This is a genomic window from Pseudovibrio sp. Ad46 (genome assembly GCF_001623065.1).
In the GTDB taxonomy this organism is placed as follows: Bacteria; Pseudomonadota; Alphaproteobacteria; order Rhizobiales; family Stappiaceae; genus Pseudovibrio.
Window position 1 is genome coordinate 230,685 of record NZ_LMCG01000005.1, and the last position, 55,903, is coordinate 286,587.

At 51.3% G+C, this 55,903-nt stretch carries 58 protein-coding genes, 1 other RNA gene and 1 riboswitch (2 of these 60 only partly in view); of the genes, 32 read left to right on the forward strand and 27 right to left on the reverse strand.

The features are described from left to right. The 7 genes in view from coaA to hisB are tightly spaced (at most 54 nt apart) and all read right to left on the reverse strand, a layout consistent with a single transcriptional unit that may run on beyond the window. Positions 1-103 carry the start of a type I pantothenate kinase gene (gene coaA / locus PsAD46_RS02585; protein WP_057463035.1) on the reverse strand. The gene continues 863 nt to the left of window position 1, outside the view, so 103 of the gene's 966 nt are visible here — the first part of the coding sequence; the start codon lies at positions 101-103; its stop codon lies off the left edge, out of view. 54 nt (positions 104-157) lie between these two features. Further along, positions 158-481: a phosphoribosyl-ATP diphosphatase gene (locus tag PsAD46_RS02590; RefSeq protein ID WP_057463034.1), complete on the reverse strand. Its 324-nt coding sequence runs from the start codon at positions 479-481 to the stop codon at positions 158-160. Between the two features lie 54 nt (positions 482-535). Beyond that, positions 536-1,315: an imidazole glycerol phosphate synthase subunit HisF gene (hisF, locus tag PsAD46_RS02595; protein ID WP_057463033.1), complete on the reverse strand. Its 780-nt coding sequence runs from the start codon at positions 1,313-1,315 to the stop codon at positions 536-538. Then, positions 1,312-2,055, reverse strand: coding sequence for a 1-(5-phosphoribosyl)-5-[(5-phosphoribosylamino)methylideneamino]imidazole-4-carboxamide isomerase (gene hisA, locus PsAD46_RS02600; RefSeq protein WP_063294279.1), 744 nt, complete (start codon positions 2,053-2,055; stop codon positions 1,312-1,314). The genes hisF and hisA overlap by 4 nt, the downstream gene beginning before the upstream one ends. A gap of 45 nt (positions 2,056-2,100) precedes the next feature. After that, complete coding sequence (hisH, locus tag PsAD46_RS02605; RefSeq protein ID WP_063294278.1) at positions 2,101-2,754, reverse strand: imidazole glycerol phosphate synthase subunit HisH; 654 nt, start codon at positions 2,752-2,754, stop codon at positions 2,101-2,103. A 13-nt stretch (positions 2,755-2,767) separates the two neighbouring features. Further along, positions 2,768-3,241 carry a DUF2628 domain-containing protein gene (locus PsAD46_RS02610; RefSeq protein ID WP_063306070.1) on the reverse strand — a complete coding sequence of 158 codons (474 nt, stop codon included), beginning with the start codon at positions 3,239-3,241 and terminating at the stop codon, positions 2,768-2,770. A gap of 35 nt (positions 3,242-3,276) precedes the next feature. Next, complete coding sequence (gene hisB / locus PsAD46_RS02615) at positions 3,277-3,870, reverse strand: imidazoleglycerol-phosphate dehydratase HisB (protein ID WP_063286376.1); 594 nt, start codon at positions 3,868-3,870, stop codon at positions 3,277-3,279. Between the two features lie 204 nt (positions 3,871-4,074). Here hisB and pyrF point away from each other — a divergent pair, with 204 nt between their 5' ends. The 3 genes from pyrF (at position 4,075) to PsAD46_RS02630 (ending at position 6,429) form a co-directional block, all read left to right on the forward strand. Further along, complete coding sequence (pyrF, locus tag PsAD46_RS02620) at positions 4,075-4,791, forward strand: orotidine-5'-phosphate decarboxylase (protein WP_063294276.1); 717 nt, start codon at positions 4,075-4,077, stop codon at positions 4,789-4,791. 135 nt (positions 4,792-4,926) lie between these two features. Continuing rightward, positions 4,927-5,595, forward strand: a complete 669-nt coding sequence (gene pcp, locus PsAD46_RS02625) for a pyroglutamyl-peptidase I (protein ID WP_063294275.1) — start codon at positions 4,927-4,929, stop codon at positions 5,593-5,595. A 396-nt stretch (positions 5,596-5,991) separates the two neighbouring features. Next, entirely contained in the window at positions 5,992-6,429 is a 438-nt protein-coding gene (locus tag PsAD46_RS02630; RefSeq protein WP_153040667.1) for a type III secretion system chaperone, read from the forward strand. Positions 6,430-6,497: 68 nt separating this feature from the next. On the opposite strand, the gene PsAD46_RS02635 is transcribed toward PsAD46_RS02630, so the two are convergent. Beyond that, the gene (locus tag PsAD46_RS02635; protein WP_063306071.1) at positions 6,498-7,427 is read right to left on the reverse strand and encodes a prolyl oligopeptidase family serine peptidase; all 930 of its coding nucleotides are present in this window, start codon (positions 7,425-7,427) and stop codon (positions 6,498-6,500) included. A gap of 289 nt (positions 7,428-7,716) precedes the next feature. Here PsAD46_RS02635 and PsAD46_RS02640 point away from each other — a divergent pair, with 289 nt between their 5' ends. From PsAD46_RS02640 to PsAD46_RS02660, 5 genes are all read left to right on the forward strand, one after another. Next, the gene (locus PsAD46_RS02640) at positions 7,717-8,226 is read left to right on the forward strand and encodes a DUF2867 domain-containing protein (protein WP_063306072.1); all 510 of its coding nucleotides are present in this window, start codon (positions 7,717-7,719) and stop codon (positions 8,224-8,226) included. 344 nt (positions 8,227-8,570) lie between these two features. After that, positions 8,571-10,553: a methyl-accepting chemotaxis protein gene (locus PsAD46_RS02645; protein ID WP_063306073.1), complete on the forward strand. Its 1,983-nt coding sequence runs from the start codon at positions 8,571-8,573 to the stop codon at positions 10,551-10,553. A 201-nt stretch (positions 10,554-10,754) separates the two neighbouring features. Next, on the forward strand, positions 10,755-12,353 hold the full coding sequence (locus tag PsAD46_RS02650) for a DUF4173 domain-containing protein (RefSeq protein ID WP_208981633.1): 1,599 nt from the start codon (positions 10,755-10,757) through the stop codon (positions 12,351-12,353). Between the two features lie 2 nt (positions 12,354-12,355). Continuing rightward, positions 12,356-13,057: a response regulator transcription factor gene (locus PsAD46_RS02655; protein ID WP_063306074.1), complete on the forward strand. Its 702-nt coding sequence runs from the start codon at positions 12,356-12,358 to the stop codon at positions 13,055-13,057. Continuing rightward, complete coding sequence (locus PsAD46_RS02660) at positions 13,054-14,646, forward strand: HAMP domain-containing sensor histidine kinase (protein WP_063306075.1); 1,593 nt, start codon at positions 13,054-13,056, stop codon at positions 14,644-14,646. The genes PsAD46_RS02655 and PsAD46_RS02660 overlap by 4 nt, the downstream gene beginning before the upstream one ends. A gap of 408 nt (positions 14,647-15,054) precedes the next feature. On the opposite strand, the gene rsgA is transcribed toward PsAD46_RS02660, so the two are convergent. The 5 genes from rsgA to secB form a co-directional block, all read right to left on the reverse strand. Further along, positions 15,055-16,095: a ribosome small subunit-dependent GTPase A gene (rsgA, locus tag PsAD46_RS02665; RefSeq protein ID WP_063306076.1), complete on the reverse strand. Its 1,041-nt coding sequence runs from the start codon at positions 16,093-16,095 to the stop codon at positions 15,055-15,057. A gap of 318 nt (positions 16,096-16,413) precedes the next feature. Beyond that, complete coding sequence (locus tag PsAD46_RS02670; protein ID WP_063306077.1) at positions 16,414-17,214, reverse strand: protein-L-isoaspartate O-methyltransferase; 801 nt, start codon at positions 17,212-17,214, stop codon at positions 16,414-16,416. Between the two features lie 921 nt (positions 17,215-18,135). Next, the gene (locus PsAD46_RS02680; RefSeq protein ID WP_063302659.1) at positions 18,136-18,561 is read right to left on the reverse strand and encodes a hypothetical protein; all 426 of its coding nucleotides are present in this window, start codon (positions 18,559-18,561) and stop codon (positions 18,136-18,138) included. A gap of 41 nt (positions 18,562-18,602) precedes the next feature. Beyond that, a complete protein-coding gene (locus PsAD46_RS02685) occupies positions 18,603-19,052 on the reverse strand; it encodes a hypothetical protein (RefSeq protein WP_063306079.1) in 450 nt (149 codons plus the stop codon). A gap of 164 nt (positions 19,053-19,216) precedes the next feature. After that, on the reverse strand, positions 19,217-19,726 hold the full coding sequence (gene secB / locus PsAD46_RS02690) for a protein-export chaperone SecB (RefSeq protein ID WP_063294263.1): 510 nt from the start codon (positions 19,724-19,726) through the stop codon (positions 19,217-19,219). 231 nt (positions 19,727-19,957) lie between these two features. Between secB and PsAD46_RS02695 the strand changes: the two genes are divergently transcribed. Both PsAD46_RS02695 and PsAD46_RS02700 read left to right on the forward strand, forming a co-directional pair. Next, positions 19,958-21,313: an ActS/PrrB/RegB family redox-sensitive histidine kinase gene (locus PsAD46_RS02695; RefSeq protein ID WP_057463015.1), complete on the forward strand. Its 1,356-nt coding sequence runs from the start codon at positions 19,958-19,960 to the stop codon at positions 21,311-21,313. A 131-nt stretch (positions 21,314-21,444) separates the two neighbouring features. After that, positions 21,445-21,990: an ActR/PrrA/RegA family redox response regulator transcription factor gene (locus tag PsAD46_RS02700; protein ID WP_057463014.1), complete on the forward strand. Its 546-nt coding sequence runs from the start codon at positions 21,445-21,447 to the stop codon at positions 21,988-21,990. 87 nt (positions 21,991-22,077) lie between these two features. On the opposite strand, the gene PsAD46_RS02705 is transcribed toward PsAD46_RS02700, so the two are convergent. Beyond that, positions 22,078-22,716: a septation protein A gene (locus tag PsAD46_RS02705; RefSeq protein ID WP_063306080.1), complete on the reverse strand. Its 639-nt coding sequence runs from the start codon at positions 22,714-22,716 to the stop codon at positions 22,078-22,080. A gap of 370 nt (positions 22,717-23,086) precedes the next feature. On the opposite strand from PsAD46_RS02705, the gene PsAD46_RS02710 reads away from it, so the two are divergent. Beyond that, complete coding sequence (locus PsAD46_RS02710) at positions 23,087-23,554, forward strand: DUF1499 domain-containing protein (protein ID WP_063306190.1); 468 nt, start codon at positions 23,087-23,089, stop codon at positions 23,552-23,554. A 177-nt stretch (positions 23,555-23,731) separates the two neighbouring features. Here PsAD46_RS02710 and PsAD46_RS02715 read toward each other — a convergent pair whose 3' ends face one another. The 5 genes from PsAD46_RS02715 to PsAD46_RS02735 all read right to left on the reverse strand — a co-directional run bounded on the left by PsAD46_RS02715 (position 23,732) and on the right by PsAD46_RS02735 (position 28,793). Continuing rightward, on the reverse strand, positions 23,732-24,439 hold the full coding sequence (locus tag PsAD46_RS02715) for a class I SAM-dependent methyltransferase (protein ID WP_057463012.1): 708 nt from the start codon (positions 24,437-24,439) through the stop codon (positions 23,732-23,734). 257 nt (positions 24,440-24,696) lie between these two features. Continuing rightward, positions 24,697-25,752, reverse strand: a complete 1,056-nt coding sequence (locus PsAD46_RS02720; protein ID WP_063294260.1) for an iron ABC transporter permease — start codon at positions 25,750-25,752, stop codon at positions 24,697-24,699. A gap of 2 nt (positions 25,753-25,754) precedes the next feature. Next, on the reverse strand, positions 25,755-26,693 hold the full coding sequence (locus tag PsAD46_RS02725; protein ID WP_063294259.1) for an ABC transporter substrate-binding protein: 939 nt from the start codon (positions 26,691-26,693) through the stop codon (positions 25,755-25,757). 12 nt (positions 26,694-26,705) lie between these two features. Beyond that, positions 26,706-27,488: an ABC transporter ATP-binding protein gene (locus tag PsAD46_RS02730; RefSeq protein ID WP_063294258.1), complete on the reverse strand. Its 783-nt coding sequence runs from the start codon at positions 27,486-27,488 to the stop codon at positions 26,706-26,708. Between the two features lie 343 nt (positions 27,489-27,831). After that, a riboswitch (cobalamin riboswitch) is annotated at positions 27,832-28,042 on the reverse strand. A 124-nt stretch (positions 28,043-28,166) separates the two neighbouring features. Next, positions 28,167-28,793: an RNA ligase family protein gene (locus PsAD46_RS02735; RefSeq protein ID WP_063306081.1), complete on the reverse strand. Its 627-nt coding sequence runs from the start codon at positions 28,791-28,793 to the stop codon at positions 28,167-28,169. A gap of 818 nt (positions 28,794-29,611) precedes the next feature. Here PsAD46_RS02735 and PsAD46_RS02740 point away from each other — a divergent pair. The 3 genes from PsAD46_RS02740 (at position 29,612) to PsAD46_RS27830 (ending at position 31,425) form a co-directional block, all read left to right on the forward strand. Continuing rightward, on the forward strand, positions 29,612-29,884 hold the full coding sequence (locus PsAD46_RS02740) for a hypothetical protein (RefSeq protein WP_063306082.1): 273 nt from the start codon (positions 29,612-29,614) through the stop codon (positions 29,882-29,884). A gap of 654 nt (positions 29,885-30,538) precedes the next feature. Next, on the forward strand, positions 30,539-30,928 hold the full coding sequence (locus tag PsAD46_RS02750; RefSeq protein ID WP_057463005.1) for a hypothetical protein: 390 nt from the start codon (positions 30,539-30,541) through the stop codon (positions 30,926-30,928). Next, positions 30,922-31,425, forward strand: a complete 504-nt coding sequence (locus tag PsAD46_RS27830) for a hypothetical protein (protein ID WP_153040668.1) — start codon at positions 30,922-30,924, stop codon at positions 31,423-31,425. Before PsAD46_RS02750 ends, PsAD46_RS27830 begins: the two co-directional genes overlap by 7 nt. 78 nt (positions 31,426-31,503) lie before the next feature. On the opposite strand, the gene PsAD46_RS02755 is transcribed toward PsAD46_RS27830, so the two are convergent. From PsAD46_RS02755 to ffs, 5 genes are all read right to left on the reverse strand, one after another. Further along, on the reverse strand, positions 31,504-32,022 hold the full coding sequence (locus tag PsAD46_RS02755; protein WP_063306084.1) for a GNAT family N-acetyltransferase: 519 nt from the start codon (positions 32,020-32,022) through the stop codon (positions 31,504-31,506). A 115-nt stretch (positions 32,023-32,137) separates the two neighbouring features. Next, the gene (recR, locus tag PsAD46_RS02760; RefSeq protein WP_057463003.1) at positions 32,138-32,749 is read right to left on the reverse strand and encodes a recombination mediator RecR; all 612 of its coding nucleotides are present in this window, start codon (positions 32,747-32,749) and stop codon (positions 32,138-32,140) included. A gap of 177 nt (positions 32,750-32,926) precedes the next feature. Further along, positions 32,927-33,253 carry a YbaB/EbfC family nucleoid-associated protein gene (locus PsAD46_RS02765; protein ID WP_057463002.1) on the reverse strand — a complete coding sequence of 109 codons (327 nt, stop codon included), beginning with the start codon at positions 33,251-33,253 and terminating at the stop codon, positions 32,927-32,929. Positions 33,254-33,333: 80 nt separating this feature from the next. Beyond that, positions 33,334-35,202: a DNA polymerase III subunit gamma/tau gene (locus tag PsAD46_RS02770; RefSeq protein ID WP_193776901.1), complete on the reverse strand. Its 1,869-nt coding sequence runs from the start codon at positions 35,200-35,202 to the stop codon at positions 33,334-33,336. A gap of 103 nt (positions 35,203-35,305) precedes the next feature. Beyond that, positions 35,306-35,404: signal recognition particle sRNA small type (gene ffs, locus PsAD46_RS02775), an RNA gene on the reverse strand. Positions 35,405-35,596: 192 nt separating this feature from the next. Here ffs and nudC point away from each other — a divergent pair. From nudC to PsAD46_RS02820, 9 genes are all read left to right on the forward strand, one after another. Continuing rightward, positions 35,597-36,562, forward strand: coding sequence for an NAD(+) diphosphatase (gene nudC / locus PsAD46_RS02780; RefSeq protein ID WP_063306086.1), 966 nt, complete (start codon positions 35,597-35,599; stop codon positions 36,560-36,562). Between the two features lie 61 nt (positions 36,563-36,623). Then, entirely contained in the window at positions 36,624-37,238 is a 615-nt protein-coding gene (locus PsAD46_RS02785) for a histidine phosphatase family protein (RefSeq protein WP_063306087.1), read from the forward strand. Positions 37,239-37,382: 144 nt separating this feature from the next. Beyond that, complete coding sequence (locus tag PsAD46_RS02790) at positions 37,383-38,057, forward strand: sulfate transporter family protein (RefSeq protein WP_057462997.1); 675 nt, start codon at positions 37,383-37,385, stop codon at positions 38,055-38,057. A 46-nt stretch (positions 38,058-38,103) separates the two neighbouring features. Beyond that, positions 38,104-38,580, forward strand: a complete 477-nt coding sequence (locus PsAD46_RS02795) for a GNAT family N-acetyltransferase (RefSeq protein ID WP_063306088.1) — start codon at positions 38,104-38,106, stop codon at positions 38,578-38,580. Between the two features lie 260 nt (positions 38,581-38,840). Then, complete coding sequence (locus tag PsAD46_RS02800; RefSeq protein ID WP_063306089.1) at positions 38,841-39,371, forward strand: dihydrofolate reductase family protein; 531 nt, start codon at positions 38,841-38,843, stop codon at positions 39,369-39,371. A 465-nt stretch (positions 39,372-39,836) separates the two neighbouring features. Next, complete coding sequence (gene sdhC / locus PsAD46_RS02805; protein WP_057462994.1) at positions 39,837-40,235, forward strand: succinate dehydrogenase, cytochrome b556 subunit; 399 nt, start codon at positions 39,837-39,839, stop codon at positions 40,233-40,235. A 10-nt stretch (positions 40,236-40,245) separates the two neighbouring features. Further along, entirely contained in the window at positions 40,246-40,629 is a 384-nt protein-coding gene (gene sdhD, locus PsAD46_RS02810) for a succinate dehydrogenase, hydrophobic membrane anchor protein (protein ID WP_063286405.1), read from the forward strand. A 5-nt stretch (positions 40,630-40,634) separates the two neighbouring features. Then, positions 40,635-42,500, forward strand: a complete 1,866-nt coding sequence (gene sdhA, locus PsAD46_RS02815) for a succinate dehydrogenase flavoprotein subunit (RefSeq protein WP_063306090.1) — start codon at positions 40,635-40,637, stop codon at positions 42,498-42,500. Between the two features lie 25 nt (positions 42,501-42,525). Beyond that, on the forward strand, positions 42,526-43,308 hold the full coding sequence (locus tag PsAD46_RS02820) for a succinate dehydrogenase iron-sulfur subunit (RefSeq protein WP_063294251.1): 783 nt from the start codon (positions 42,526-42,528) through the stop codon (positions 43,306-43,308). An 80-nt stretch (positions 43,309-43,388) separates the two neighbouring features. Here PsAD46_RS02820 and PsAD46_RS02825 read toward each other — a convergent pair whose 3' ends face one another. Then, a complete protein-coding gene (locus PsAD46_RS02825) occupies positions 43,389-44,075 on the reverse strand; it encodes an outer membrane beta-barrel protein (RefSeq protein ID WP_063286407.1) in 687 nt (228 codons plus the stop codon). 250 nt (positions 44,076-44,325) lie between these two features. Next, positions 44,326-44,925, reverse strand: coding sequence for a TetR/AcrR family transcriptional regulator (locus PsAD46_RS02830; RefSeq protein ID WP_063294250.1), 600 nt, complete (start codon positions 44,923-44,925; stop codon positions 44,326-44,328). Positions 44,926-45,134: 209 nt separating this feature from the next. Here PsAD46_RS02830 and PsAD46_RS02835 point away from each other — a divergent pair, with 209 nt between their 5' ends. Together PsAD46_RS02835 and PsAD46_RS02840 are read left to right on the forward strand one after the other, a co-directional pair. Continuing rightward, complete coding sequence (locus PsAD46_RS02835; RefSeq protein ID WP_063294249.1) at positions 45,135-45,488, forward strand: carboxymuconolactone decarboxylase family protein; 354 nt, start codon at positions 45,135-45,137, stop codon at positions 45,486-45,488. A 138-nt stretch (positions 45,489-45,626) separates the two neighbouring features. After that, a complete protein-coding gene (locus PsAD46_RS02840) occupies positions 45,627-46,451 on the forward strand; it encodes a nucleotidyltransferase domain-containing protein (protein WP_208981634.1) in 825 nt (274 codons plus the stop codon). A gap of 142 nt (positions 46,452-46,593) precedes the next feature. Here the strand turns inward: PsAD46_RS02840 and PsAD46_RS02845 are convergent, their stop codons facing one another. Then, entirely contained in the window at positions 46,594-46,971 is a 378-nt protein-coding gene (locus tag PsAD46_RS02845) for an MAPEG family protein (protein ID WP_063286410.1), read from the reverse strand. Positions 46,972-47,233: 262 nt separating this feature from the next. Here PsAD46_RS02845 and PsAD46_RS02850 point away from each other — a divergent pair, with 262 nt between their 5' ends. From PsAD46_RS02850 to PsAD46_RS02885, 7 genes are all read left to right on the forward strand, one after another. Next, complete coding sequence (locus PsAD46_RS02850; protein ID WP_063294247.1) at positions 47,234-47,692, forward strand: hypothetical protein; 459 nt, start codon at positions 47,234-47,236, stop codon at positions 47,690-47,692. Positions 47,693-47,880: 188 nt separating this feature from the next. Beyond that, complete coding sequence (locus PsAD46_RS02855; RefSeq protein WP_057462985.1) at positions 47,881-48,420, forward strand: AprI/Inh family metalloprotease inhibitor; 540 nt, start codon at positions 47,881-47,883, stop codon at positions 48,418-48,420. Positions 48,421-48,654: 234 nt separating this feature from the next. Continuing rightward, positions 48,655-49,812 (forward strand): cell division protein ZapE, encoded by a 1,158-nt coding sequence (gene zapE, locus PsAD46_RS02865; RefSeq protein ID WP_063306191.1) that lies wholly within the window; start codon positions 48,655-48,657, stop codon positions 49,810-49,812. 188 nt (positions 49,813-50,000) lie between these two features. Next, the gene (mdh, locus tag PsAD46_RS02870) at positions 50,001-50,963 is read left to right on the forward strand and encodes a malate dehydrogenase (protein ID WP_057462983.1); all 963 of its coding nucleotides are present in this window, start codon (positions 50,001-50,003) and stop codon (positions 50,961-50,963) included. Between the two features lie 93 nt (positions 50,964-51,056). Then, positions 51,057-52,256 carry an ADP-forming succinate--CoA ligase subunit beta gene (gene sucC / locus PsAD46_RS02875; protein WP_063294851.1) on the forward strand — a complete coding sequence of 400 codons (1,200 nt, stop codon included), beginning with the start codon at positions 51,057-51,059 and terminating at the stop codon, positions 52,254-52,256. After that, positions 52,256-53,179 carry a succinate--CoA ligase subunit alpha gene (gene sucD / locus PsAD46_RS02880; protein WP_063294852.1) on the forward strand — a complete coding sequence of 308 codons (924 nt, stop codon included), beginning with the start codon at positions 52,256-52,258 and terminating at the stop codon, positions 53,177-53,179. Before sucC ends, sucD begins: the two co-directional genes overlap by 1 nt. 183 nt (positions 53,180-53,362) lie before the next feature. Then, positions 53,363-55,903, forward strand: the 5' portion of a protein-coding gene (locus PsAD46_RS02885; RefSeq protein WP_057462980.1) for a 2-oxoglutarate dehydrogenase E1 component. Its footprint extends 429 nt past the window's final position; the window shows 2,541 of its 2,970 coding nt (coding positions 1-2,541); the start codon lies at positions 53,363-53,365; the stop codon falls past the right edge of the window.

Sequence of the window (55,903 nt, forward strand, 5' to 3'; positions counted from 1 at the left end):
ACGTCATTGGTGTGCCTGCGCGTAAAGACGCCCATTCAGTCTCTGTAAAGACAGAGTAGGGGGACAGGTCCAGCTCTTGCACTGGAGCGATTTCTTTATGCATAGCGTTAGCGCTCAAGGCCCCTCGTGCCTCCCACTTCGCGTGACAGGAAGAAAACTAGTCGTCCGTACGAGACGCTTTTTCTTCCAGTCCGGTTTGGCCGGTGCGTGCTGCAAGCTTAGCTAGAACTTCATCCAGCGACACATCGGAAACCTTCATAACAACAAGTAGATGATACAGCAGGTCAGCTGCTTCAGAAGCAACACCGTCTCTATCACCTTCTACGGCTGCAATCGCAGTTTCAACGGCTTCCTCTCCAAGCTTCTGTGCACACTTGGAAACGCCCTTTGAAATGAGTTTGCGGGTATATGACATTTCATCGTCACTGTTCGCACGTGCAGCAACAATAGCCTCTAGGTCCGAAAGGGTAAAATTGGTCATTTGGCTAGCCTTGTTGAGGCCGCTTCAGGATTACTCTGAATACCTGAGCGAAATTTACTTATCCAGACGCATAGGAATTCCAGCATCTGCCATGTGTTGCTTGGCTTCTTCAATGCTGTAAGTCCCAAAATGGAAGATTGAAGCAGCAAGCACAGCAGTCGCGTGTCCATCACGAACACCCTCAACCAGATGATCCAGAGTTCCAACCCCACCGGAAGCGATCACAGGTACATGTACAGCATCCGCAATTGCACGGGTAAGCGGCAAATTGTAGCCCTCTTGCGTGCCGTCACGGTCCATAGATGTAACAAGCAACTCTCCAGCGCCAAGGTCCACTGCCTTACGCGCAAATTCAACAGCATCAATGCCAGTTGGCGTACGGCCACCATGGGTAAAAATCTCAAAGCGCTCTTCTTCGCCTTCAGCAGAAACACGCTTGGCATCAATGCTGACAACAATGCACTGACTACCGAATTTCTGAGCTGCTTCCCGAATAAATTCAGGATTTTTCACCGCTGCGGTGTTGATTGAAACTTTGTCAGCCCCGGCGATCAGCAGCTTGCGGATGTCTTCAACAGTGCGCACACCGCCACCAACAGTCACTGGCATAAAGCAAGCTTCAGCAGTGCGTTGCACAACATCATAGATCGTGTCGCGATTGTCGCTGGAGGCTGTGATGTCAAGGAACGTCAGCTCATCTGCACCAGCTGCGTCATAAGCTTTGGCTGCCTCAACGGGGTCACCAGCATCGATCAGGTCAACAAAGTTGACGCCTTTCACGACACGGCCATCCTTCACATCAAGGCATGGAATAATGCGAGCCTTCAGGGTCATGCGAGGCCCTCACGGCTTTTCTTGATCAGGTCAAGCGCTTCAGCAGGGTCAAGACGACCATCATACAACGCACGACCAGAGATCGCGCCCTCAAGAATATCGCAATCTGTTTGCACCAGACGCTCAATGTCTTTGATATCTGCCAAGCCACCGGAAGCAATAATCGGAATGCTCACTGCATTCGCCAGCTCCAGTGTGCTCTCAATGTTCAGGCCCTTAAGAACGCCATCACGGTCAATGTCGGTGTAGATGATCGCTGCAACGCCAGCATCTTCGAACTGCTTCGCCAGCTCAATCACAGTCAACTCAGAGGTCTCTGCCCAACCTTCAACTGCAACCTTGCCACCTTTTGCGTCGATACCAACGGCAATGCGGTCAGGGTACTTCTTGCAAGCTTCCTTCACCAGCTCAGGGTCACGGAGAGCCACGGTACCAAGAATGACGCGTGCAACGCCTTTCGCCAGCCAGTTGTCGATGTGTTCCATGGTGCGGATACCGCCGCCCAGTTGAACCGGGTTAGTGGTGTTGGCAAGGATCGCATCAACAGCTTCGCCGTTTTTGGTCTCACCGGCAAACGCACCATCAAGGTCAACAACGTGCAGCCATTCAAAGCCCTGGTCCTGAAACGCCTTCGCCTGCGCACCTGGGTCATCGTTAAACACGGTTGCCTGATCCATGTCGCCCAGTTTCAAACGAACGCACTGGCCGCCTTTAAGGTCAATCGCTGGAAAAATAATCATAATTCTGTCCTTGGACTTGTCTGTGTCACTGAAAGCGGGCAGCCGTTACGGCGCCCAGCTCAGGAAATTGGAAATCAAAGAGAGACCGAGCTTCTGGCTCTTTTCCGGGTGAAACTGCGTGCCAACCATGTTGTCTCGTCCCACCATCGCAGTGAACTCACCCGCATAGTCAAAGCTCGCCAAACGGTGTTCAGGGTTCTCGGTCGCAAAGTGATAGGAGTGCACGAAGTAAGCGTGCAGGCCATTACCGCCGGTTTTGATGCCTTCAAGCACCGGATGTTCATCACCAGTGACGTTGATGGTGTTCCAACCCATGTGAGGAATTTTCAGCTCAGGATTAGCTGGTTTCATCGCGGTGACATCACCGCTGATCCAGTCCAGCCCTTCCGCCTTCTCAAATTCAAGCCCACGAGTCGCCAACAACTGCATGCCCACGCAAATCCCCATGAAGGGTTTACCGTTGATGAGCACAGCTTCCGCCAATGCCTCTTCCATGCCATCCAGCGCCAACAGGCCACGGCGACAATCCGCAAATGCGCCAACACCGGGCAGAACGATACGGTCAGCCTTGGCAACAACTGAAGGATCAGAAGTCACCGTAACCTCATGAGTATGATGATGGTTATGGGCTGCATGCTCAAACGCTTTTGCCGCGGAGCGCAAGTTGCCAGAACCATAATCAATAATTGCCACACTCATGAAGAAACTCCTGTTATCGCTTGAGTGTCATTCCAACGACGTCAGTGTCGCTGGTGTGTGGGGCCACTGGCCCCTGTGGAAGCCGCACTTTACTTTTGGTTTTGGAAACGCGGTCGAAGAAACGAATTTCTGCCTCATCCAGATTGGCAGCAGAGATAAACCCGACAGTCTGCCAGTTTTTGCGGCGCAGGCTCCAGCTTTTCAGAAACCCGGCTTCCATCGCAAAAAACAAAGTGGCGAGCACGGTGATAAAGCCGCCAGTGGTAGACCCAAAGGCTTCAGCAACAAACACCAGTGCAATGATAGCTGCCAGATACCCGAGGAAGACCAGCCACATCCGGTTGTACAAAGACCAGAGCAGCGGGAAGAGCATCGCCCACCACGAGAAACCGTCTTTCACGAACTTGATGTTTCGTGCGTCCTCGTCCTTCAGGTGGTCAAGTGAAACCCCTGGTTCGGTCATGACATAATAGACAGCCAATTGCATTCTCCCTGAACAAGCAGAGCTGCGGGCCGAAAAGGTTAGCCGCCAAGCTGACCTTTTGTAGTTGGCACGCGTCCACTCTGACGTGGATCTGGTTCGATAGCTGTGCGTACAGTACGCGCAACTGCTTTAAAGCATGTTTCCGCAATATGATGGCAATTGGTGCCATAAAGGTTTGCAATGTGCAGAGTAAAACCTGCATTCATGGCAAACGCACGGAAGAACTCCTCAAAAAGCTCAGTATCAAACGTGCCAACCTTGTCCCGTGGGAAATCTACCTGCCAGACAAGGAAAGGACGACCGGAGACATCCAGAGCCACACGAGTCAGAGCTTCATCCATCGCAAGGTGCGTGTCTGCATAGCGGGTGATGCCACTCATGTCGCCAAGCGCTTCTTTAAACGCTTGGCCCAGAGCAATGCCCACATCCTCGGTGGTGTGGTGGTCGTCAATATGGGTGTCACCATCTGCGCGGATCGTCATGTCCACGAGCGAATGTCGGGAAAGCTGTTCCAACATATGATCAAAGAAACCAACACCGGTTTTGATGTCGTACTTGCCTGTGCCATCCAGATTGATGGAAACAGAGATCGTCGTTTCTTTTGTGCCGCGGGCAATAGTGGCCTGACGCATGGGATGTCCCTTGATAAGTTTATAGTCCTTATACTCATGCAAAACCCCTGCACAAGCATTTAAAGACGCGCCGTTTTAACAGGCTAAGGGATCGCTGAAAATACCCAAAGATGAAAAAGCTAGGATCTGCTACTCCCTCTGGTATTTCTCGGCACAAACTGTTAGGAACTGAGCCGTTTATCTAGCAGATATTTGGAGCCTCGCATGTCTTATCGCCCAGCAAGTGCAGTCGATCGCCTGATCCTCCCTCTGGATGTTCCAACAGTTGATGAGGCCCGCCAGCTCGTCAAACAAACACAAGGACTTGTCGGCACTTACAAAATTGGCATGCAACTCCAGTTCGCAGGTGGTCTTCAGTTTGCTGAAGAGATGGCGAAGGAAGGGCATTCCATCTTTCTCGATGTGAAGCTTCTGGATATCGACAACACCATCACCAGCGCAGTGAAAAACGTTGCAAAAATGGGCATGAAGTTCATGACCGTGCACGCTTACCCGAAAAATATGCGCGCAGCCGTAAAGGCACTGGAAGAAGTCGGCAACAAAGACCTCTGCCTGCTGGGTGTCACCGTGCTCACTTCAATGGATGAGCAAGACCTCAAAGATGCGGGCTACGTCGGCCCTACAGCAACCTTGGTGGATCAGCGTGCGCTTGATGCGGTAACTGCTGGCGTCGGTGGCATCGTCTGCTCGCCAATGGAATCCGCCGCCATGCGTGCCAAAGTTGGCGACAAGCTCTGCATCGTGACACCAGGCGTACGCCCTAAAGGCGCAGATGCAGGCGATCAGCGCCGTGTGATGACACCTTACGACGCCATCAAAGCTGGTTCCGACTACCTCGTCATCGGCCGCCCAATCTACCGCGCCGAAGACCCCCGCGCCGCAGCTGAAGCTGTTGTCGCTGAGATCGAGAGCGCTCTGTAAGGCCTAAACTGCACAAACTCGGGAGCCTCTGTCATGCAGAGGCTCTTTTTGCTTCATCTGTCTTTGTCTCTTGAACAAAGGCTTAAGCTGCTCTGGGTACCATTTGCGCGATCTGAACGAGAGGGAGCGCATTTTATGGAAACCATTCTCATCACAGGCTTTGGCGCCTATGCCAATACGCCCACCAATCCGGCAGAAAAGCTTGCGCTGGCACTGGATGGTGAAGAGATCGCTGGTGCTAAAATCGTCTCCCGCATCGTCTCTGGTAGCTATTTTCACTGCATAGAAGAAACCGTGGCCGCCATGGAAGAGCTGAAACCCAGCTCTGTCCTTATGCTGGGCGAATATGGTGGTCGCTCCATGATCACTCTGGAGCGCCTCGCACAAAACCTCAACGACTGCGCCCGCTATGGCGTAACCGATACTGCAGGCGTCACACTTCAGGGTGAGCTGACCGTGCCAGATGGGCCGGTTGGCTACTACGCAACAGTTCCTCTTCGGGCAATGACGCAAGCCATGCGTGATGCCGGGGTGCCAACTGATATCTCGGATTCAGCTGCCACGTTCTGCTGCAATCATCTGATGTACGGCGTCCTGCACCACATCGCGAAACACAATCTCCCGGTTCGGGCCGGTTGGGTGCATCTGCCTCATTTGCCGGAGGTTGCTGCTATGATCCAGAACCTCGGCGCTCCAAGCATGTCTGTCGATACTCTGGTCAAAGGCATGCGTGCCGGCATTGAGGCGTTGCAGGCAAATCATCAGGACCAGAACATCAACATCATCTCCAAGATGTTGATCTGAAAAGGACACACCCGAGCACCAAAAAAACGGCACATCGGGCATAAAAGCGTCTCTCAACACTTATCCATACCCTCTGACGCCGAGTTCAGCAGATGTGATCAGGTTGGGTTGTGTTTTGCGAATTTCACAACTCATATGACTACCTTCGCAGTTTTGCGGGTCAGTCCAGATCACAGCAGCGTTATTTAGGTGGTAAGACTGACGATTTCTGCACGCACATCACGGCTTTGTGTCTCATAGAAGACAGTTTCTGCCCTTATTCCAATCCATAGTGGTCACTGGAACTTCCTGCCTCAAAAACGGGGAGCTCTTAGGAGAATATTCGATATTTTCCGCCACTATAGAAACAAATGGATTGGATGGTCTGTCTTGCAGAATATGACACCGCAAACACTTATGAATAAGGTTGCATCGGATGGCGGCATGGAAGCGCCTGTCTTTAATACAGACGGTGAGTGTACGCTGAATGCTGATGATATTGAGATCCACATGCGGGCCTGCGACAAGCGCTTGAAGATGATGGCCTACCTCTCAGAGGATGCCGACGTACCGCAGCATGTCATGGTTCAGATGCTGCACGAGAACCATACCGCAAAGAACCGCTTTACCTTCATTCGTGTTGCCCTTGGCCAGCCTGCCGTTGTTTCCTGCATCGCTCTTGAAGAGCTTGATGCCGCAGAACTCAAACTGTTCCTTGCAGAATTTAAAGAAGTTGTCCGTGCGTGGAAGCCAAAGTTCACCCCTGCCTCCCAACGTCAGTGCGAGCGCAAGATGAAGCGCGATGGTGTCTGTCACTCGCAGGATAGCGCCAAGGCAAAGTTGGAACTGCATTAATAAGCAGCCAAGCTGACAATCCATCCCCCGCCATAAAAGAAAAGGGCAGAAAACTGCCCTTCGATGGATCAATCCAGCTGCGCCAACCATCCCTTAATGTCGGTGATGACCTGCTCGACCATGCTTTCCCCTCCAGCCCCCTTAAAGGAGTGGGTCATGTCTGGGTAGGATTTGTAAGTAATATTGGTCTTACTCAGCTCCGTGAGTTTCGCAATCTGTTGATCAACAGCTTCAGGTGAAACGCTTTGGTCTTGCCCGCCTTGCACAATCAATAAAGGGTTCTCAACCTGAGCCAGAATCTCTAACTGATCTAGTTTCAGTATAGCGTTCCACCAGCTATAGCCGTGCCCACTCATGTTGACGTCAAACGGTTTGCTTGTGGTGATCTCCTGCGCAAAGCCTTTGAACCCTGCAGAGGCTTCTTTAAACGCCTCATTAGGCATGCCGCTGGACTTCATGTTGTGCAGGATATCATCAATAAAGTGACGCCCTCCACCATTCAGAGCAACACTGGCCGTCACAAAATCAGTTTTTGCAGCAATCATATTGGCAACCACAGCACCTTCACTGCCGCCCAACAGAAACACGCGCTCGTAAATCCCGCCTTCTTTCAGCTGATTGATAGCCTTGATGTAATCTGCTGTTCGGCGTTCCGGTGAGTCATTCTCGATGTAATCCGCTGGGCAATCTGGCCGTTCATCATTACGATCCCAGGAAAGATCCGAAGTGATGCCGTATTTTTCAACGGTCAACACATCCGCTTCCGGCAGCACCTGCGAGAATTCCTCATTGATCAGAGTATTGTGAGCAACGCTGTTGCAGTCAGAGCCTTGAATGAGAACAAGGAGGTCTGTCGCATCCTTCTGACTTTGGGATTTCAGATAGATTGTGATCTCACTGCCGTCTTCACGCACAAGATAAAGGCCTGATGCAATAGCGGCCTGAGCAGTGAAGAGAACAGAACACCCAATAGCAACACGAAGCAAACTAGATTGCATAAATTCCCCCGTGAGCAGACACAGCAAGCGCACAGAGCCATACAGAAAAGCCTGTCTTGCTGTACCTCACACTCAACGTGATCTGCCCGTAATATAAAAATAGAAACACCGAACTGGTGCAAGGAAAAGTGTGCTGCAATCATAAGGCGAGAGTGTGGCGCCTAAGATATATAATTATAGTTTCAGGCAAGCCGCGTAATAGGATCTAATCCGTTGTCTATAAAAGTACTTTAGATTATTCTAAAGAGATGGTCACATTAGTCATGGCTGCATTGAAGGAGCATCAGAAATGCCGGAAATCTCATCCCTCCCGGTCCCTCAATTGGTTGCTCCACGCGAAGAGCTTAACTTCTATCACGTCAATTCTTTGAAGATAAGCGCACAGCCAACCGCATTTGAAGTCTACCGTGCGTTGTTCAGCAAACGCTCCGCTTGGCTCAGTGCTGCGTTTTGGGTGAGAGACCAAATCTCCGCATTAGCGGGCGTCACAAAGATAAAAGGATTTGGAGACAAACGTGCCGCCACACCGCCAGATGTGGGAGATCATCTAGACTTCTTTTTGGTGGAACATATCGAGGATCGCGAGTTAGTGCTCACCTCAAGAGACAAGCACCTCTCAGTCATGACCACCCTTAGTGTCGATGCCGCTAATGAAGGGGCGCTGGTCCGCATCACGTCCTCAGTCATCACCCACAACTGGTTCGGCGACCTCTACATGCTGCCCGTTGGTCCGGCCCACAAGTTCATTTCCTGGCGCATGCTACGTAACGTAAGTCGTGCATTTTCCTCAGCTAAGTAAAACGCTTAATCAGAATGTATTAATCTCTTGAATGAGGCGTTTTATTTCGAATCTCTGCTCTGATTTAAGTTTGTCTGCGAGTAATTGTTGACCTGATTAATCAGTTTACTGATATATCTAATGTTTGTTTTTAAAGAATATATGAAATAACTAATGTTTTTTATCTGATTAACAAAAGGACTTCATTTCCAGAAAAAGAATTTCTGAACAAGGCTCTATCAAAAGTGCAGCTTTCACACGATTCCAAATGCTACTCGCATGCATGAAATCGGCCCTGTATCGTTAACTGGCCGTAAATAAACAAGGGAAAATGCTTAGCTAGATTTCAGCGGACCCATATTATCATGTTTGCATATTTAGCTAAGCTCAGAATTGTTCATACCATTACACTGCTCTCAATTATTCCAAGTATTGCAGCTCTCGTTTTTCTCTATCAGCTCATCAAGGTGGATACCGAGGACGAGCAGAAGCTGGCAGCACTGTCTCAGCTCACGCGCCTGTCGGTCAAAATCGGCAGTTTGGTGCATGAGCAGCAAAAGGAGCGCGGAGCCACTGCCTTGTTCCTCGCTAGTAAAGGCCAGCAGTTTGCGGTTGACCTGAAGGAGCAACGCCGAGCAACCGATACAGCGCGCATCGACTATTTGCAGTTCCTAAAAGCCTTTGACCTGACCATCTATCAGCCGGAATTTGCAGCAGACCTGGAAGGCATCAACGCACAACTGCAAAAGACTCCAGCCCTGCGTTCTGAAGTGGATGACCTTAACGTGCAGATTGGAGAGGCAGTCAGTTTCTACACCCAACTAAACTCCGAGAAGCTGGATATCATCGGCTCCATGAGCGAGCTCAGCCCCAACGCGGAAATTGTAGATCGCATTGTGAGCTATCATGCCTTCCTTCTGGCAAAGGAACGGGCAGGCTTGGAGCGGGCGGTTGGTGCCGCTGGCTTTGCAAGCAATGCGTTCCCACCTGCAGCTATGAAGAAGTTTCAAAAGCTGATCGTGGAACAAGAGGCCTTTACTCATATCTTCCAGACCTATGCCACACGTGAAATTTTTGCAGACTTCACAAAGGTGCAGGAAGGGGCTGCCAACACGAAGCTGAACACCTACCGCAGCATCGCGCTGGATGATGCAAACTCCACAACTGACCTGGAAGCAATAAGCGGTCCGGAGTGGTTTGAAACGGCCTCTCAAAAGATCAATCAGCTCAAGACACTGGAAAACACCATCGCCGCGGTTGCCTTCCTGTTGGTGTTCTTGATGTCCCTCATCCTTATCAAATCCATCCAACGTTCCTTCGCAGGTATCATTGAAGCCATGGAGCAACTGGCAAGCGGTGATCTCAACATCAAACTGTCAAAGCCTGCCAAAAACGAAGTTGGCCAAATGATCAAGGCGGTTTCCGTGTTTCAGGAAAACATGATCTTGGCGCGTGATCTCAAGCAGGAGCAAGACACTCAGCACGCCGTACAGCTTGAGCGTGGTGAGTTTCTGGAAGGGCGTATCGCTGATTTTGAGCAGGCTGTCTCATATGTGCTGGAAACCATGGGCCGTAACTCGCAGACCATGCAGCTCTCCTCTCAGGAAATGTCGAATATCTCCGAGCTCACAAGCTCCCAATCCAAAGCCGTGGCTTCCGCAGCTGAAGAAGCATCCCGCAGCGTCCAGTCCGTCGCCTCAGCAACGGAGGAACTCGACAGTTCTGTCGCTGAAATCGGTAACCAGATGCACCATTGCCGAAAAGCAGCCTCAGAGGCCGTAGAGCAAGTGCACAGCGCCAATTCCGACGCAGCAGAACTGCGCAAGGCTGCGCAAAGTGTGGGGGATGTGGTCAGCATCATCACAGATATTGCCGAACAAACCAATCTGCTTGCGCTCAACGCCACAATAGAGGCCGCGCGGGCAGGGGTGGCAGGCAAAGGCTTTGCTGTGGTGGCAAGCGAGGTGAAGTCGCTGGCAGAGCAGACATCTCAGGCGACCGAGCAGATCCGCAACGAGATTGCAGATATCCAGCGCGCAACAGAGGGCTCTCTCACGGCAATGGAAGACATCGACAAGATCATTCGTGAGATCGACGAACGTGCCAGTGCTGTCTCCAGTGCAATCAGTGAGCAAAAGTTCGCCACGCAGGAAATCGCAACCAACGTCAGCGAAGTTGCAGGTGGAACGGCGGAGGTCACGGAAAACATCTCCAAGGTCAACGAGGCCGCCATCCAAACCGGCGTAACCTCCAAGCAAGTCCTCATCGCTTCCGAAGAACTCCGCACGGAAGCTGATCACCTCCGCACGGAAATTGACCAGTTCCTTGGTGACATAAAAGCGGCTTAGGGAGACTGAAACAACAAACCAAAGGCAGTTTGCACATCAGTGTAGGCTGCCTTTTCCGCTGCCCAACACATCATGAAAACCGCCTGCACAGAAACTGCACAAATCTGCACGCGATCTCATGTGTTTTGCCCAACTCCCTGCAATCGAGGTCTCTAGATCTCCCCCAACTTCATTCTTTCAAGTGATTTTGGGGCAAAATCAATGTTATCGACCTCTCGCAAACAACTGCCATGGATGCCTGTCCTTGGCATTCAGGCGCGTCTTATCCTTGGCCTGGGGCTCTGCCTGCTCGCAGATTTCCTATTCTTTGGCCACCGCGCAGAAATCGGCTTCAGCATCTTCATCGTGGCCGTTGCCTTTGCAATCATGCTGGCAGGTGCGGGCAGGGTAAGTGCTCACCGTGCATGGATCGCAGGATTGACAGTGATGGCTGGCGTTGCTCCAAGCGTGCTCCAGTGGGATTTCCTCAGCGGCCTTATTGCGATCCTATCATTAGCCATAAGCGCACTGATCATGAACTTGCGCATAAACGCCTTCGACCTAAAGTTAATAAGAGTGCTGCTCATTTTCCTGCGCCGCTGGCCGCTGGGCTTTGTGAAGGACATGATCACTCTAAGTCGCGTGAAGCGTCGCAAGCGGCCATTCTCCAACTACGCAAAACTGGCGTTCACCTGGTTCTTGCCGCTAACGCTGTTCCCGGTCTTCCTCTACCTGTTTAGCTCATCAAACCCGGTCATTGAGCAGTGGTTGCTCAACATCAATCCTGGAAAGTTCTTCGAAAAACTGAACATGGCACGCATCGTGTTCTGGTCCATTGCTTTTGCTCTGGTCTGGCCGTTTCTGCGGGTCAAGTTCAGAAAAAAGCTGAAGAAAGAGAAAACTACTGTGCCGAGTGTCAAAACACCGGAGCAGGAAGTCGTTCAGGCCTATCAATCAGTGATGGATGATCTCTTTGGCTACAAGGCAGTGGTTCGCTCACTGGTCCTTTTCAACGGTCTCTTCGCCCTGCAAACGGTGTTGGATGCTGTCTACCTGTGGGGCTCTCAAGAACTTCCTGCTGGAACCACATACGCCAATTACGCACACTCAGGCGTTTATACGCTCATCATCGCCGCTCTGTTTGCTGCAATCTTCGTGCTGTTTGCCAGCCGTTCAGGGGCTGCGACCGCAAAATCCAAGCTCGTGCAGGTGCTGCTGCTCGCATGGACAGCTCAAACCGCTCTGCTTGTGGTTTCCTGTCTTGCTCGTCTCGGCAATTACGTCAGCGAGTATTCAATGACTTACCTGCGCTTTTACGCGTTGATCTGGGTGATGCTGGTGCTTATCGGGGTGCTTAGCATTGTTGTGAAGCTCGCGCTGAAGCGTGACAACAGCTGGCTTGTTCGGGTGAACATGCTTGTGGTCGCGGTGATCCTGTATTCCCTCAGCCTCACAAACACTGCCGCTTTGATTGCAGACTACAACGTGACTTACGCCGAGGGCACCAAGTTTGACCATTGGTATCTGATAAAACTTGGTCCGCAGGCGATCCCTGCAATTGATGCGAAGATCAAAAGCGAGCTGGACCGCGGTGTTGAAGGCAAAAATGGGAGATTGATAGAGTTGCAGTCCTCCCGGCGTTACATGGCTCTCCACGTGCGGCTCGACGCAAGGGACTGGCGCCTTTGGAGCCTTAGAAATCAGTTGCTGCTCGATTATCTGCAAGAGAATGAGGTCCCGGTCGAATTGCAAACCCCGACTGAGTTGCAAACGGCACCAAGCGACAGTAAAACTCGATATCGTGATGATCCGGGCCTCTGAAAATGCAAAATATTCTCGTAGTTGATGATGACGCTCATATTCGCGACGTCATCACCTTCGCAATCGAAAAAGCCAATTACAAAGCAAGCGTTGCTCAAGATGGGTTCGATGCTGTCGCCCGTTTCAGGAACGAGCCGGTAGATCTGATCGTCCTCGATATCGGTATGCCTGAAATGGATGGTTTTGAGGTTTGCCGGGAAATCCGCAAGCACTCAGAAGTGCCAATCCTGTTCCTGTCAGCGCGCGATGAAGAAATTGACCGGATCCTCGGTTTGGAGATGGGCGGTGATGACTACGTCACCAAGCCATTTAGCCCTCGGGAACTGGTCGCGCGTATTGGCGCAATTCTGAAGAGAATGAAAGGCCCTAAGCTCGCAGAACCCGCAAGCTCTGCTCAACGAGAAGCCGGAGGCGTGCAACTGGATGCCGCGTATCGATCTGTGACGTATCGTGAGCAACCTGTGGAGCTGACATCTATCGAGTTTGAGATCCTGAAACTGTTTCTTGACCGTCCAAGAATGACGTTTTCGCGCGACAAAATTATAGATCTTGCATACCCGCCAAATATCCATGTCTCTGACCGCACCATCGACAGCCACATCCGCAATCTGCGCTCGAAGCTGACAAATGCAGGGGCTCCCAATCTCATCGAAACCGTTCATGCTGTCGGGTTTCGGTTAGCAGCCATGTCTGCTACAACATGAAGGCTGCCACAACCCGCAAAAAGTGGCGCCCGACCCTGAGCATGGTTGTCGTTGCCGTGTTGCTAAGTGTGCTTCTGCTGCCATTCGCCTTCATCTTGTTCTTCCGCATCTTCGAGCATCAGATTTTCCAGCAAACAGAAAATGCACTGATTGCCCAAAGCGCCGTCTTGTCTGCTGTCATGTCACGCATGGTGGCCGAGCAAGAGGAGATAGAGCTCGGTGAGTTTGCAGCCATTGAGCAAACCATCTCCATTGAGAATGGCCCCTACAAACCCATCGCCCCCCGCACCTATCTGTTTTCTGCAAAAACATTTCCACGCCGAGCAAAAGCGCGTCCTTCAAACGATCCTTCGAGCGACATTATGCAAGAGATCGGGAGCCGCTTGTCTCCCTTGCTCATAGAAACTCAAAAGGTCACTTTGGCTGGTTTCCGGGTGCTGGACCACAAAGGAAACGTCATCGCTGGGCGCAGCGAACTGGGGCTCTCTCTAAGTCACATTGAAGAGGTTCAGGCCGCGCTTTCGGGTGAATATAAAAGCGTTTTACGAGAACGCATTTCAGATGAACCAGCTCCAGCTTTCTCATCCTTAAGCCGCGGAACGGCAACGCGTATATTCTCCGCAATGCCAGTCATCTTGCACAACAAGGTTGTCGGCGTGATTTATGCGTCCAGAACCCCAAGCAACACCATGCGTCAGCTCTTCAAGCAATGGGAAATTGTTGCAATAGCAAGCGCATTCACATTGCTGGTGACAGCGCTGATTGGTTTTGTCTTTCTGCGGGTAATCACGAAGCCAATCCATGAGCTCATAGAGCGCACGCAGCGGATCAGTACGGGTGATGCAAACGCAATCGCCCCGCTCAAGCACAACGGCACACGTGAGTTCGCATCGCTGGCAGATAGCTTTCTGTCCATGGCGCGCAAGATATCTGAGAGAGCAGATTACATCTCAACATTTGCCTCACATGCAGCGCATGAACTGAAGTCTCCAATCACGGCAACCAAGGGCGCGGTAGAGCTGCTCATGGAGTCAGGTGAGGATATGTCGAAGGAACAGCGAAACCGCTTCCTGAATAACATCCTCAAAGACTCCGACAGGGTGACAGCTCTGCTGGATCGCTTGCGTCATCTGGCGCGTGCAGATAACCCGAAATCAACGGGTCAGCTGGATCTGGAAAGCCTGCTCAACCACCTGCAGAATCAATACGCTAGTCTTGAAGTGAACTGTAAGAGCCAATCTTCGGTCCAAGTGCCGATCACGCTTGAAAATGCAGAAATCATTTTCTTCAACCTAGTGGACAATGCGATCAACCACGCGGCCACAAAAGTTACTATCCAAATCGAAGAAACGCCGACAACACTGCGATTCTACATTTGCGACAATGGAAGCGGTATTTCTGAGGGGAATGCAGGGAAAATTTTTGACCTGTTCTTCACAACCCGCCGCTCAGAAGGTGGGACCGGAATGGGCCTTGGCATCGTGCAGTCCATGGTGAAATCTCACTACGGCTCTCTCACCTTTTTGGCGGATCGTGCAGAAACAACCTTCTGTGTTGAGCTGCCCAAAGTCCTGCCACAGGACGCATAATCCCGAATCTGTGTGTGACTTCCCCCTGCTTCGCGGGGAGCGTCTAGCCTAAAAAAAATTCTTGCGCTGTTCTTTATAGGACAGCTTGTTTCATGGATCCGCGCGACACTCATCTAAAGCAGCTGCAAAAACAAGGCTGCCACACCGAGTACGGTATTGCAGCACTGCATTCGGTTAAAAAATAGGTGAGCGTCACCACTTCGGTCAGACAGCAAATTTACCGAGTGGATAAGCCTCCGGAGGTCTTTGAAGTTGCCTCAACACAACAACACTTCAAAGACATCTGGCCGACCTGCGGAAACTGCCAAATTCGTGGGTCGGCTCCCCCTTGGAGATGCTGAAAACCGCAAGAAACCGCCCTAATGCACTCCCGCAAACTTACATCCACGGAAGTGCATGTCATGAGTGTCAGGCGTCGCCTTTCATATGTCGGTTACCGCTTTGCACGCGTTTGATCATTTTTGAGAAGTTTTTTGAACGGGACCGGGACTGCGCAACAGTCTCACTGTTGTATTGCTCTTCCCGCACCAGCTTCTGCCAGCGTTTCAACCGAGCAGCATCCAGCTCACCCGACTCAATCGCAGCCTGGATGGCACACCCAGGCTCTGCATCATGGCTGCAATCACCAAACCGGCAGTCCTCAGCAAGATCAACCAGATCCTGAAACACCGCCGAAACGCCTTCGGAAACCTCATAGAGCCTCAAGGCACGCATACCCGGCGTGTCCATAAGCCAGCGGCCTTCACCAATCGGGTAAAGGCAGCGTGCCGTCGTTGTATGCCGGCCTTTGGCATCATCTTCACGAATGCCAGAGGTTTTGGCGGAAGACCCGCTCAAGCTGTTGAGAATAGTAGACTTACCAACACCAGATGACCCAACCAAAGCTGCCGTCTGTCCGGCTTTCCACCAGTCAAAGAGCGGCATGATTTGAGAGGCATCGCGGGTATCAAGAGCTATGACCGGCAACAAAGGATCGATCTTTTGCACCTGCACTTCAAAGTCCCGCGTGTCCTCCACCAAATCGGCTTTGGTCAACAGCACAACAGGTTGAATGCCAGCTTGCTGGGCAACAGCCAGATATCGCTCAAGGCGCGCAATGTTGAAGTCTTTGTTGCAGGAGGTGGTAATGAACAGAACATCCAGATTAGCCGCAATCAGCTGCGTGCGTGCATCTTCGCCTGCGGCCCGTCGTTCCACGACAGTAAGGCGGTCAAGAACACGCGTAACCTGAAACTGAGAATCATAGATCACCCAGTCACCAACGGCATAAGAGCCTGTAGAACCATGGCCTGGGACGCTCAAAGAAAACTCTCCCTCACTGCTGATGGCGACCATCTGGTTCCTATGAACCTGAGTAATGCGCGCAACAGAAAGAGTTTGCAGCTCGTCATCGCGAAGCTGCATCATAAAATGAGCCGACCAACCCAGCTCAATCAATTTATGGGACATTTATCTGCCTGAAATAGAACAGCACAATAGGGTCGCCGTAGCTATCGCATACGGACCCCAAAGTGGGTCAGGCAGGTAAGGCGTGTTGCCTATTTAAACGAACCTGCCTGAGGCACCTTTATTACAATCATCAAACACCTCCTTTGGTTACGTTTCGGGCATCACACTCTTGTGCAACATCATTGAGCTTATAGAGCTACCGGGTGTTTGGCAAGCAGGATTCCCATGCGGCATAATGGCCAAAGCGCGTTGTGTCTGATTGGCTTCAATCACACCATAATAATTCGCTGCACTAAAAATTTTGGAGCGCGATGTGCTCTAAGAGTTCGACCTGGCTTCAAGCGCCAGATGGATCATTTTCGCCACATCCAGCACGTCATCATTCAGCGCTTGCTCAACCAAGCTGATGTCCACCGTCATGTCATAAAGCTCGCCAAAATCGTCTGTAAACGGACTGTTCTTGTATGTGTGGCTGACAACAAAAGCACACGGGGAGCTGACCTTCAGCTCGCACGTCTTCTTTTTCTTCTTCAAGCTGATAAAGAAGCCATGCCCCCAGTCATTGGTAAAGGGAAACACGATTTGCCCCCGCAGCTTGGTATTGAGATAAAGCTGGGCCGGGATCGTTGTTGTGCCATAGCAAAGATAGACCCGATCTAACGGTGCGCCTTTGTAATCTGCATGAACGTTCGCAATGGACGCCAGATTCTCACGACACGGATCATGCAGTTTGTCATGCGGCTCATCGAAGTAGACAGAACCTTCAGCGCCAACCACATGAGCAATGATGGCAGTGAAATAACCAAGGCCAGAACCTGACTCAAAAACCGCCATACCCGGCTTGAGGTCTGACCAGTTGAAGATCTGCGCCCATAAAGACGGCTGACCAGTATTGATATTGGCCTCGTGCACAAGCTCTACCAGCATGTCCTGATAAAGGTCCTCTGGATCCTCCAGAACCGCCCTGCGGCCATATCCCTGCGTTGTGATAGCGACACGCCAAGGAGGAGGAAAGAGGAAATCTTCTTTGCGAACAGTGGCAAACGCATCCATCAGCAATGCCCGGTTCCCACCGCGCAAATTGTAACAAACTTCTTGCGCGTATGCGTTTTCAGACATCGCAGAAAAACCGCCGCCTCAAGAGAAGAGAGAAAGTATGACCCATGCGACCGGATTCAATCAAACCGCATCGGTCTACTCAAATCAAATAATAGAGCGCAGCACGTGAGTGCCACAAACTCCAGGACAGACTAACTTTTCTCAAGAGCAATTGAAGACCAGTTGAAATAAGGGTCCAAACTTTAACGGAGCCCTATTGCGCGGAGCTGGTCCCAAGGCTTGCAAGCTTCTTCGCAGAGGGAGCCCGCCAAACTTGGTAAAGGCCATATCCAATCAATGGGATATAAATAAAGTTTGAAATGAAAGATGAATTGATGAGCCAGTTTATCATCTGATCTGGTTCAAGAAGTAAGAATAACGTTATGTGGGAGTAAAATCTAAATACAACGGAATAAAAACTAATGGCGAATGAGATCCCGATGTAAAGCCCAATAAATCTCAGAAGATTAATTTGTTTAGGGGCTACAAAGAAGCCTGCGAGTATAAAGAACAGGACAATTGCGGACCGTAAATAGTAGATTGTGACAAGTCCAGGGATAGGAGGGAGGTTTGAAACAGCGTTAAGAAAGATGCTGCTGAGTAGTCCCAATAATGCCTCTGAGGAAAGGACAATAAAAGCATAGCATAGGTATGTGCGGATCAGTTCAGCACGGCTGACACTGAACATCGCGATGTCAGGACGAGGCTGTCCTGCTGGCTCTTCTGGTGTTTTCATAAATCAATATTTCGGTCTGAAAAATGCAAATTGACCGATGAGACGGTCCGTGAAATTGCGGACCATCATATGTTCTATACACGCATATACAACCTAAAGTGCAAAATCTAAGACTTATGGTAGTAATAGGAAGCGCAGAACCCGGCTCGCCTGATCAGAGGCTCCGTATTTTGCACAGTGCTTACTCAGGTACAATATGGAGTTTCTTATCTAGGCATTTCATAGCTGTAAGAAGCGCAGAAGTTGGATTGGCTTTCCATGCCTTCTACCGTCATAGGCGGCATATCACCGTCAAAAACATCGATTGCCAGCATGTTCTTGCTTGGGTAGCTGAGAACGAGATAGCCATCTGTCGTGTCTGGCAAACAGAGATTATTGTTACGGATCAGCATGAGCATATCAGCGCCCGTAAAGCGGTAGAGATTGGGAACTTCGCTGGTTACAGGCTTAATATGCAACACACTTCCTGTCGCCATCGTGATTGAGGTCATCCCCACGACGATGTCACCGGTAATACTGGTCGCGGTGGTGCTGGAGGCACCCCATTTTTTATCAGGAGCCTCGCCAGCATAAGCAAGCGGAATGGAAGCAAGAGACAAGCCCAGAAAGACAGAAGTAATCTTGATTTTCATTTGGAACTACCTTGATTGAAACAGTCAGGGCGTAGGTTGCCCTACGACTTGTTGTAGGTAAACGAGCCGCAGAACCCGGCTTGCTGATCAACGCTCTTGCCAGCTTCAGGCGGTACATCACCTCCGAAGACATCAATTACGAGAAAATCTGGCTGCGACCGGTCGATGATCATGAAACCTTTCTCGACGTCTTTCTCGCAGAAAACTTTGCCCTCTGGCAGGTCGAGAGAAGTTGCACCAGTGAAGGAGAAGAGGTTGGGGGTATACCCTTCAACGCCCGTGATTGTCAGAATTCCAGATTTGCCCATCTCGATCGTCCCGGGAGCCAGAATAATGTCTCCGGTGATCTGCTCAGCTGAAAAGCTGTAGGCGTGCCAGTCTTCCGGGCCGGCAATTTCCGGCTCGTCCTGAGCAAGGGAACCAACAGGTGTCATCATGAGGGCAACAATGCCCAGAGCACCAGCGATACTTCGTAAGTTTGGATGCCGCATCTTAAGTCTCTTGAGGCCTCTCTCCGTTTATCGCGGAGATCCTAGGCGGCGAACATAAATATCTTCCTAGATCGAAATATCGAATTGCAGGCAAAACAAAAGCCACGCTGGAAACCAACGTGGCTTTGTCAAAGTACCGACGGAATGCCGGAAACTTAAAATTCTTAGTTTGGCTTCGCTTCGCCGTTTTCGCCTGCAGCAGGTGCCTGCTGAGCAGCAGCAGCCTGAGCGAGGTTCTGACGGTACAGAGCTGCAAAGTCGATTGGATCGAGCAGCAGTGGTGGGAAGCCGCCATTGCGTGTGGTGTCTGCAAGGATGTTGCGAGCAAACGGGAACAGCATGCGTGGGCACTCGATCAGGATGAACGGGTGCATATGCTCCTGAGGAACACCGGTGATCTGGAATACGCCACCGTAAACGAGTTCAACAGCAAACAGAACCTGCTCAGGAGTGTTCGCTTTTGCGTTCAGAGTAATAATAACTTCGAACTGGTCTTCGCCAATTGGGTTCGCACCAACGTTTACGTTGATGTCCAGCTTTGGCTGTTCACCTGGCTGAAGAGACTTCGGAGAATTTGGGTTTTCAAAAGAAAGGTCTTTAATGTACTGAGCCAGGATGTTCATGCCTGGTGCAGCTGCTTCACCCTGTTCACCAGCAGTATTAGCTTCACTCATATCGTTTTTCCCGTGTCGCAATAACAATCACTGGTACAACACACTGTCACTCTTAAGTGTTTGTTTGCCGTACCTGCGCAACTAGATGGTGGCTAGCATGCCCCAGAGGCGGATACAAGGCTATGCTAACATTTCAGCGGCAAAACAAGATAGTTCTGCCACATAACCCATTGGCAAGTGGATCACCTGTGATTTATGAAGGGCATCTGTGACATATTGGAGCAAGATTAAATGATGAGCACACCGGAAGGGCAGTCGCGACTGTTAGACCCGCAGATCAAGCTGGATACGCTTGTGCGCCTGCGTTGGTTGGCAGTGGCAGGACAAACTGTCTCTTTGCTTGTGGTGCACTATCTGCTCAACTTCCCGCTGCCCATTGGTTACAGCTACGTTCTGGTGGCCGCATCCGCCTGGCTCAATGTCATTCTCAAAATTCGCTGGCCATCAAGCACGCGCATTTCCAAAAATGCAGCAGCAGCTCAGCTGGCCTACGATATCATTCAGCTCGGTGGCCTGTTCTACCTCACTGGTGGTCTGGGCAACCCGTTCTGTTTCCTCATTCTTGCACCTGTTGTCGTCTCTGCAACCGCGCTCTCTTCCCGCAACACCATCATTCTCGGCGCGCTGGCCGGTGCAGTTGTCACGCTGCTCACCGCGTTCCATATGCCGCTGCCATGGTATGATGGCACGCAGATTGATCTGCCTCCGCTCTACCTTGTCGGCGTCTGGTTCTCGCTCATGTGCTCCATGTTCTTCATGGCAACATACTCTTTGCGGGTTGCTGAAGAAGCTCGCCAGCTCTCCAATGCATTGGCGGCCAGTGACATGGTCCTGGCGCACCAGAAGCACCTGTCCGCGCTGGACGGCCTTGCAACAGCTGCCGCGCACGAACTCGGCACACCGCTGGGCACCATCTATCTGACAGCCAAAGAGCTCTCCACCGAGTTTGAGAAGGGTGACCCACTGCGTGAAGATGCTGAGCTGGTTTATTCTCAGGCCGCGCGTTGTCGTGAGATTCTGAAGAAGCTCACAAGCCTGTCCAGTGATGCCGATCAGGTGTTCCAGCGCATGCCGATTTCGCTGCTGCTGGCAGATGTATCTGAGCCGCACCGAGGTCTCGGCATTGAAATCAATATCAAGGCCGAAGGTGTTGGACCAGAACCCGTCGGCGTCCGTGATGCTGCCATCAGCTATGGCCTCGGCAACCTGCTCGAAAACGCGGTAGACTTCGCAGAAACCACCGTTCTTTTCGAAGCAAAGTGGGATGATAAGCACGTCGAAATCTTCATTCTGGATGACGGGCCAGGCTTTGCGCCGGACGTGCTTGCCAGAATGGGCGAACCCTATGTTTCCAAACGCTCTGCGCCTGCAATTTCAGAGGATGGCGAGGAAGAATTTGACGACGAAGCAGAACGCCAGTCAGGCGGTGGCTTGGGTCTTGGCTTCTTCATTGCCAAAACATTGCTGGAGCGCTCTGGCGGAAGAGTGAATTTTCATAATCGAAAAGATCCTGACCGCGGAGCTTTGGTTCATATACGCTGGCTACGTGAAACTATGGATCAGGGAGCGCAAACTCCAGAATCCTGAGAGTAAATCTCTAGGTATCCTAGTAAAAATACTTTAGCGAAATCTGGCTATAAAAGCCCATGGGAACTTCCCTTAACTGAAAAATATACTAAAGTGTCCTGTGAATACCGTAGATTAATCGGACCTGCAAAATGACAGAACCAGAAGTTGCACCTCTTGGACGCCTTCTAATCGTTGATGACGATCGTGCTTTCCAGCAGCGCTTGGAACGTGCGATGCAGAAACGAGGGTTTCACACGGAAACCGCTGACGGCGTAAGAGAAGCGCTGAGTAAAGTTGCAGCACAGGCACCTGATTATGCTGTCGTAGACATGCGCCTCGAAGATGGCAGCGGTCTGGACGTGGTTGAAGCCATCCGCATGAAAAAGCCGGACGCGCGCGCAATCATCCTGACCGGCTATGGCAACATCGCAACTGCTGTAACAGCAGTAAAGCTTGGTGCCATTGACTATCTCGCAAAGCCAGCTGATGCTGATGATATTCTGGCAGCGCTGACCCGCCGTCCAAACGATAAAGCCCCTCCACCAGACAATCCAATGTCTGCTGACCGGGTTCGTTGGGAGCATATCCAGCGCGTTTATGAGCTGTGTGACCGCAACGTTTCAGAGACAGCCCGTCGCCTGAACATGCACCGCAGAACGCTCCAGCGCATCCTGGCAAAGCGCGCACCGCGCTAATCCAGCGGCATTCATTACTACAAAAACACAAAAGCGCGGCTCAAACCGCGCTTTAATTTTGTCTGTACTCGGGAAAGTGAGAGAGCTTTAGCTCTTCTCTTCGCTCTCTAAGCTGTGCTTCTGGATCAACGGAAGCTGCATCATGGTGAAGACCATGGTGATTGGCATGAAACCAAAGACCTTAAAGTCCACCCAGAAGTCCGTTGAGAAGTTGCGCCAGACAAACTCATTGATCAGCGCCAGCACAAAGAAGAACAGACCCCAGCGCATAGTCAGCTTGCGCCAGCCTTCCGCATCCAGCTTGAAGGCGCTGTCAAACACATAGCCCAGCAGAGACTTACCGAAGAACAGCCCGCCCAGCAAAATCGAACCGAACAGGGTATTCACAATGGTCGGCTTGAGTTTGATGAACAGATCATCCTGCAAATACAGCGTCAGTGCGCCAAACACGAGCACCACAACACCAGACACCACCGGCATCACGGGCAGATGACGGGTGAGGATATAGGACACGGTGAGGGAGATGGTGATTGCCACCATAAAGGCAGCTGTTGCAATAAAGATCGGCTGACTAAGAGCACCCAATGCAGGAAACATCTCGGCAAGCTGTGCGCCTCTGGAGTTGGCGATGAAGAAAACGCCCAATGGACCGAGCTCAAGGGCCAGTTTCAAAAGTGGCGAAATGTCTTGGCGCTCAGTTGTCTGCGTAGAGCGTTCTGAATTCATCTGCAAAGGCTTCCTTTTGTTGCTTTTCTCCCGACCTGAGAGATTTAAGCAGCAATTTTGCTATTAAAAGGGCAATTAAGAGCGAAATTGCAAAATCGTCAAGTTTTATGGCACCAATATAGCCGTTTTGAGGGGCTACAGCCTTAATTATGCGTTCATCTTGCAGTGAAGAAGCGTGAACTACTTGGTTTGGAGTGGAAGTTAAATTTCAGACCTCACTCCTACCCCTCACGCAAACCTGTAAGAGATGCCAACAGATTGTGTCGCACTCTCAAACACTAGAAATTCATTTCGCCCGCAACCTCTGAATGAGTTATGCTTTGTGCAAGTGGGAAATTCGGGAACGATGATATTCAAAGGTCTTTCTAAAATGGCTGTTATTGCAATTCTTCTGGTCGCGCTTGTGGTTGGCGTCACTGCAAAACTTATTTGGCAAAACTCCAGAGTGCCGGATTATGTTGGTGTGCAAGATGGTCAGTTTGCGGCTCTGCCCAACTCCCCCAATGCTGTCTCTTCTCAAACAGAAGACACAGCCCGCCGTGTGGAGCCTTTGCCCATGCTCTCCTCCTTTGAGATCACACAGGCAGCTCTCACCAACACCTTGCAGGAGATGGGCAAGAACAAGATCAGCAAGGTGGAAGGATCATACCTCCACGCCGTCTTCACAAGCTCAAGCATGGGTTACAACGACGATGTGGAACTCTGGATCGATGAAGAAGCAGGCGTCGTGCACTACCGCTCTCAATCCCGCGTTGGCTACAGCGATATGGGCGCCAACAAGGCTCGCTACGAGCGTTTCAGAAGCATTTATTCCACATTCACTGACACTGAGAATTGACTCAGAGGCAACTAACACACCTGTGAGTTTCGCAGAGTCAATATCCCCTTGAAATGACTCATGAATCTACCCGATAGCATACAGTGCAACTGACTCTGCGGGAGATAAGCCGCAGAAACCTTGAGACTCACAAAACTGTAAGTAGCCAGTGAGTCTGAAGCGGGTCAGGAGGGCAGCCTACTTGCTGCAGTGGCTCTGGCATTTGAAGAAGATGAAGCTCGGGTTCTTCTGCAGCTTCTCATAATGGATCGGAGATTTTTCCTTCATCTCGGCAGCTGGCATCCCTTCGCGCAGGTCCACAACACACATTCCGGCAGCTGAGAGCCACCCAAACAGCATGGAGAGTGGGCGGCGATAAAAACTCACCTTCACCGGCATACCAATGGTGTTCCATTCCTCCGTCACATGTTCCTGACGCAGATAACTACCGCTTGGAGAGCACTGTGCATCCACCAGCGGATGATGGGTTGAGAACACGAAGTAACCACCCGGCTTCAACACGTTCCCGATGTCTCTGAAAAGCTTGTTCAGGTCTTCGACGTAATGGATCATCAACGGACAGATCACGATATCAAACGTGCCTTCCAGTTTCTCCGGCAACCCATTAGACAGGTCAGAGGTGTAGCACTTTACGTTGTCGTCCAGCTTCTCTTTCACCAGCTTCAGCATCTGCTCGGATTCATCAATGCAGGTTACATCAGCTCCGTGATCATAGAGAAACTGCGCATACACGCCGGGGCCGCACCCAAGGTCCAGCACCTTCAGCCCTTGCAGCGGCGGCAGCATGCCAAGCAGGGTGGGGCGCTCTAAAAGAGCGTTGTAGATGTTCTCCTGAATGGCCTCATCATACTGCTCGGCAAAATCGCTATACAACCGAGATGTCATTCACGTACTCCGCATCAAACACATGTTCCCGAACAAGACCTCTGATCAACGCCTAGGAATATGCGACAAAACCATAATTAAAAGCAGCCGAAACCAACTGGAATAAAGGTAAATACCTTTCAAAATCCGTGTTTCTGCCATGCTGCCAGATGGGCCTTGTATGAGTCTAACGCGAAAAAACTGTGTCGTGATGACGGCAAGCTCAAGCTCATATCGCAGCGACAACGAGGTGTCAGAACCCCTGAAAAACGGCAGAGCTACCGCTTTTCCCGTAAGAGCCAGATAAAGAAAATCCCGCCAATAAGCCCGGTAATGATGCCAATCGGCATGTCTTCCGGCTTCATCAGCGTCCGTGCAGCAGCATCTGCAAGCAATAGGAAGATCGCCCCAAACAGCGCTGAAACAGGGATCAGGCGTCGATAATCGCCGCCAACAAACAGCCGCACAATATGAGGCACCATAAGCCCCACAAACCCGATCATGCCGGAAAACGCGACCATAACACCCGTAATCAGCGCACCAATCACAAAGGTTTCCAGCCGGAAGGCACCAACGGATATGCCAAGTGTTGTCGCCGTCTCATCGCCAATTGTCATCGCGTTGAAATGCCCTGCGCGAAACCACAGCCAGAGCCCGCACAAAGCAAGCACCACCAACGGGTAGGCGAGATGTGCCCACTGCGCCAGCCCCAATCCGCCCAGCATCCAGTAAACCACAGTATGCGTCGCCCGTGGGTCTGCCAAAAAGATGAGGATATTGGCGCCTGCCATCAGCACAAAGCTCACAGCTACACCCGTCAGCACCAGACGGTCGGCACTGGTAGCGCTTGTAAACTTCGCCACCCCAATCACCAGCAGCGTTGCCCCAAGAGCACCCAGAAACGCCAGCAAAGGTACGGTGAGCATCCCCAAAAACAGCCCCGTATGCAGCAGAGCCAACACCGCCCCAAACGCGCCACCAGCTGAAATGCCGATCAAATGCGGGTCAGCTAGCGGGTTGCGGGTGACGGATTGAAGGCAAGCTCCCACGATGGAAAGCCCGGCCCCCACCATGATCGCCAGCAGCGCACGGGGCAGGCGGATCTCCCAGAGAATGCTCTCCCGCCCCAGCGACCAGCTCGGCTCAACCGTGCCCGGCACCAGTTTGTTGGCAAGAACACCCCATACAGTCTCCATGGAAATGGAAACCGCCCCAACGGAGACCGCAAGGCAGACAGAAAGAACCAGCGCAGCCAATCCCACGCAGCAAATCTGCAGCAAATGATGAGAAGAGCCCTCTTTGGGGGCTACAACAACGCCGGTTCCTTCGCTCATTGTTAGTTACCCCAGAATGCGGTTGCGAGTTTCTTGATCGCCTTGATGTTCCGTGGTCCCGGAGTTGCTTCAGCATATTCCAGCGTCACGAACCGGTCATTCTTCACCGCATCCATATCCGCAAAGGCGGGGTTGTTGAGCATGAACTCACGCTTCTGCGCAGCAGTCACTTCGCCGTAGTTGATAATCACGATCACTTCCGGGTTGGTCTCAACCACAGCCTCCCAGTTCACGCGCACCCAGCTCTTATCCAATGTATCCGTCACGTTGGTGCCGCCAGCAGCCTCAATCAGCGCGGTTGGCATCCCATAACGACCAGCAGTGAACGGAGAATCTTCACCTCCGTCATAAACAAACACACGCAGAGGTGTGTCAGCAGCCTTCAAGCCAGCTTTGAACTGCGCAAGGTCTTCGCGATAAGCCTGCACCAACGCTTCCGCCCGCTCTTCAACATCAAAGATGCGGCCAAGGTTCAAAAGATCATTGTACATGTCATCCATGGAAACCTTTGGCTTCTCGCCAATATGGATGCAGCTCTCGGTCAGCTCGTACACCTTGATACCGAACGGCTCCAGCGTCTCCGGTGTGAGCTCGCCACCAACCCTCATACCATAATTCCAACCTGCAAAAAAGAAATCCGCGTCAGCACCAATTAGGATTTCTTTGTTCGGATACTTTGGGGCAAGCTCCGGCAGCACAGCCACTTGATCCGTGAGCTCTTCATCCAGCGTCTTCCACCCAGAAATACCGGTGTAGCCCACCATGTTGTCCTGCAACTCCAGTGCCAGCATCATTTCTGTGAGGTTGGAGTCATGCGATACCGCCCGCTGCGGCACGCCATCAAATTCGACAGTGCGGTTACAGCTCTTGACGGAAACCTCTGCCAGCGCAGCGGAAGAGGAAAGCAGCGCCGCAGCCAGCGCCAAACCAAGTTTTTTCATGAAAAAGTACCCTTAAGAATGCAGATCAAATGTCAGAAGAGAGTGTTGTCGGTCCACCAGCTGTTCGCGCGTTGTGCGCACCTGAAAAGCCTTGGAAACCAAAGCGGGAGAGAGGATCTGCTCCGGCACCCCAAATCCAAGCATTTGCCCGTGGTCCAGCAACAGGATCTGGTCACACACCTCAGCTGCCATGTTCAGGTCATGCAGGCTGGTGATGATCGTCAGATCCAGCTCTTCAATGAGCTTCAGAATTTCTAGCTGATGGCGAATGTCGAGATGGTTGGTCGGCTCATCCAAAATGAGCAGCTCTGGCTCCTGCGCCAACGCCCGCGCCACCATAACCCGCTGCCGCTCTCCGCCAGAAAGCGTGCCAAACAACCGTCCGGCCAAGGCATCCAGCTGCAAAGCGCGGATCGCACGGTCCACCACCTGCCGGTCTCGTTCTCCGGAAGCTGCTAACCCACTGCGATACGGCGTGCGTCCCAGCTCCACAATCTCACGCACCCTCAGCGCAAAATCCGTCGGCTGCTCTTGCAATACCGCTGCCACCCGCTGTGCCGTGATCTTGGCGGAGAGGGACCAGATGTCATCACCGCCAACGCAAATCTGCCCGCTCATCGGCTTGTTGAACCGATAGAGCAGCCGCAACAACGTAGACTTGCCAGCCCCGTTCGCGCCAACCACGCCAAGCACTTGCCCCGCAGCCAACTCAAAACTCAACGGCTGCAACACCAACGAACTCTTCCGATCAGGCGCCCACGAAACATCGCACACAGAAACAAAAACCGCGCTCATGCCAAAGCACCCGTGCGCAGCTCAGCCTCAATCGGGCAACCAAAGGTGCCTAAATGATGAGAAACAGGATCAAGCATCGTACCAACCCACCTGAGTGAAACACTACACATCATCAATGTAACGTTATAACGTTACATTGATTGTCGAATCCTGAGGCAAAAGTCAAGCGCACACGCGCGTCAACCATCAGCGGTTCGCAAAACGACCCGGAATAAAGTTTAAGTCTTGAGGAAACAGGTAACATAACGCCCTCCGCGCAACGGCAGGGGCAAACAGAAACCGGATATGTGAGAGGCTTGCGCCAATGCAACCATTATGGCCTCCTCCGGGACGCCCCGCCCGGGTTGAAGTGAAACATAATGGCAGGTCTCCTGACTCGCGGGTCTGTGCTCAGCCAGCCTTCCCGGATCTCTCCAGTGGCATGCTTGGCGTCGCTCGCCGCTTACAGTTGCGGGGGCAGTCACGGAATTAGCGCCTGTTGGCTACACTTCACCGTGTTCCCTTTTAATCCCGAGGCCTTTCGCACCTCAGAAACCATAGGCCTGCATACTGAGTATTGAGCCCCCCAATTGCAAGCGCTTTCGAGAATAGACCTGAGGTGCTGTTGATAGCAGCTATCACCACACCAAAGTCACCCCGCACTAGATGCTGGACTTAGAACCACGTGCTCATGTGCTCCTAGCTCTTTCGCAACCCGTTCTTGGTAATCTCACCATGCATCCAGTGGGTGTCACTCTGTACGTGATCTGCGCGCACATACTTGGCCATATGTGTCGCCATGTCAGGCTCTTGGAATGCCTCGGTGGTTCGCACGACAAAGCCCTCCTGTTTGCTCAGGTTGAGCCCGTTCAGCACTCCGTCAACGCTTGCTTGAGTGAAAACGCCCCTGTGCAACACCGGAACAGGAGCGATGCCCAGCTCTGAGAAACGGTCCAGCGTCGCATCCCAACTCTGTGTGATGCCGCCAGCAATCCATGCAAAACCTAGAAAGTAAGTGGGCAACCTGTCATAAGCGACGGAATGACGGGCAAACAGATACTCACCGATGATCCGCTCATCCTCAGCAAGACACGGCGAAACACCTGCCGCAAAAGCTTTCATCCAATCACGGGATGGATGATACCCACTGTCAGGGCTACGCGCATGGCATCCACTCTGCAGGATAGTCGTGTTCTCGCCGTCCATCTTCTCGGTAAAGACGACTTCTGCAGCGCTTTCCAGAACCGCCAAATCCCGCAGGATTTTGTCGTCGCTCATTACACCGGGAGAGCTGGGTAAGTGATAGGTGCGGCCATACTTCTTCATGGATCCCGCAGCTCCTTATCTCCAAAGCGAATAAGGGAACTCCGATTTTAATTCCTATGCTCATTGAGCCAGGACACCGCCCCTTCTTCTTATCGGGTGGTGATTACAAGCTTTAACGAGCAACCACAACCACCCACCGTCTTCCCGGACAAACGCAGTGCAGATCCGGGATCCAGAGCAACACGCTCAGGCATAAGCCACGGCACAAACACCTTGCTCCCCCCCACCATCCACATCCCTGTCAAAACTACCAGTTTGACAGGGTAATAACCTCATCCCATTCTCATGCATGAAGCGCACAAGTCCTTTGTTATGGGCGGGAGGGTGGTGAATAGAATACCCTTTCGAGGGGAATAAACTCGCCTGTCTGTTTGCAGGTTTCTAGCCTCCCGCCCGCCAAAGGGTTCTCACGCCACCCTCCGTCTTCCCGGACAAGCGCAGCGTAGATCCGGGATCCAGAGCGACATGCTCAGGCATAAGCCACGACACAAACGCCTCGCTAACCCCGTCATCCACATCCTTGTAAAAACTGTCAGTTTGACAACCGTCGGTTTTCATTCCACATTCATCTGTGAGGCTTCGAAACCTCCTTTAGACAGCGGTAACCGCTCCCGTTAACTAGCGGATTTTTTGTGCCTTTTTTCTAAGGGCGCAGACCCTTTGCTATGAGCGGGAGGGCGGTGAATACAATACCTCTTTCGGGAGGGAATAAACTCGCCTGTCTGTCTACAGGTTTCGAACCTCCCGCTCGCCAGCGGGCCGTCGAAAGCCTTGTTGTCGCGCGGTTGTTCAACACCCTATAGACAGAGGGATTGAGAATGACCGACTCCGCATGTGCCTGTGGCACCACAAATACTTTCCAAAATGAAATTGACGAAGTCATCGTCGCTGTCTCGGATTTGCAAAACCTCTCGTATATTCAGCACCTCGTGCTGACAGAGAGAATGCAGCACTCCAGTGAGCGCGATGCCCTGTTCACTTTGCATCACGCCTTCCGCGATCGCCTTGAAGCACTGGAAAAAAGCTGCGGAATGTTAGAGCGAGTCGCTCATCCGCAGCCAATAAACGCAAAAAATCCGCTTCCTGATTAAGCCGTGCAGCTCTTTGCTCGCAGGCACCCTCCCAAAAACCCCATCGGTTTTCGATCAGGGAGATGCACAGGAGCAAAGAAAAAAGCCAGCCTCGTAAAAAAGGACTGGCTTAGAAAATGGCTTAATCGTGCAGCGCGCTCTACGTGATCGGTACCCCTGACCACGCAGAGCTCGTTCAACAGCACTGTGATGGGTAAATGGCACAAGTCCGTGCCACTTGCCTCCGGTACCAATGGCGAAACGCAAATCCACCCCGCATCCTCGCCAAACGGTGCCCTGCTGGTCTGCGGCAATACCACCACGCCGCAGGCCAGCGCCTCCTTAAAAATACCAGTGCCACCCACATGACGTCCACCCCCTGAAAAATCAGAGGTAACATTCCTTCTACCGCCCCACCCACTGGATCCCGCATCAAGTGCGGGACGACGGCATTGAAGCAACCGCAACAACCTCACCAATACATTATAGTTACATCAGATAATCAAAACGCAGATCTCAACGTCTCTTTTGCTCGGACTGGGTACGTGGGCTCTATGAGGCATTCACAGAGGTAAGGCGTGATTTCGATAAACTGAGCTAAGTAGTAATGGCCAGTTAATTTACTTCCCCAATAACGTGTGATATTCGCCGGTATATTACCTATGGGGAAGTGTTATGAAAAAGCAATTGTTCGCTTTATGCGCTGCTTCTATGTTGATTGCTGGCTGTTCTAGCAGTGGAAGTAATAGTGTAGAAGTCCGCGCTCGAAAGGCTGCCAACCTTTCTATCTGGAAAACCCGTCAGGAGGTTCGCTTTGCAGGGAAGCCATTTGAGGTGGCCGTTGCAAAAGATAAAGCCTTTTCATTTGTTGCTCCAAAAGGCTCAGGATTTCCTTATTCGCCTGCTGAGGTTGAAGGCGTTGCACGCGCTGTAACTGGATGTAAAGCAGAATTTGGGGCAGGAATACTGGCTTTTGTTGGTGGCTTCTCAAAGAAGTCGGATCTGCGAGAGATTCAATCTAAATACTCAGGCTTTGATTATTGGCGTGTGGATCTCAAATGTTAAAAATATTGAAAGCGGTGAGCCTAACTGTTCCATTTATTATGATTGCAGGACTCGTTGGGTGTTCTAATCAATCTCGACCAGCCTTTGAAGATGTGGTGGACCGCGAGATAGTATTTCCTGAGTACCCGAGTAGTGGTTGGACTTATTTAAGTTTCTCTCAGGCTCATGGATATCAGGTCAACTATCTTGGCAAAAATGGTCGTGCTTGGTTATGGTATCCGGGGAACTCAGTGGTAGTCCCGGAGGAATGGAAGCGTGATACTGTTGCAGGACAACAAGCTGTTTGTTGGCGGCATCCAGCGAAGAGCTATAACCCAGTAACGAAGCGATATGGTGGGTCTTTTGCATGCCAGTCGCTGGCATTGTCGCAACGAAGAATCATCGCAAGACTAAAGGGTGATCCTTTCGCGCTTTCTTCTGACAAAATTCCTTATCGGCTCTCGAAGTGTTCCGCACCTAAAGAGTTTGACTTCAATCGTGACCAGTTTCGATGCTGATTAGCGATTGAGCTCTGTGTTTCTGGCTGCAGGTTGGTTTAGGTAAGCGCAAATAATCCAGCACAACTTGTTGCCAACTCACCCCAAATCAAACCGCTTACAAATCCGGTCTACCGGTGTCCCATCAGCCAGCGGCACGGCTTCCAGCACTTTGTAGTCTTTGAAGCCGCGGGAGGTGTAGTAGGCGAGGCCGCCGGTGTTGTCGGCGCGGATGGTGGCGGTGATGGTGACGAGGCCTTTGCCTTCCAGATTGGCAAGTGTCGCTTTGAACAGCGCACTGCCAATGCCGCTCTTGTGCAAACCCGGTTTCACAAAGGTGCCGATATCAATCCAGTCAGCGGGGATATCTCCGTAATGGCTGGCGATTTGAAAGCCAAGCGGCTCGCCGCTCTCACGATCAATCGCGCAAACAGTGCTCTCCAGAATATCCGCTTCAAGAAACCACTCGATGAACTCACCTTTGTTCAACGGCTTCTCAAGCGCAGTTGTCCCCCCGGCCTCAATAATCCGGTTGAGCAGGGCGAGCAGTTCATCCACATCATTGCGCTGGGTTTTGCGGATGAAAAACTGGGTTGGTTTGGCGGAAGACGTGTTCATTTTCAAAAATCCTGTTCAACGCAATAAATACGCAAATCTTTCAAATCAACGCACATAGCAACGCAAACGACTTATGCGACGGAAATACCCGCACAAGCACAGAGCAAGAAACCTGCTAAAACTTTGTTCTTGCTCGCAAAGCCTGCGCCAGCGTGCCCTCGTCAAGGTAGTCCAATTCCCCACCAACCGGCACGCCATGGGCAAGACGGGTCACTTTCACATTCTCAAATCGCGCAAGCTGGTCCGTAATGAAATGTGCAGTGGTCTGTCCTTCAACGGTCGCGTTCACAGCGAGGATAACTTCGCTCACCACACCGCCTTCAATCCGCTCAACCAGCTTGGAAATGTTGAGGTCATCCGGCCCGATCCCATCCAGCGGAGACAGGGTGCCACCGAGGACATGATAATGCGCGCTGACAGCGGATGCCCGCTCCAGCGCCCAAAGGTCAGAGACGTCCTCAACCACCACAATGGTTGCTCCATCCCGGCGCGGATCAGAGCATATGGTGCAAGGATCACTGGTGTCGACGGTGCCACATTCAGAGCAGATGCCAACCTGATCAACCGCCACGCCCATGGCTTCTGCCAGCGGGATAAGCAGTTGATCTTTCTTCTGAACCAGATGCAAAGCAGCACGTCTGGCCGAGCGCGGGCCGAGGCCGGGCAGCTTGGACAGCAGCTGTATCAGGCGTTCAATTTCGGGACCAGCAACCCTGCGTGTACTCATCTAAAATCTATGCTCTCTGCGAGAAAGAAAAGGCACCCGCAAAGCAGTTTTGCGAGACAATGCCAGATAAACTATGCCCGCCTGAAGAGGCGGGCAAGAGGGAATAAATCCGTTTCAGGTCTACCGCCAAATCTGCGCAGGGCCGCGGTGATTTGGCAACAGATAGCCTTGAAGATATTAAGAGCCGAACGGGAGTTTCATGCCAGCTGGCAGACCCATGCCGGACATCATGTCCTGCGTACGCTCCTGCACCAAAGCCTCGCCTTTTCCCTTAGCATCGTTATGCGCAGCGAGGATAAGATCTTCCAGGATCTCAACTTCATCCGCATTGATGAGAGAAGGATCAATTTTCAAACCAGTCATCTCACCTTTACCATTCAACGTAACGGTGACCATGCCTGCGCCTGAGGTTCCCTCAACGGAAAGGTCGTTTACAGTCTCCTGAAGCTCGCCCATCTTTTCCTGCATCTGCTTGGCTTGCTTCATCATTTTAAGAAAGTCCATCGACTCGCTCCTTAAACGTCTCTTGAGCACACATCAGCGCTCTATCAATTCGGTTCATAAGGTTTCATAGCACAGAAACCTTAGAAATCTTGGGTGAAATCCATAGAGTCCATGTCTTCTATGTCGACAGACTCGGACGCCGCTTCAAGGGGGAGATCTTCCTCCTGCTTCAAAATGCGCACGTCAACAACCTTAGCCCCGGGAAAGGCAGAAATAAGTTTCACCACTTCCGGATCAGAATGTGCATCAGAAACCAACTGTCTTTGGTTAGCTTCTTTTTCTTCATGCAAAGTCGGTCGGCCCTGGTCACGACTTACCGCAACAATCCAGCGACGACCCGTCCATTCTGTCAGTTTTCGGCCCAGTTCTCCAGCTGCATCAGCTGTCGCAATCTCAGTCGGCTGTACTTCAATGCGGCCCGGCTGGAAGTTGACAAGACGCAGCGCGCGCTCAACCGAAACCTTGACTGGAATGTCCTTCATGCGGGCCGCAAGTTGAGCAACCTCAGCCCAGGAGCGGATCGCAATCTTCTCTTTAAGTTCCTCAGCCTGCCGCATCTGAGGGGCTGATTGCGGTGCAGCGCCAATAGCTTGTGTCATCGGCTGGCCGCCAGCTACAGCACGTAACTGAGGAGCTGAGCCGCCACCGGATGGAACGGCGCTGGCGCTAGATCCGCCGCCGCCCTGTGGCGCGTTGCCCGCAGGCGCATTACCACCAGCCGGGGAGAACTTGCCAGACTTCAGCAGCTTCAGCGCCTCTTCCGGGTCAGGAAGATCAGAGGCGTAGCACAAGCGCACCAGAACCATGTCAGCCGCAGCCAATGGTTTAGGGGCGTTCTGCACTTCATTAATTCCCTTCAGCAATATCTGCCATGTCCGGGAAAGAACACGCATGGAAAGCTTGTCAGCAAAGTCCCGCCCACGCTGCCGTTCACTCTCAGTCACAGAGTTCTCTTCACCCGCCTTCGGCACTGCTTTCAGCCGAGTCACCAAATGGGTAAAGTCTGCAAGGTCAGAGAGGACAACTGCCGGATCGGCACCCACATCGTATTGGGCTTTGAGCTCATCAAGAGCGCTGGCAATGTCGCCGCGCATCACGTGCTCAAACAAATCTATCACCCGGCTGCGGTCAGCAAGGCCTAGCATCTGGCGCACTTCATTGGCTTCAATGCGGCCCGCACCATGCGCAATGGCTTGATCCAGAAGGGATAAACTGTCTCGCGCAGAACCTTCGCCAGCGCGAGCAATCAGAGCCAGCGCCTCATCAGAAATTTCTATACCCTCTTTACCGGAGATCTCGCGCAGCAGAGAAACGAGCGTAGAGCTTTCAATCCGGCGCAGGTCAAACCGCTGACAACGAGAGAGGACAGTCACAGGAACCTTGCGGATTTCTGTGGTTGCAAAAATGAATTTCACATGCTCCGGCGGCTCTTCCAGCGTCTTCAACAACCCGTTGAACGCCGACTTGGAGAGCATATGCACCTCATCGATGATGTACACTTTGTACCGCGCACTCGCCGGACGATACCGCGCCGCTTCGGTAATCTCGCGAATGTCGTCAATGCCAGTATGAGACGCAGCATCCATCTCGATTACATCGACATGACGACCTTCCATGATCGCCTGACAGTGAACGCCGGGTTTATCTAAGTGTATGGTAGGTTTATCAATTTCGCCGGGGATCTGGTAGTTCAACCCACGGGCCAGAATACGCGCAGTGGTCGTTTTTCCGACACCGCGAACCCCGGTCAGCATCCAGGCTTGAGCGATACGTCCAGTCTCAAATGCATTCTGCAGAGTCTGAACCATCGGCTCCTGACCATAAAGATCATCGAACGAACTAGGTCGGTATTTACGGGCGAGAACGCGATATGCACCATCGCTGCTGGAAGAATTATCTTCCGCGCCTGTTGTTATCTGGTGCTCGTCTTGAAGGTCTATTCCGTCCATATCGCCCAAATCCTCAGCCACTTCAAAGGCAAGGTAAAACTTACTCCCGGCCATTCAAGACGAAGACCGGCCGCTTGTCGAGTATGGGCGCGGGAAAAATTAGGTGGGAGGCTGGCACGATGACCCGTGCCATGGACTCGTTAGGGCTGCTTCCTTCCGGATCTGACCCGGTTGGCGAGTGGCTCGTCCACCACCAACCTCCCGATCGTGTATATGGTCGCTTTACCTGTATTTTGCAAGCGTTCATTGGCGTTTACCGCTTGCTACTGTGGACGAGACTGTGAATCTTCAGAGAGTTCTGCCAAATCCGAATTCAGAAAATGTCGCCACAACATTGCATTTCAGTGCTATCTCGGGTTCACTTTACATAAGTTTATAATTTAAGGAATTCGAAATGCTGGCTGAAACAGCTGAGGTGTATGATGCCTCTGCAGCTCTTTGTTATTCTGCCAACTCGCTTAATCGCTGTGGTGAAAAACGTAAAGATACTGAATGGGTTAACTCGCTAAAGACGAGCCCGGATGCCCGCTTTTTAATTCAGGCAAACGACGCTTTCATCTTCAATAAAGAGGTCATGACTGAGCCTTTCATCCATCCCGTTGAGATGCTCAGAACTCTGAATATCACTGATCCGACGACCATCTTTCTTGGCATTGACGAAACTGACGGAGACCGCCCATACTTTGGTGTGCGTTACACAGTGGATGCTGAAACGCTTGATGAGGAACTGGAAAAACTCGGAGCATTCGCGGCATACGGACTGCGCGGAATAGCGATGAAACGAGCAACCAGTCAGGAAGTGCTTGGAATGATGGCGCAGGCTGCTTCTGTAGGCCGCTGGCATTCCTCCCATAAGATGTGTTCTCAGTGTGGACAGCCAACGGAACTCGCCGAATCTGGCTATCGACGGGATTGCCCGTCTTGCTCAGCGCAGCATTTCCCAAGAACGGACCCCGCGGTGATAATGTTGATCACCCACGGGGACAAATGCCTGATGGGGCGTCCTTACCATCTGATGGAAAATGTCTACACAACACTCGCTGGGTTTGTTGAACCGGGCGAAACCTTTGAAGACGCCGTCCGCCGAGAAGTTTTTGAAGAAGCAGGCGTTAAAGTCGGCAAAGTAGAATACGTCGCCAGCCAACCATGGCCATTCCCATCAAATATTATGATTGGGTTTCACGGTGAAGCGCTGACGACTGACTTGAATATCGACTATGAAGAAATGGAGGATTGTCAGTGGTTTTCTAAAGAGGAGACACTGAAGATGCTCCAAAGCGAAGCAGAGTCGGGATTAATTTGCCCCCCTGACATCTCTATCGCGCATCATTTGATCAAGAAATATATCGAGGAAAAATGACCCATGGACGAGTAGAGCCAGTGGTTATTTAACAGGTGCCTGATGGCACCGGGGAGGTGCCATGACTTACTGTATATATTTGACCCACCCAAATGTTGACATCGACCCGGCAACCCCAGTTCCGCACTGGGATTTGTCGGATAAAGGCCGCGAACGTTTAGAACAAGGCCTGCGCCAGCCATGGCTTTTGGAAATCGATCATGTCATTTCCAGTCGCGAGAAAAAGGCAATCGAAACTGGTCAGATTATCGCGAGCCACCTGGGCATGGAGCTGATCACAGCCGCAGGCCTTCACGAAAATGATCGCAGCTCAACCGGTTTTCTTGAGCCAGATGAGTTTGAGCATGTCGCCGATGAGTTCTTCAGCCGCCCTGCAGTGAGCGTTCGTGGTTGGGAACGGGCGTTGGATGCGCAAAGTCGTGTCGTCACTGCAATTAAACAGGCGCTCACCGCGATTCCAAGCGGCGAACCTGTTCTATTCTCTGGCCACGGAGGCGTGGGAACGCTGCTCAAATGCCACCTCGCCAACAATGCCATCGACCGTGCCTTCGATCAGCCTCCGAATGTTGGAGGTGGTTGCTGGTTCCGTTTTGATCCAGTCGATCTTGAGAAGTGTTCCGCTAGTCTCGAGAACCTGAAGTGGCAGCTGATCGATGAGATGGAACTCGCTCAGTAAACTTGGGAACGTTCCGGCGCAAAGAACTGAAGCAGCCTGTTGATCCTGATGGATGGCAAGCTGCTTTACAAGCGACAGCTCTTGTTGCAGACCGGGGAAATGCTTATCTAAGTGCCATCTGTTTTCATAAATTTGGCACAAGAGATGTTATCGGCAGCAATAAAATCATTTTCGCAGGTTTTTGAACCGCATTTCAGAAGCATCTTTTTCAAAGCCTTAGGGCTAACATTGCTTCTTCTTCTTGTCGTCTGGATCGCCATTCAAGGCGTAGTCGGGTATTTCATAGACTTACCACAAGACTGGCAGGATACGACCGTTAGTATCGTAACAGGCATCGGCGCATTAATCGGTCTCGGCTATATCCTGGCTCCGGTTTCAGCGATGGTCGTCGCCTTCTATCAAGATCAGATTTCTGAGCTTGTTGAAGAGCACTCTTATCCCAATGAAAGGCGAGGCAAAGCGCTGCCGCTTGGCGAGTCTATTGTAACGGCTCTCCGTTTTGTCGGCGTTATCATTGTCGCCAACATTTTCGCTCTGATGCTGTTCTTCATTCCCGGTATCGGCCAAATCGCATTTTTGCTCGTGAATGGCTATCTGTTGGGCCGAGAATATTTTGAGTTTGTGGCAATGCGCTTTATGTCGCCGCAAGAAGCAAAAGCTTTTCGTAAATCGCAAGGCGGAACCGTGTTCGCAGCCGGACTGATCGTTGCGTTTGTTCTCGCAATTCCAATCGTGAACCTGATCACTCCACTCTTTGCGACGATCTTTATGGTACACGTTTTCAAGACATTGCGGACAAAACGCAATCTATCCGTCTAGACTCAAAAATAGCTACAATTTTAAGAAATAACAGGAAGTAGCTGCGTTGCTTATTCGAAGCTTTATTGCTGAAGATCTAACCTGGACGCACGCTCTGAACGAAGAGCATGCTGTCGAATTGTCCTCTCTGACACGTGATGGCTTTGCAGAGCTTATTGAGAAAGCAAGCTATGTAAGGATTGCTGAAAAAGAGACTGGCCTTCTCATCTCATACGACCAGGACGGTGATTATTCTTCGATTAATTTCAAATGGTTCTGCGCAGTCTACGACAACTTTCTCTATGTTGATCGGATTGTGATTTCTAAAGCTGCACGAGGGCAAGGCATTGCAGGCAAACTCTACGATGACCTGTTCAACTTCGCGAAGGCAAAGGGATACGAGCGCATTGTATGTGAAGTAAACTCAGATCCTCCCAACCCGGCATCAGACGCATTCCATGCTTCACTAGGCTTTCAAATCGTCGGGGAAGCTAAGCTGGAAGGAAAAGGAAAGACCGTCAGATACATGGAAAAAGCGCTCTGAAGAGTGTTGATCTATGAGATTTAAGGGAGCGAAGCTTGGCTGTCCCTTGTTACTCAAACATCACATCAACTCTCTTTTCCCCCATTTGACTGCTCTTCGTTTCGTGCAGGTTGATCCGGAGAGAAATCTGTTTCAGCATGTAATCCAGCAATGAGGAGGACTCTGTCAGTGAACAACTAAGGCAACTCAATTCTGTTGAACAGCACTCCCACAATCTACGTGGCGGTGTTTGATGCCTGTTTGTTTTTGATGGAGTCTTTATGAGACGCATTGTCTATGACGTCGCCGTTAGTCGCGACGGTTTTATTGCTGGCCCGAATGGCGATGTTTCAATCTTCCCCCATACTGGTGATCATGTAGACGCTTACAACGAGCGATTAGCGACCTATGATACTGTGATCACGGGACGACATACCTATGAGTTTGCCTACCAGTATGGCCTCCCCGCAGGCGCAAAAGCTTACCCGCATATGCGGCATCTGATTTTCTCAGAAGGAATTCAGCTGCCTGAAGATGCCCAGGTTGAGGCAGTGCGAGCAGACTTTACCACGCACATCTCTGCGCTGAAGAATGAGCATGGTGGCGATATCTACCTGTGTGGGGGAGGGATGTTTGCAGGTTTGCTGGCTGCGTCTAAACTGATCAATGTCCTACGCCTGAAAGTTGCACCTGTCCTCTGCGGAGCTGGGACACCGTTATTTGCGAATGTCTCTGAGCTGATCGATCTCAAATGCACCTCTTCAACGCTGTATGATAGCGGCGTTGAGTATTGTGAGTTTGATCTGCAGTAGCTTATTACCAATGCGGGGCAGGCCACACCTGCTCCGCCTCTTTTTACCAGTGAATAGAGCACGGGATAGGTGCCTAAACTGGAAATCAAGATTGGCTGCTCTAAATTTGAAGTAGTGGGTCGCGTCAGCTCGCTCACATTAAATAAAGTTTACGTAAACGTAATTTGACTTTAAGTGATTTTCTGAAAAATTTCGCACAATTTCAGTAAATTAAAATATGACTACAAAACTCAAGATAATAAACTACCAGATTCTTGTTACTTGATCGGGTAGAAACCAACAAAATTTACACCGCAAAATCTAATCATTTCGGCCAATTTTAAGGGCAAACCTAGTAGAAAAAGCATTTAGTCGCATAGGATGCTTTGACGCACCCCGAAACTGAAGGTATTAGAACCTCATACAACGCCTTGTTTTGTTACGTTTACGTAAGCGTAGCTGTAACCAGGGACGGGAGAGAGATTTATGGCGAACGCTGACCTCAAGGCCAACCGGCCATTATCGCCCCATCTTCAGATCTATAAGCCGATCGTGACGATGGTGATGTCCATTCTACATCGCATCACCGGGGCGGCGCTTTATTTTGGAACGATTTTGATGGCGTTCTGGCTCATCTGCGCAGCAGCAGGTCCTGAGTCCTATCAATTCGCAATGGACGTTTTCGGTTCCTTCCTGGGCCGTCTGGTCCTCTTCGGCTTCACATGGGCACTTGTGCACCACATGATTGGCGGTTTGCGTCACTTCATCTGGGACATGGGGCATGGCTTTGAATTGTCTGCAGCGAACTGGATGGCTCGCGCGACAATCGTAGGCTCTGTTGCTCTTACCGTGATCCTCTGGATCATCGGTTTCATCGTTGCTTAAGGAGAGATCAATGACCGATATGCGCACTCCGCTCGGGAAAGTTCGCGGCCTTGGCTCAGCTAAGGACGGCACGTCGCATTTCTGGCGTCAGCGTTTGACCGCTGTAGCAAATGTGTTCCTTATTTCCTTCTTTGTTATCCTCGTCATCGCGTTGCAAGGCGCTGATTATGCGAGTTTCACTGAAGCACTTCAAAACCCGATCATCTCCACCTTGCTGCTTTTGGTGATCTTGGTCGGCTGCCTGCACATGAAGCTGGGCATGCAAGTCATCATCGAAGATTACTTCCATTCAGAAGGGCTCAAGCTTCTTCTTCTTATGGGAAACATTTTCTTCGCTTCTTTTATCGCACTCGCTTCCGTGGTTGCAGTGCTTAAAATCAGCTTCGGAGGCTGATCTAGATGGTTGAACAGACCGGTGTATCGATAGCGCCAAGCCAGAGCGGCAAGGCCTATGAGTTTGTAGACCACAAGTTTGACGTTGTGGTTGTAGGTGCTGGTGGTGCTGGCCTTCGGGCAACGCTCGGTATGGCTGAGCAGGGATTGAAAACAGCTTGTATCTCCAAGGTGTTTCCAACTCGCTCCCACACTGTGGCAGCACAGGGTGGTATTGCAGCAAGCTTGAAGAACATGACGCCAGACTGCTGGCAGTGGCATATGTATGACACTGTTAAGGGCTCTGATTGGCTCGGTGACACGGATGCGATGGAATACCTCGCGCGTGAAGCACCAAAGGCAGTTTATGAGCTTGAGCACTACGGTGTGCCTTTCTCCCGTACGGAAGAAGGCAAGATCTATCAGCGCCCATTCGGCGGACACATGCAGAACTACGGTGAAGGTCCCCCGGTACAGCGCACCTGTGCTGCTGCTGACCGGACTGGTCACGCGATCCTGCATACGCTGTATGGTCAGTCTCTGCGCCACAACGCTGATTTCTTCATCGAGTACTTCGCACTTGATCTGATCATGTCAGAAGAGGGCGTATGCGAGGGCGTGATCGCCTGGAACCTCGATGACGGCACAATCCACCGCTTCTCTGCGAAGATGGTTGTTCTGGCCACTGGTGGTTACGGACGTTCGTTCTTCTCCGCAACATCTGCCCACACCTGTACAGGTGATGGCGGCGGCATGATCGCTCGTGCGGGGCTGCCTCTGCAGGATATGGAGTTCGTTCAGTTCCACCCAACCGGTATCTACGGCTCAGGCTGTTTGATCACGGAAGGTGCTCGTGGTGAAGGCGGTTACCTCGTAAACTCTGAGGGTGAGCGCTTTATGGAGCGTTATGCTCCTTCCGCGAAAGATCTCGCCTCTCGTGATGTTGTTTCCCGTTGTATGACGATGGAAATTCGCGAAGGTCGTGGCGTTGGCAAAAACAAAGACCACATCTTCCTGCACCTGGATCATCTTGATCCTGATCTGCTGGCAGAGCGTCTTCCAGGTATCTCCGAAAGTGCGCGCATCTTTGCAGGTGTTGACGTGACTAAGGAGCCGATCCCGGTTCTGCCAACTGTTCACTACAATATGGGTGGTATTCCAACCAACTATTGGGGTGAAGTGCTGAACCCAACCAAAGAAGATCCAAACGCAATCGCGCCGGGTCTGATGGCTGTTGGTGAAGCTGGGTGTGCATCCGTTCACGGTGCAAACCGCCTCGGTTCAAACTCGCTGATCGATCTTGTTGTGTTCGGTCGTGCGGCTGCTATCCGCGCTGGTGAAGTTGTTGATCGTGAAGCTCCAATTCCAGAGCCTAACGAAGCTTCCAGTCAGAAAATCATGGCTCGCTTCGATAAGCTGCGCTTTGCAAAAGGGTCTACCCCAACGGCTGAGTTGCGCTCCAAGATGCAGAAGACCATGCAGGAAGATGCGGCTGTGTTCCGTACTCAGGAAAGCCTGGAGCAGGGATGTAAGCGCATCTCCGCTATCTGGGACGAAATGAGCGAACTGCACGTCTCTGACAGCTCCATGATTTGGAACTCTGATCTGGTCGAAACGCTTGAGCTTGAAAACCTTATGGCCAACGCAATCACCACTGTTTACGGCGCTGAAGCGCGTAAAGAGAGCCGTGGTGCACATGCTCGTGAAGACTATAAAGATGGTCCTCTCGGTGGTCGTAACGATGACGAGTGGCGCAAGCACACCATCTCTCACCTCTCTGAGGATGGTAAGGTGACCTTGAGCTATCGTCCGGTTGTTCTCGAGCCGCTGACTACCTACGATCAAGGTGGCATCGACATGAAGAAGATCGCACCGAAAGCCCGCGTCTACTAAGGCGCCGAAATCTGGAGTAACTGTTATGGCTGAATTCAAACTGCCACAAAACTCCCGGATGGGAGAGGGCAAAGTCTGGCCAAAGCCGGAAGGCGCCACTAACACCCGTGAGTACCGCATCTACCGCTGGTCTCCGGATGACGGACGCAAACCACGCATCGACACCTACTACGTTGATGCGGACGATTGTGGCCCAATGGTGCTGGACGCGCTCATCTACATCAAGGATAAGGTCGATCCAACATTGACCTTCCGCCGGTCTTGTCGTGAAGGGATCTGCGGATCCTGTGCTATGAACATCGACGGAACCAACACACTGGCATGTACAAAGGGTGCTGACGAATGCTCTCACGAGATCGTCAAAATCTACCCTCTGCCGCACATGCCTGTTGTGAAGGATCTTGTGCCGGATCTGACTCGTTTTTACGCGCAGCATCGCTCTATCGAGCCATGGTTGAAAACCACGACACCTGAGCCTGAGAAAGAATGGCTGCAGTCCTATGAAGATCGCCAGAAACTGGATGGTCTTTATGAGTGCATTCTGTGTGCTTGCTGCTCCACCTCTTGCCCAAGCTACTGGTGGAATGGTGATCGCTACCTCGGCCCTGCAGTCCTTCTGCAGGCTTACCGTTGGTTGATCGACAGCCGTGATGAGGCAACTGGTGAGCGTCTGGACAATCTTGAAGATCCGTTCCGTCTGTACCGCTGCCACACCATCATGAACTGCTCTCAGGCATGTCCAAAGGGTCTGAACCCTGCAAAGGCAATTGCTGAGATCAAGAAGATGATGGTCGAGCGTCGCGTTTAATCAACGTGTGAGCACGTTGTAAAATCAAGAAAAGCCGCCTCACTGAAATGAGGCGGCTTTTTTCATTTGAGGCTAATAGCCTAAAACTTATAGGAAACACCGATCCGGATAGCGTCGCTGTCAATGTCTTCCTTGAAGCGCGTTCCACCAACGGTAAAGCTACGACCGGGAAAGACAATGCGCTCATAGTCCAGGCGTACAATCACTCGCTCTGTGACGAACATCTCAAGGCCAGCACCGCCAACCCAGCCAAGCATGGTATTGCTGTCGGAGCCAGGACCGAAATTCGGGTTAGAGGCACGGAAGGTGGAAACAGCTGCACCACCAGTCACATACGCCATGAACCAATCGTAGGTGAGGCCGGCCCGGATCTTTGCGGCAGCGAAGTAATCAGAGCGCAAAGACATTTCACCGCGAGAACGCTCACCAAAAGACCAGTAAGCGCCTTCGCCTTCTACGCCGATCAGAATGTTCTGATAGGTGTAGTTGTAGCCGCCGTATAACCCAACGGTCCCGCCGTTATACTGCGTACCACTGTTGTTGAAGCGGTTCGTGCCATGAAGGCGGGCCCAGCCACCCTGCACACCGAGATAGAAGCCATCCCAGTCATATTCAGGTGGGGTGATCAGCCCATCGACAACTTCTTCCTCGTAAACTTCATAGGGCTCTTCCACCTCTACACCAGGTGGGTATTCAACAGCATAGGAATGGCTGCTGAAGCCGAGCAATCCCAATACCGCAAACGCAAATACTCTTAAGCGACTCATTGGTTCCCCCAAAATACGCAAGAGGATGACACGGCTAAATAATCAGACGTGATAGGTAACTTGATACAAATAAGTCTAGAACTGCGATCTTTATAAATGCTTGATTTTAAAAAGGAAAATTTGCGTTAAGGCTAGTTGGAATTGACAGGCATTGATGTGCTGATTTCTCAATTTCAAGGGGGAGATACCTGCAATCCCTACGAAACCGTCAATGAGCTCATGGCGGGTTTACGAAAAAGTCAGCAACTCTCTAGCGTCGCTCAACGCCTCGCAGAACCAGCTTGATAACGCCAATGCATTCTTTGCGCTGTATCTCATAGGGTTCGTGGCTGTGCAGTTGAGGAAAGCGGAACTTCATCGTCGCAGCGTGAATGTGTCTTGCCACCTGACTGACTTCTCGTAGGTCAAATTCCTCAGCAAGGTTGCCGGAATGCAGGATAGTGTGCATTGGTTGTCGCACAAGCCGGAACAGTTCTTCAAAGTCTTCCGGGCGCTTCTGTTCCAGCACCTGCAAGCAGTCTGCCAGACCCTTGTTGAGTGCCAGCAGGCGATAAGTCTCTTCAAATTCCATCATGAGAAACTTGCTCAGACGTGCTGAGGCACTGGCGTTGGGGTCAGTAGCTGTTTCAAGGCGCGCAACCAGCTTCACCACCTCTGCAGCGACAACAGCACAGGCAAGGTCTATCTTGCTTGGGTAGAAGTTATAGATGTGTGCCATTGAGATACCTGAGGCATCTGCAATCTCGCTCACCGAGGTTTTCTTGTACCCTTGGGTGAGGAATGCATCACGGGCGGCAGCGAGCAGGTCAGCAGCACGGCCCTTTGCAGTCAGGATTTCTGCGATGGACATATCAATTTCCGAAAATGAAAAAACGAGAGTTCCTTCAGTAATCATAGCTGAGTAGAGATTGCAATGACGTATGCGTCATATTAACGGACAAATTATGTAAAAACACGAATGATATTAATGCGCTAAGCGCGATTTCTTTGATTTTAGTCATTGTTGGATTTTTGCGAATTATTAGTATTAGAAATATCTAATATAAAAGGAGTCGAAGCATGGCTGTAGAAAAATGGCAAGAATTCCTCACCCAAACGGATGGTCGCATCGCTGAACTGCGCCCGGGTATTCCTGGCGTTATGAAGGGGTTTGGCGAAATCGCGAAAAGCGCGATTGGAACCGGCGCTCTTGAACCGAAGCAAAAAGAGCTCATCGCGATCTCCATCGGTGTTGCTGCACGCTGTGATGCCTGCCTTGGATACCACGCAAAAGCCTGCATCAAATATGGTGTAACACGTGAAGAGCTGATGGAAGCTCTCGGTGTGGCTGTTTACATGGGTGGCGGACCTTCCCTCATGTACGCAGCAGAAGCGCTCAGTGCATTTGATGCTCTGTCTTCAGAAGCAAAGTAAGAAGTGACGTATCTTCACCCAATCTCTCTGTTTTCCTAAAACTTAGAGAGCAAACTGCTTGCGTGCACTTGCCCTGAATTGCGTTCAAGGGTAAGTGCAACGAGGGGAAGCCTCTTAGATTTCAGGTAGGCAAAATTGGTGGGTGCACCTTCACAGGTTGGTTCGGAAAGCTCTTCTGTTTTTATGGAGCTGGAAAAGAACTTTCGTGACTTGGAAAACGAAAGAAATCTGCGTGTTCTGCACGCGGGCGATCTTTCACACCTGTATCTTCATAAAAAATCTGAAGCTCACTACGCCAATTGTCGGTTCATCTACATTCGATCAATTGAGCACTACCTTTCCCTTTTTCCAGTTGATGAGACGGTAGACGTTGATGTGAATGTCCCGGCAAATGTGTCTGGCTGGGACTTAAAAAAAACGCTCATTGCGCTGTTAAAAGGCAATCCTGAGCCGCTTGATTGGGTTCAGTTGAAGGACCCATATGCGGGGCATGACGAGTTTCCGAAGTCGTTGATCTCTTTTGCCCTTGAGCATTGTGACCCGGTTCGTTTCGCGCTTTATCATTACAATCGGATTGAGCGACAGAAGCACCGGTTTGACGGTGTGTCACTCGGCGAGATCGTACCTGAACGCTTGTATGACCTCATCCGCTCATCACTGGTGCTGCGCTGGTACAATCAGAATCGCTATCAGGGTGTTCCGCCTTCTCGCCTCTCAGATATTGCCGAGGCGACCTTTATTCGCCCCGTTCTGCGTGGTGAGATCGAGGAGTTGGTAGAGCGTAGCGAAGCTGGGATGATCAAGGACGTCGTTCGCCCTGCTGGCGCTATCAACGATCTGATCCTGGCTGAATTGGAGGCTGGCCCTGCACTACTTGCCCGCCGACGTCGCCAATTTACTCAGGAAACTGCAGCTCAAGCGGACCGATTCTTCCTGAAATGGGCAGTCGTCCCTAAAAACTAATGGTCTCACAAGGCCTTCTGTTTACTTCTCTCACCTGTAGTCCTGCAGAAACAGCAGAACCGTGCCAGTTTGCGTGAGAAAGATCTTTACCTTTCTCACAATACCTTGAAATCGCGGGGATTATGACCCCCAGCGCTTGCTGTTATGACCACGCCGGAGACGTGAACAGCGCAACAGCGCAAATCAAACCAACGAACCAGACAAGAGAACGCAGGGTGGCGCGGTTAAGCCAATAGCATGCGACGAACAGCACGCGCATTGCGATGAACAAACCGCACAGTCTTTCAATCCAGTCTGGGTCACCGCCATAGGCGAGGGCAACGAGCACAGATACTGCATAAAGAGGGAAAGCTTCGAGGCCGTTGATCTCTGCGGAGCGCGCGCGCAAGCGAAATCCTTCTTTCCAATATTCTGGGTCTCTTGGGTTTGAGTTGTCGAACTTGCGGGAAAATTTGGCAGGAAGAACAGAAAGCCATGGCATCAGACCGGCAATCAGTATGGTCCATAAAGGGAAAGACATTGTGCAGCTCCAAATAAACTCAGAAAAATCGGAGCCTTTATACAGGCATAAAGAAGCAAAGTGAACTGAGTTCACTTAGGTTTGAAGCCTCCATTGCGAATATTTCCGCACTTTGGCTTCGCTCATTCCAATTCTAATCGCAATTATTTTAAGCGCATCGTCTGGTTGTCATCGATCCGAAGAAAAAGGGCACTATGAAGTGCTGGAACCGAGTGACACCGAATGATTGGACATTGTCCGGCGCTCCAGTGGAGACGTGCCTATGACTAAGGCAAATGTACTGTTTGTTTGCGTAGATAATTCATTTCTGAGTCTGGCTGCAGAAGCCTACTTAAACCATACCTCCATGGGAGAGTTGCGTGCCTTCTCTGGTGGCCCCTTGCCACGAGAGGAAATGGTTTCGCTCACCAAGAAAGTTCTTTTCGCCAGCGGTATGGATGAAGGAGGATTGCATCCGAAGCCCTGGACGATTTTTTCGCTGCCCCATGCACCTCAACCTGACTACATAATAAGACTTCAGACAAGTGTGCTTCTTGACAAGCAACCGATGTGGCCCGGTCATCCGGTAAAGTTGAACTGGGATATCTGCCTAGATGAAGATGTTCCTCGGAACATAAAAGAGGCAACAGATGCATTCCGCAAAATTAAAGAATCTATAGATCTTGCAACCTCCTCTAAGGTTTTTTCTAGTGATTCTCTAAATTGGCGTGCTGCTTGTTAAGGTTGGCTGGCCCAATGCTTTATGAGAGTTGTCAGATTTTCCCATGTTTCCCTTAGGAAATAGGGGTTTCAGTGGGAAACTCACATTTTTTTGAGTGGTAAACCTTTCACCTGCCTTGTTTTAGGGGCAGTTTCTTAAGGTCTTTATGGTTAATACGCCTTAATTCACAAGGCTGGGATGACACCACTATGAATCGTAGTTTGACGATTGCATTTGTTTCTGTAATTGCACTTTCCACAATAGCGTGCCAGCGGACGACGTATACCCGTAGCTATGTCTCTCCGTTGCCTGCGTCTCCGATCTCACCAATCGAAGGTCAGACACTGTCGCCGATCACTCCTGGTCAGCCAGGTTCTGAAGGCCAGATCTTGGTTGATGGTCAGGACGCGAACGCTAACTCGCAGGTTGTTTCTGCACCTCCTGCTCCAAACGTAAATGCAACAGGTGGCTCTGTAGGCCGCACTGATTTGCTTGGCGGATGGAGCGTCTCTTCAGGTGGCGACAACTGTAAGCTCTTCATGACGCTGACCAAGTGGAGCGGCGGCTACCGCGCGAATACACGCGGTTGTAGCGATGCGACGCTCTCTCAGATCTCTGCATGGAATCTGAATGGCAGTCAGGTTGTCTTGAAAGACGCTGGCGGCGGAAACGTTGCAACCCTCTCTGGTGCCGGAACTAACTTCTCTGGTCAGACAGCGAACGGCGCTCCGATCAACTTCGCCCGCTAATCATCATCTGATGATCTTATAAGTTTCAAAGCGTTGCGCCGGTATCAGGTGCAGCGTTTTTTGTGTTTGCTTATGTGCGCCGCAGATTTTGATCAGATGTGAGACGTTGGTTTTACGAATAAACCCTATTGTACTTGCGTCTGGGTGGCGCTCTCCTTTATGCCATGGGAAAATATAGCCCATCGGATCGGCGTGATTTGCCCTCTGAAATACAGCTTAAGGAATGTGAGCTCCGTGCTTGAGAATACGTCTAACCTAACAACCGTCCTTGCCCACTACGAAGCGATGGTCGCACGGGGCGACCTGGAGGCCGATCCGGCGCAAATTCAGGTGGCAAAGTCTCTGGATGCTTTAACTGCAGAAATGGCGCAGCGAAAGCCGGAAGAGAAAAAAGGGCTGTTAGGTCGCCTGTTTGGAAAAGGCAAAGAAGAGCCTGACTACATCAAAGGCCTATATGTTTGGGGTTCTGTCGGACGTGGCAAAACCATGCTCATGGATCTGTTCTACGATCTAAGTCCTGAACCTAAAAAGCATCGTTCCCACTTCCATGAGTTTATGGAGGAGATCCACGATCGCATATTTATGGTCCGCAAGAAGATCAGTGCTGGGACGATCAAAGACCGCGATCCGATCATTCCAGTTGCTGAAGAGATCATCAGCACAACGCGGCTCCTGTGCTTTGATGAGTTCACTGTAACTGACATCGCTGATGCAATGTTGCTTGGACGGCTTTTCGGTAAATTGTTCGAGGCTGGCGTTGTCGTCGTGTGTACCTCAAACGTGGTGCCGGATGAGCTCTATAAAGACGGACTGAATAGAAATCACATTCTTCCATTCATCCGTTCTTTGAATGAGCGAATGAGTGTCATTCACTTGGATGCGCCGACCGATTACCGCCTTGAGAAGCTCTCCGGCTCAGATACCTACCTCGAGCCGCTTGGTCCTGAGAGCCTCCAGAAGATGGAGAAACTTTGGGCCAGCATGACCTACGGCCTTCAATGTCATCTTGTTGAGTTAGAAAACAAAGGCCGGAAAATACCAGTAAGCCGCACTTGTAGTGCGATTGCCTGGTTCACATTTCAGGAATTGTGCTGCACCCCGCTGGGGCCCTCTGATTACCTGCGTATTGCACATGCTTTCAACACAGTTTTCCTCGAAGGTGTGCCCGTACTGGACAAGGCGCGTAGGAATGAAGCAAAGCGATTCATCAACCTGATTGATACGCTCTACGACAATCACGTTCATCTCGTGATTCAGGCAAGCGCAGAGCCGCAGGACCTCTATGTTGCCTCATCTGGAACCGAAGCATTTGAGTTTGATCGAACAGCTTCGCGCCTGATCGAAATGCGTTCGGAAGAGTACTTGATGCGTGAGCATAATACCGAAAACTGAAAAAATTTAATTTTATTCAGAAATGACGTATTGAGAGCTTATCCAAACTGCTAAAAAAACGTCATTTTACGGAAAATAACGCGGATGTGTGTTTCATTTGGGTTGCGCACATCCGTCAAAACCGCTACCCACTGCGACAAATAGGCACCATATATCATGGTTCTATGTTACGTAAAGGGGAGCTCCTCATGGCGCGCAACAAGATTGCTTTGATTGGATCCGGTCAGATTGGTGGCACACTTGCACACCTCGCTGGTCTGAAAGAACTGGGTGATATCGTTCTGTTCGACATCGCTGAAGGTATGCCTCAGGGCAAAGCTTTGGACTTGGCAGAATCTTCTCCAGTTGACGGCTTTGACTCTGGTCTGTCTGGCACAAACACCTATGAAGGCATCGCTGGTTCTGATGTCGTCATCGTGACTGCAGGTGTTCCTCGTAAACCTGGCATGAGCCGTGATGATCTGCTTGAAATTAACCTGAAGGTTATGGAGCAGGTTGGTGCTGGTATTAAGAAGTACGCTCCAGACGCTTTCGTAATCTGCATCACCAACCCACTCGACGCGATGGTTTGGGCTCTGCAGAAATTCTCCGGTCTTCCAGCAAACAAAGTTGTTGGCATGGCTGGCGTATTGGATAGCGCTCGCTTCCGTTACTTCCTTGCAGAAGAATTCAAAGTATCCGTAGAAGACGTAACCGCATTCGTTCTTGGCGGTCACGGCGATACAATGGTTCCACTGACACGCTACTCCACTGTTGCTGGCGTTCCACTCACCGATCTGGTGAAAATGGGCTGGCTCACTGCTGAGCGTCTCGAAGAAATCGTTCAGCGCACCCGTGATGGTGGCGCAGAGATCGTTGGTCTTCTGAAAACAGGTTCCGCATTCTACGCACCAGCTGCATCTGCTATCGCAATGGCAGAAAGCTACCTCAAAGACAAAAAGCGCGTTCTTCCATGTGCTGCATACCTTGATGGCCAGTATGGTCAGAAAGACATGTACCTTGGCGTGCCAACTGTTATTGGCGAAAACGGCATCGAACGTATCATTGAAATTGATCTCAATAGCGATGAAAAAGCGATGTTCGACAAATCTGTTTCTTCTGTAAACGGCCTTGTTGACGCTTGTAAGAAAATCCAGCCTGCTCTGGCATAAGCCACGCAAGCTATGATCTGAAAGACTGGCAGCACTAGGCGTTGCCAGTCTAGCTCCCTGCTTCGGCAGGGCCCCTTAGAATGGGAAGGGCAGATGAACATACATGAATACCAGGCCAAACAGGTCCTGAAGGAATACGGCGCACCTGTTGCTGAAGGTGTTGCAATTTTCTCCGCTGATGAAGCTGAAGCCGCTGCAAAAAGCCTTCCAGGCCCGTTGTGGGTTGTGAAGTCCCAAATCCACGCAGGTGGTCGCGGTAAGGGTAAGTTCAAAGAACTTGGCCCAGAAGCAAAAGGCGGCGTTCGTCTTGCATTCAACTTGGATGAAGTAAAGTCCCACGCTGCTGACATGCTCGGCAACACTCTGGTGACTGCACAGACCGGTGATGCTGGTAAAGTCGTAAACCGTCTCTACATTGAAGACGGCGCAGACATTGACCGCGAACTGTACCTCTCTCTGCTCGTCGACCGCACGTGTGGTCAGGTTGCTTTCGTAGCATCCACCGAAGGCGGCATGGATATCGAGGAAGTTGCGCACAACACGCCAGAACTTATCCTCACTCTGCCAATCGATCCGCTTCAGGGCGTGACCGAAGACAAAGCATCCGCTCTTTGTGACACCCTCAAGCTTGAAGGTGAAGCACGCGCGGATGGCATGAAGCTGTTCCCAATCCTCTACAAAGCATTTGTAGAAAAGGATATGGCGCTTCTCGAAATCAACCCACTGATCGTTATGGAAAATGGTCGTCTGCGCGTTCTGGATGCGAAAGTGTCCTTTGACGGCAACGCACTGTTCCGCCACGAAGACATTGTTGCCCTGCGCGATAAGACCGAAGAAGACGAAAAAGAGATCGAAGCTTCCAAGCACGACCTCGCTTACGTTGCTCTCGACGGTAACATCGGCTGCATGGTGAACGGTGCTGGTCTGGCAATGGCGACCATGGACATCATCAAGCTGTATGGTGCTGAACCTGCAAACTTCCTCGACGTTGGTGGCGGTGCGACCAAAGAGAAAGTAACCTCTGCGTTCAAGATCATCACGTCCGATCCAAACGTACAGGGCATTCTGGTTAACATCTTCGGTGGCATCATGCGTTGTGATGTGATCGCAGAAGGCGTTCTGGCTGCTGTTAAAGAAGTTGGTCTTCAGGTTCCACTCGTTGTGCGTCTCGAAGGCACCAACGTTGAGCTTGGTAAAAAGATCATTAGCGAAAGCGGCATGAATGTTATTCCTGCTGACGATCTCGACGATGCAGCTCAGAAAATCGTGGCTGCTGTGAAGGAGGTCGCATAATGTCTATCCTCGTCGACAAAGACACCAAAGTCATCGTTCAGGGTCTGACTGGTAAAACCGGTACATTCCACACTGAGCAGGCACTGGCTTACTTCGGCACCCAAATGGTTGCTGGCGTACACCCTAAAAAAGGCGGAGAAACCTGGTCTTCCGGACTTGAATCCGCTGCTGAACTGCCAATCTTTGCTTCCGTTAAAGAAGCTAAAGAAGCAACCGGTGCAAACGCTTCTGTTGTTTACGTCCCACCAGCAGGTGCAGGCGCAGCAATCATCGAAGCTATCGACGCTGGCATTCCTTTGATCGTTTGTATCACTGAGGGTATCCCGGTTGCAGACATGGTGAAGGTTAAAGCTCGCCTCGACGCATCCGACAGCCGTCTTCTCGGTCCAAACTGTCCAGGTGTTCTGACACCTGAACAGTGCAAGATTGGCATTATGCCAGGCTCCATCTTCCAGAAGGGCTCTGTAGGTATTGTTTCCCGTTCAGGTACACTTACTTATGAAGCAGTCTTCCAGACTTCGCAGGAAGGCCTCGGCCAGTCCACTGCAGTCGGTATTGGTGGTGACCCTGTAAAAGGCACTGAGTTCATCGATATGCTGGACCTGTTCCTGGATGATCCAGAAACAGAATCCATCATCATGATCGGTGAGATCGGTGGTTCTGCAGAAGAAGAAGCAGCTGAATGGCTCAAAGAACAGGCTGCAAAAGGCCGTTCTAAGCCAATGGTTGGCTTCATTGCTGGTCGTACAGCGCCTCCAGGCCGTACCATGGGTCACGCAGGTGCTGTGATCTCTGGCGGTAAAGGCGGAGCGGACGACAAGATTGCTGCAATGGAAGACGCGGGCATCCGTGTATCTCCATCCCCAGCTAAGCTTGGCAAGACCCTTGTTGCTCTTCTCGAAGAGTTGAAGCAGGGTGCTTAAAAATTACACCTCCTATACCATTTAGGAGGCATACTAAATCGACTGTCGGTGAATCACTTTCATCGACAGTCTTGAGAAGGCAGTAAGTCCCCAGGCTTGCTGTCAGTCGCGGGACCCAAGGGTATGTGGTGTGTGACACCCGCCCAAAGAAAGTAGGGCGGATCAACAGTCCGCTTAAAAACGATGGCTCGGCAGGACGCGAACAACGTATTCGCGCTGACGTCGTTTCTTTACGGCGCCAACGCTCCTTATATTGAAGAGCTTTATGCTCAATATCAGGAAAACCCGAATTCACTCGACCCCGAGTGGAAAGAATTCTTTTCTTCGCTTCAGGACAATCCAGAAGACGTAATCAAGGAAGCTCGCGGAGCAACCTGGCAGCGTTCTGATTGGCCAGTTCCAGCAAATGGTGAACTGGTTTCAGCTCTTGATGGCGACTGGCCCGCTGAAAAAGAAGTCAGCAAAAAGATCAAGTCCACGGCCAAGAAGAATGGTGTTGAGCTAACTGAAGATCAGGTGCTGCAGGCAACTCGCGATAGTGTTCGTGCGATCATGATGATCCGTGCTTACCGTATGCGCGGCCACTTGCATGCTGATCTTGACCCGCTCCGCCTTGCTGTTCCTGGTGACCATGAAGAGTTGCATCCCGCGACCTATGGCTTCTCTGAAGCAGACTGGGATCGGAAGATCTTCCTGGACAACGTTCTGGGCATGGAATTCGCCACCATCCGTGAGATGCTGGAAATTCTGAAACGGACCTATTGCTCCACCCTTGGTGTTGAGTTCATGCACATCTCTGATCCTGCTGCAAAAGCATGGATCCAGGAGCGCATTGAAGGTCCGGACAAGCATGTTGCCTTCACACCGGAAGGTAAGAAAGCGATCCTCAATAAACTTGTTGAGGCCGAAGGCTTCGAGAAGTTCCTTGATGTAAAATACACCGGTACAAAGCGTTTCGGTCTGGACGGTGGTGAAGCACTGATCCCGGCGCTTGAGCAGATCATCAAACGCGGTGGTGCTCTTGGTGTTAAAGACATCGTTCTGGGCATGGCACACCGTGGCCGTCTGAACGTTCTGTCTCAGGTGATGGGCAAGCCACATCGCGCGATCTTCCATGAATTCAAGGGCGGTTCATATGCTCCTGATGATGTGGAAGGCTCTGGTGATGTGAAGTACCACCTCGGTGCTTCTTCTGACCGCTCTTTCGACAACAACAACGTTCACCTGTCTTTGACAGCGAACCCGTCTCACCTTGAGATCGTAAACCCGGTTGTTCTGGGTAAGGTCCGCGCCAAGCAGGACCAGCTTTCTGATTGGAAAGAGACATCGGAAATTGATCGCAGTAACGTCCTCCCATTGCTTCTGCATGGCGATGCTGCGTTTGCTGGTCAGGGTGTTGTTGCTGAATGTTTCGGTCTGTCCGCACTTCGTGGTCACCGCACTGGTGGTTCGATCCATGTGATCATCAACAACCAGATCGGCTTTACAACCAACCCACGTTTCTCACGGTCTTCACCTTATCCTTCTGACGCCGCGAAAGTGATTGAAGCGCCGATCTTCCATGCAAATGGTGATGATCCGGAAGCTGTTACTTTTGCTGCAAAGATTGCAACTGAATATCGTCAGAAGTTCGGACGTCCGGTTGTGATTGACATCATCTGTTATCGCCGCTTTGGCCATAACGAAGGTGACGAGCCTGCGTTTACGCAGCCAATCATGTACCGCAAGATCCGCAAGCATGAAACAACCCTTCAGATCTATGCTGACAAGCTGGTCAAAGAAGGTCTGATGTCTGCTGAGGACGTTAATAAAGCAAAAGCTGACTGGCGTTCGCATCTGGATCGTGAATTCGAAACAGGCCAAACCTACAAGCCAAACAAAGCCGACTGGCTTGATGGCCGTTGGTCTAAGATGAAGGTTGCGAAGGAAGTTGACGAGCCGCGTCGTGGTTCGACTGGTCTTCCAATGGATGAACTCAAAGAACTCGGCGGCAAGCTGACCAATGTGCCTGATGATTTCAATGCACACCGCACGATCCGCCGCTTCATGAACAACCGTGCCAAAATGATTGAGACCGGTGAGGGTATCGATTGGGCAATGGGCGAAGCAATGGCATTCGGTGCATTGCTGAAAGAAGGCCATTCCGTTCGCTTGTCCGGTCAGGATTGTGAACGCGGCACCTTCTCTCAACGTCACTCCGTTCTGTATGATCAGGAAGACGAAGGCCGTTACATCCCGCTGAACCATGTTGGTGAAAAGCAGGGCCGTTATGAAGTCATCAACTCAATGCTTTCTGAAGAAGCAGTGTTGGGCTTTGAATACGGTTACTCGCTGACAGAACCAAATGCGCTGACCATGTGGGAAGCACAGTTCGGTGACTTTGCAAACGGTGCGCAGGTACTGTTCGACCAGTTCATCTCCTCTGGTGAGCGTAAATGGCTGCGTATGTCCGGTCTGGTCTGCTTGCTGCCGCATGGCTACGAAGGTCAGGGTCCTGAGCACTCCTCAGCACGCCTTGAGCGTTTCTTGCAGATGTGCGCGGAAGACAACATGCAGGTAGCCAACTGTTCGACACCGGCTAACTACTTCCACATCCTTCGCCGTCAGTTGAAGCGTGACATTCGTAAGCCACTCGTTCTGATGACGCCAAAGTCTCTGCTCCGCCACAAGCGTGCAGTTTCCAAACTGGAAGACTTCGGCGCAGACGAAAGCTTCCACCGTCTC

What these genes read in the sequence shown, in the direction of transcription:
- PsAD46_RS02590 (WP_057463034.1), bottom strand. Translation starts at nt 481, where the DNA reads ATGACCAATTTTACCCTTTCGGACCTAGAGGCTATTGTTGCTGCACGT.
- hisF (WP_057463033.1), bottom strand. Translation starts at nt 1,315, where the DNA reads ATGACCCTGAAGGCTCGCATTATTCCATGCCTTGATGTGAAGGATGGC.
- hisA (WP_063294279.1), bottom strand. Translation starts at nt 2,055, where the DNA reads ATGATTATTTTTCCAGCGATTGACCTTAAAGGCGGCCAGTGCGTTCGT.
- hisH (WP_063294278.1), bottom strand. Translation starts at nt 2,754, where the DNA reads ATGAGTGTGGCAATTATTGATTATGGTTCTGGCAACTTGCGCTCCGCG.
- PsAD46_RS02610 (WP_063306070.1), bottom strand. Translation starts at nt 3,241, where the DNA reads ATGCAATTGGCTGTCTATTATGTCATGACCGAACCAGGGGTTTCACTT.
- hisB (WP_063286376.1), bottom strand. Translation starts at nt 3,870, where the DNA reads ATGCGTCAGGCCACTATTGCCCGCGGCACAAAAGAAACGACGATCTCT.
- pyrF (WP_063294276.1), top strand. Translation starts at nt 4,075, where the DNA reads ATGTCTTATCGCCCAGCAAGTGCAGTCGATCGCCTGATCCTCCCTCTG.
- pcp (WP_063294275.1), top strand. Translation starts at nt 4,927, where the DNA reads ATGGAAACCATTCTCATCACAGGCTTTGGCGCCTATGCCAATACGCCC.
- PsAD46_RS02630 (WP_153040667.1), top strand. Translation starts at nt 5,992, where the DNA reads ATGAATAAGGTTGCATCGGATGGCGGCATGGAAGCGCCTGTCTTTAAT.
- PsAD46_RS02635 (WP_063306071.1), bottom strand. Translation starts at nt 7,427, where the DNA reads ATGCAATCTAGTTTGCTTCGTGTTGCTATTGGGTGTTCTGTTCTCTTC.
- PsAD46_RS02640 (WP_063306072.1), top strand. Translation starts at nt 7,717, where the DNA reads ATGCCGGAAATCTCATCCCTCCCGGTCCCTCAATTGGTTGCTCCACGC.
- PsAD46_RS02645 (WP_063306073.1), top strand. Translation starts at nt 8,571, where the DNA reads ATGTTTGCATATTTAGCTAAGCTCAGAATTGTTCATACCATTACACTG.
- PsAD46_RS02650 (WP_208981633.1), top strand. Translation starts at nt 10,755, where the DNA reads ATGTTATCGACCTCTCGCAAACAACTGCCATGGATGCCTGTCCTTGGC.
- PsAD46_RS02655 (WP_063306074.1), top strand. Translation starts at nt 12,356, where the DNA reads ATGCAAAATATTCTCGTAGTTGATGATGACGCTCATATTCGCGACGTC.
- PsAD46_RS02660 (WP_063306075.1), top strand. Translation starts at nt 13,054, where the DNA reads ATGAAGGCTGCCACAACCCGCAAAAAGTGGCGCCCGACCCTGAGCATG.
- rsgA (WP_063306076.1), bottom strand. Translation starts at nt 16,095, where the DNA reads ATGTCCCATAAATTGATTGAGCTGGGTTGGTCGGCTCATTTTATGATG.
- PsAD46_RS02670 (WP_063306077.1), bottom strand. Translation starts at nt 17,214, where the DNA reads ATGTCTGAAAACGCATACGCGCAAGAAGTTTGTTACAATTTGCGCGGT.
- PsAD46_RS02680 (WP_063302659.1), bottom strand. Translation starts at nt 18,561, where the DNA reads ATGAAAATCAAGATTACTTCTGTCTTTCTGGGCTTGTCTCTTGCTTCC.
- PsAD46_RS02685 (WP_063306079.1), bottom strand. Translation starts at nt 19,052, where the DNA reads ATGCGGCATCCAAACTTACGAAGTATCGCTGGTGCTCTGGGCATTGTT.
- secB (WP_063294263.1), bottom strand. Translation starts at nt 19,726, where the DNA reads ATGAGTGAAGCTAATACTGCTGGTGAACAGGGTGAAGCAGCTGCACCA.
- PsAD46_RS02695 (WP_057463015.1), top strand. Translation starts at nt 19,958, where the DNA reads ATGATGAGCACACCGGAAGGGCAGTCGCGACTGTTAGACCCGCAGATC.
- PsAD46_RS02700 (WP_057463014.1), top strand. Translation starts at nt 21,445, where the DNA reads ATGACAGAACCAGAAGTTGCACCTCTTGGACGCCTTCTAATCGTTGAT.
- PsAD46_RS02705 (WP_063306080.1), bottom strand. Translation starts at nt 22,716, where the DNA reads ATGAATTCAGAACGCTCTACGCAGACAACTGAGCGCCAAGACATTTCG.
- PsAD46_RS02710 (WP_063306190.1), top strand. Translation starts at nt 23,087, where the DNA reads ATGGCTGTTATTGCAATTCTTCTGGTCGCGCTTGTGGTTGGCGTCACT.
- PsAD46_RS02715 (WP_057463012.1), bottom strand. Translation starts at nt 24,439, where the DNA reads ATGACATCTCGGTTGTATAGCGATTTTGCCGAGCAGTATGATGAGGCC.
- PsAD46_RS02720 (WP_063294260.1), bottom strand. Translation starts at nt 25,752, where the DNA reads ATGAGCGAAGGAACCGGCGTTGTTGTAGCCCCCAAAGAGGGCTCTTCT.
- PsAD46_RS02725 (WP_063294259.1), bottom strand. Translation starts at nt 26,693, where the DNA reads ATGAAAAAACTTGGTTTGGCGCTGGCTGCGGCGCTGCTTTCCTCTTCC.
- PsAD46_RS02730 (WP_063294258.1), bottom strand. Translation starts at nt 27,488, where the DNA reads ATGAGCGCGGTTTTTGTTTCTGTGTGCGATGTTTCGTGGGCGCCTGAT.
- PsAD46_RS02735 (WP_063306081.1), bottom strand. Translation starts at nt 28,793, where the DNA reads ATGAAGAAGTATGGCCGCACCTATCACTTACCCAGCTCTCCCGGTGTA.
- PsAD46_RS02740 (WP_063306082.1), top strand. Translation starts at nt 29,612, where the DNA reads ATGACCGACTCCGCATGTGCCTGTGGCACCACAAATACTTTCCAAAAT.
- PsAD46_RS02750 (WP_057463005.1), top strand. Translation starts at nt 30,539, where the DNA reads ATGAAAAAGCAATTGTTCGCTTTATGCGCTGCTTCTATGTTGATTGCT.
- PsAD46_RS27830 (WP_153040668.1), top strand. Translation starts at nt 30,922, where the DNA reads ATGTTAAAAATATTGAAAGCGGTGAGCCTAACTGTTCCATTTATTATG.
- PsAD46_RS02755 (WP_063306084.1), bottom strand. Translation starts at nt 32,022, where the DNA reads ATGAACACGTCTTCCGCCAAACCAACCCAGTTTTTCATCCGCAAAACC.
- recR (WP_057463003.1), bottom strand. Translation starts at nt 32,749, where the DNA reads ATGAGTACACGCAGGGTTGCTGGTCCCGAAATTGAACGCCTGATACAG.
- PsAD46_RS02765 (WP_057463002.1), bottom strand. Translation starts at nt 33,253, where the DNA reads ATGGACTTTCTTAAAATGATGAAGCAAGCCAAGCAGATGCAGGAAAAG.
- PsAD46_RS02770 (WP_193776901.1), bottom strand. Translation starts at nt 35,202, where the DNA reads ATGGACGGAATAGACCTTCAAGACGAGCACCAGATAACAACAGGCGCG.
- nudC (WP_063306086.1), top strand. Translation starts at nt 35,597, where the DNA reads ATGCTGGCTGAAACAGCTGAGGTGTATGATGCCTCTGCAGCTCTTTGT.
- PsAD46_RS02785 (WP_063306087.1), top strand. Translation starts at nt 36,624, where the DNA reads ATGACTTACTGTATATATTTGACCCACCCAAATGTTGACATCGACCCG.
- PsAD46_RS02790 (WP_057462997.1), top strand. Translation starts at nt 37,383, where the DNA reads ATGTTATCGGCAGCAATAAAATCATTTTCGCAGGTTTTTGAACCGCAT.
- PsAD46_RS02800 (WP_063306089.1), top strand. Translation starts at nt 38,841, where the DNA reads ATGAGACGCATTGTCTATGACGTCGCCGTTAGTCGCGACGGTTTTATT.
- sdhC (WP_057462994.1), top strand. Translation starts at nt 39,837, where the DNA reads ATGGCGAACGCTGACCTCAAGGCCAACCGGCCATTATCGCCCCATCTT.
- sdhD (WP_063286405.1), top strand. Translation starts at nt 40,246, where the DNA reads ATGACCGATATGCGCACTCCGCTCGGGAAAGTTCGCGGCCTTGGCTCA.
- sdhA (WP_063306090.1), top strand. Translation starts at nt 40,635, where the DNA reads ATGGTTGAACAGACCGGTGTATCGATAGCGCCAAGCCAGAGCGGCAAG.
- PsAD46_RS02820 (WP_063294251.1), top strand. Translation starts at nt 42,526, where the DNA reads ATGGCTGAATTCAAACTGCCACAAAACTCCCGGATGGGAGAGGGCAAA.
- PsAD46_RS02825 (WP_063286407.1), bottom strand. Translation starts at nt 44,075, where the DNA reads ATGAGTCGCTTAAGAGTATTTGCGTTTGCGGTATTGGGATTGCTCGGC.
- PsAD46_RS02830 (WP_063294250.1), bottom strand. Translation starts at nt 44,925, where the DNA reads ATGTCCATCGCAGAAATCCTGACTGCAAAGGGCCGTGCTGCTGACCTG.
- PsAD46_RS02835 (WP_063294249.1), top strand. Translation starts at nt 45,135, where the DNA reads ATGGCTGTAGAAAAATGGCAAGAATTCCTCACCCAAACGGATGGTCGC.
- PsAD46_RS02845 (WP_063286410.1), bottom strand. Translation starts at nt 46,971, where the DNA reads ATGTCTTTCCCTTTATGGACCATACTGATTGCCGGTCTGATGCCATGG.
- PsAD46_RS02850 (WP_063294247.1), top strand. Translation starts at nt 47,234, where the DNA reads ATGACTAAGGCAAATGTACTGTTTGTTTGCGTAGATAATTCATTTCTG.
- PsAD46_RS02855 (WP_057462985.1), top strand. Translation starts at nt 47,881, where the DNA reads ATGAATCGTAGTTTGACGATTGCATTTGTTTCTGTAATTGCACTTTCC.
- mdh (WP_057462983.1), top strand. Translation starts at nt 50,001, where the DNA reads ATGGCGCGCAACAAGATTGCTTTGATTGGATCCGGTCAGATTGGTGGC.
- sucC (WP_063294851.1), top strand. Translation starts at nt 51,057, where the DNA reads ATGAACATACATGAATACCAGGCCAAACAGGTCCTGAAGGAATACGGC.
- sucD (WP_063294852.1), top strand. Translation starts at nt 52,256, where the DNA reads ATGTCTATCCTCGTCGACAAAGACACCAAAGTCATCGTTCAGGGTCTG.